The organism is Branchiibius hedensis, from assembly GCF_900108585.1.
GTDB lineage: Bacteria > Actinomycetota > Actinomycetes > Actinomycetales > Dermatophilaceae > Branchiibius > Branchiibius hedensis.
In genome coordinates this window covers 3,547,737-3,604,472 of the sequence record NZ_UESZ01000001.1, presented here as the reverse complement: position 1 = coordinate 3,604,472, position 56,736 = coordinate 3,547,737, and the positions used below count along the sequence as shown (strand labels likewise).

General features: G+C 67.4%; 54 protein-coding genes and 1 tRNA gene (2 of these 55 running past the window's edge). 20 read left to right on the top strand and 35 right to left on the bottom strand.

Annotation, left to right across the window (positions count from 1 at the left end; genetic code table 11):
- On the top strand, positions 1–2,056 hold the 3' portion of the coding sequence (locus DR843_RS17535; protein ID WP_109687914.1) for a (Fe-S)-binding protein. The gene continues 227 nt to the left of window position 1, outside the view; 2,056 of the gene's 2,283 nt are visible here — the last part of the coding sequence; the start codon falls outside the window, past its left edge; the stop codon is at positions 2,054–2,056.
- 42 nt (positions 2,057–2,098) lie between these two features.
- On the opposite strand, the gene DR843_RS17530 is transcribed toward DR843_RS17535, so the two are convergent.
- The 6 genes from DR843_RS17530 to dcd form a co-directional block, all read right to left on the bottom strand.
- Positions 2,099–3,619, bottom strand: a complete 1,521-nt coding sequence (locus DR843_RS17530; protein ID WP_109687912.1) for an alpha/beta hydrolase — start codon at positions 3,617–3,619, stop codon at positions 2,099–2,101.
- A complete protein-coding gene (locus tag DR843_RS17525; protein WP_109687910.1) occupies positions 3,616–4,332 on the bottom strand; it encodes a hypothetical protein in 717 nt (238 codons plus the stop codon). The genes DR843_RS17530 and DR843_RS17525 overlap by 4 nt, the downstream gene beginning before the upstream one ends.
- Before the next feature lie 371 nt (positions 4,333–4,703).
- Complete coding sequence (locus tag DR843_RS17515) at positions 4,704–6,683, bottom strand: ABC transporter ATP-binding protein (RefSeq protein WP_211310279.1); 1,980 nt, start codon at positions 6,681–6,683, stop codon at positions 4,704–4,706.
- Complete coding sequence (locus DR843_RS17510) at positions 6,680–8,410, bottom strand: ABC transporter ATP-binding protein (RefSeq protein WP_109687904.1); 1,731 nt, start codon at positions 8,408–8,410, stop codon at positions 6,680–6,682. The genes DR843_RS17515 and DR843_RS17510 overlap by 4 nt, the downstream gene beginning before the upstream one ends.
- Before the next feature lie 48 nt (positions 8,411–8,458).
- Entirely contained in the window at positions 8,459–9,121 is a 663-nt protein-coding gene (locus DR843_RS17505; protein ID WP_109687903.1) for an alpha/beta hydrolase, read from the bottom strand.
- Positions 9,114–9,689 carry a dCTP deaminase gene (gene dcd, locus DR843_RS17500; RefSeq protein ID WP_109687901.1) on the bottom strand — a complete coding sequence of 192 codons (576 nt, stop codon included), beginning with the start codon at positions 9,687–9,689 and terminating at the stop codon, positions 9,114–9,116. The genes DR843_RS17505 and dcd overlap by 8 nt, the downstream gene beginning before the upstream one ends.
- A 90-nt stretch (positions 9,690–9,779) precedes the next feature.
- On the opposite strand from dcd, the gene DR843_RS17495 reads away from it, so the two are divergent.
- Positions 9,780–9,853, top strand: a tRNA-Gly gene (locus DR843_RS17495).
- Positions 9,854–9,938: 85 nt separating this feature from the next.
- On the top strand, positions 9,939–10,316 hold the full coding sequence (locus tag DR843_RS17490) for an SHOCT domain-containing protein (protein WP_109687899.1): 378 nt from the start codon (positions 9,939–9,941) through the stop codon (positions 10,314–10,316).
- A 75-nt stretch (positions 10,317–10,391) separates the two neighbouring features.
- Here DR843_RS17490 and DR843_RS17485 read toward each other — a convergent pair whose 3' ends face one another.
- Together DR843_RS17485 and aroQ are read right to left on the bottom strand one after the other, a co-directional pair.
- Complete coding sequence (locus DR843_RS17485; protein ID WP_109687897.1) at positions 10,392–12,014, bottom strand: AMP-binding protein; 1,623 nt, start codon at positions 12,012–12,014, stop codon at positions 10,392–10,394.
- Between the two features lie 47 nt (positions 12,015–12,061).
- A complete protein-coding gene (gene aroQ, locus DR843_RS17480) occupies positions 12,062–12,517 on the bottom strand; it encodes a type II 3-dehydroquinate dehydratase (RefSeq protein ID WP_177647426.1) in 456 nt (151 codons plus the stop codon).
- A gap of 114 nt (positions 12,518–12,631) precedes the next feature.
- Here aroQ and DR843_RS17475 point away from each other — a divergent pair, with 114 nt between their 5' ends.
- Positions 12,632–13,144, top strand: coding sequence for a YbhB/YbcL family Raf kinase inhibitor-like protein (locus DR843_RS17475; protein WP_109687894.1), 513 nt, complete (start codon positions 12,632–12,634; stop codon positions 13,142–13,144).
- On the opposite strand, the gene DR843_RS17470 is transcribed toward DR843_RS17475, so the two are convergent.
- Together DR843_RS17470 and cutA are read right to left on the bottom strand one after the other, a co-directional pair.
- The gene (locus tag DR843_RS17470; RefSeq protein WP_109687892.1) at positions 13,145–13,573 is read right to left on the bottom strand and encodes a Fur family transcriptional regulator; all 429 of its coding nucleotides are present in this window, start codon (positions 13,571–13,573) and stop codon (positions 13,145–13,147) included. It abuts the gene before it with no gap.
- A gap of 10 nt (positions 13,574–13,583) precedes the next feature.
- Positions 13,584–14,576: a divalent cation tolerance protein CutA gene (cutA, locus tag DR843_RS17465; RefSeq protein ID WP_177647424.1), complete on the bottom strand. Its 993-nt coding sequence runs from the start codon at positions 14,574–14,576 to the stop codon at positions 13,584–13,586.
- Between the two features lie 127 nt (positions 14,577–14,703).
- Here cutA and DR843_RS17460 point away from each other — a divergent pair, with 127 nt between their 5' ends.
- From DR843_RS17460 to DR843_RS17450, 3 genes are all read left to right on the top strand, one after another.
- Entirely contained in the window at positions 14,704–16,557 is a 1,854-nt protein-coding gene (locus DR843_RS17460) for an acyl-CoA dehydrogenase (RefSeq protein WP_109687889.1), read from the top strand.
- A 115-nt stretch (positions 16,558–16,672) separates the two neighbouring features.
- Positions 16,673–17,302 carry a trimeric intracellular cation channel family protein gene (locus DR843_RS17455; protein WP_109687887.1) on the top strand — a complete coding sequence of 210 codons (630 nt, stop codon included), beginning with the start codon at positions 16,673–16,675 and terminating at the stop codon, positions 17,300–17,302.
- A 22-nt stretch (positions 17,303–17,324) separates the two neighbouring features.
- Positions 17,325–17,942, top strand: coding sequence for a LysE family translocator (locus tag DR843_RS17450; protein WP_170119917.1), 618 nt, complete (start codon positions 17,325–17,327; stop codon positions 17,940–17,942).
- Positions 17,943–17,947: 5 nt separating this feature from the next.
- Here the strand turns inward: DR843_RS17450 and DR843_RS17445 are convergent, their stop codons facing one another.
- Both DR843_RS17445 and DR843_RS17440 read right to left on the bottom strand, forming a co-directional pair.
- Positions 17,948–19,558, bottom strand: coding sequence for an amidohydrolase (locus tag DR843_RS17445; RefSeq protein WP_211310278.1), 1,611 nt, complete (start codon positions 19,556–19,558; stop codon positions 17,948–17,950).
- Positions 19,555–21,039 (bottom strand): purine-cytosine permease family protein, encoded by a 1,485-nt coding sequence (locus DR843_RS17440; RefSeq protein ID WP_109687883.1) that lies wholly within the window; start codon positions 21,037–21,039, stop codon positions 19,555–19,557. Before DR843_RS17440 ends, DR843_RS17445 begins: the two co-directional genes overlap by 4 nt.
- Before the next feature lie 210 nt (positions 21,040–21,249).
- On the opposite strand from DR843_RS17440, the gene DR843_RS17435 reads away from it, so the two are divergent.
- Entirely contained in the window at positions 21,250–22,251 is a 1,002-nt protein-coding gene (locus DR843_RS17435) for a LacI family DNA-binding transcriptional regulator (protein ID WP_109687881.1), read from the top strand.
- Here the strand turns inward: DR843_RS17435 and DR843_RS17430 are convergent.
- Positions 22,232–22,537, bottom strand: a complete 306-nt coding sequence (locus DR843_RS17430) for a protease inhibitor I42 family protein (RefSeq protein ID WP_109687879.1) — start codon at positions 22,535–22,537, stop codon at positions 22,232–22,234. The two genes, DR843_RS17435 and DR843_RS17430, sit on opposite strands and share 20 nt — an antisense overlap.
- A gap of 147 nt (positions 22,538–22,684) precedes the next feature.
- Here DR843_RS17430 and DR843_RS17420 point away from each other — a divergent pair, with 147 nt between their 5' ends.
- Genes DR843_RS17420 through DR843_RS17410 form a run of 3 tightly spaced genes read left to right on the top strand, consistent with a single transcriptional unit; the run spans position 22,685 to position 24,454 of the window.
- Positions 22,685–23,923, top strand: coding sequence for a hypothetical protein (locus tag DR843_RS17420; protein WP_146202622.1), 1,239 nt, complete (start codon positions 22,685–22,687; stop codon positions 23,921–23,923).
- 32 nt (positions 23,924–23,955) lie between these two features.
- Positions 23,956–24,204 (top strand): hypothetical protein, encoded by a 249-nt coding sequence (locus tag DR843_RS17415; RefSeq protein WP_109687873.1) that lies wholly within the window; start codon positions 23,956–23,958, stop codon positions 24,202–24,204.
- A 46-nt stretch (positions 24,205–24,250) separates the two neighbouring features.
- Entirely contained in the window at positions 24,251–24,454 is a 204-nt protein-coding gene (locus tag DR843_RS17410; protein WP_109687871.1) for a hypothetical protein, read from the top strand.
- Position 24,455: 1 nt separating this feature from the next.
- Here DR843_RS17410 and DR843_RS17405 read toward each other — a convergent pair whose 3' ends face one another.
- From DR843_RS17405 to DR843_RS17395, 3 genes are read right to left on the bottom strand one after another with little or no spacing between them, the layout of a single operon-like run.
- On the bottom strand, positions 24,456–26,240 hold the full coding sequence (locus tag DR843_RS17405; protein WP_109687869.1) for an NHL domain-containing thioredoxin family protein: 1,785 nt from the start codon (positions 26,238–26,240) through the stop codon (positions 24,456–24,458).
- Between the two features lie 27 nt (positions 26,241–26,267).
- A complete protein-coding gene (locus tag DR843_RS17400) occupies positions 26,268–26,468 on the bottom strand; it encodes a hypothetical protein (RefSeq protein WP_109687867.1) in 201 nt (66 codons plus the stop codon).
- 21 nt (positions 26,469–26,489) lie between these two features.
- On the bottom strand, positions 26,490–27,092 hold the full coding sequence (locus tag DR843_RS17395; RefSeq protein WP_146202621.1) for a hypothetical protein: 603 nt from the start codon (positions 27,090–27,092) through the stop codon (positions 26,490–26,492).
- A 146-nt stretch (positions 27,093–27,238) separates the two neighbouring features.
- On the opposite strand from DR843_RS17395, the gene DR843_RS17390 reads away from it, so the two are divergent.
- A complete protein-coding gene (locus DR843_RS17390; protein WP_146202620.1) occupies positions 27,239–28,441 on the top strand; it encodes an MFS transporter in 1,203 nt (400 codons plus the stop codon).
- Here DR843_RS17390 and DR843_RS17385 read toward each other — a convergent pair.
- From DR843_RS17385 to DR843_RS17350, 8 genes are all read right to left on the bottom strand, one after another.
- Entirely contained in the window at positions 28,414–30,039 is a 1,626-nt protein-coding gene (locus tag DR843_RS17385; protein WP_109687863.1) for a LuxR family transcriptional regulator, read from the bottom strand. The two genes, DR843_RS17390 and DR843_RS17385, sit on opposite strands and share 28 nt — an antisense overlap.
- Positions 30,040–30,074: 35 nt before the next feature.
- Complete coding sequence (locus DR843_RS17380; protein ID WP_109687861.1) at positions 30,075–30,299, bottom strand: tautomerase family protein; 225 nt, start codon at positions 30,297–30,299, stop codon at positions 30,075–30,077.
- Positions 30,300–30,479: 180 nt separating this feature from the next.
- A complete protein-coding gene (locus DR843_RS17375; RefSeq protein WP_109687859.1) occupies positions 30,480–30,968 on the bottom strand; it encodes a DinB family protein in 489 nt (162 codons plus the stop codon).
- 37 nt (positions 30,969–31,005) lie between these two features.
- The gene (locus DR843_RS17370) at positions 31,006–31,332 is read right to left on the bottom strand and encodes a type II toxin-antitoxin system PemK/MazF family toxin (RefSeq protein ID WP_109687856.1); all 327 of its coding nucleotides are present in this window, start codon (positions 31,330–31,332) and stop codon (positions 31,006–31,008) included.
- Entirely contained in the window at positions 31,329–31,532 is a 204-nt protein-coding gene (locus DR843_RS17365) for an antitoxin MazE-like protein (protein WP_109687854.1), read from the bottom strand. Before DR843_RS17365 ends, DR843_RS17370 begins: the two co-directional genes overlap by 4 nt.
- 52 nt (positions 31,533–31,584) lie before the next feature.
- The gene (locus DR843_RS17360; protein WP_109687853.1) at positions 31,585–32,475 is read right to left on the bottom strand and encodes an MBL fold metallo-hydrolase; all 891 of its coding nucleotides are present in this window, start codon (positions 32,473–32,475) and stop codon (positions 31,585–31,587) included.
- A complete protein-coding gene (locus DR843_RS17355) occupies positions 32,472–33,260 on the bottom strand; it encodes a carbon-nitrogen family hydrolase (protein ID WP_109687851.1) in 789 nt (262 codons plus the stop codon). The genes DR843_RS17360 and DR843_RS17355 overlap by 4 nt, the downstream gene beginning before the upstream one ends.
- Positions 33,257–35,221, bottom strand: coding sequence for a bifunctional copper resistance protein CopD/cytochrome c oxidase assembly protein (locus DR843_RS17350; protein WP_109687849.1), 1,965 nt, complete (start codon positions 35,219–35,221; stop codon positions 33,257–33,259). Before DR843_RS17350 ends, DR843_RS17355 begins: the two co-directional genes overlap by 4 nt.
- A 124-nt stretch (positions 35,222–35,345) precedes the next feature.
- Here DR843_RS17350 and DR843_RS17345 point away from each other — a divergent pair, with 124 nt between their 5' ends.
- From DR843_RS17345 to DR843_RS17335, 3 genes are all read left to right on the top strand, one after another.
- On the top strand, positions 35,346–36,812 hold the full coding sequence (locus DR843_RS17345; protein ID WP_109687847.1) for a phosphatase PAP2 family protein: 1,467 nt from the start codon (positions 35,346–35,348) through the stop codon (positions 36,810–36,812).
- A gap of 108 nt (positions 36,813–36,920) precedes the next feature.
- The gene (locus tag DR843_RS17340; RefSeq protein WP_109689141.1) at positions 36,921–37,808 is read left to right on the top strand and encodes a maleylpyruvate isomerase family mycothiol-dependent enzyme; all 888 of its coding nucleotides are present in this window, start codon (positions 36,921–36,923) and stop codon (positions 37,806–37,808) included.
- A gap of 60 nt (positions 37,809–37,868) precedes the next feature.
- Entirely contained in the window at positions 37,869–39,515 is a 1,647-nt protein-coding gene (locus DR843_RS17335; RefSeq protein WP_109687845.1) for an MDR family MFS transporter, read from the top strand.
- 1 nt (position 39,516) lies between these two features.
- Here the strand turns inward: DR843_RS17335 and gndA are convergent, their stop codons facing one another.
- From gndA to pdhA, 4 genes are all read right to left on the bottom strand, one after another.
- The gene (gene gndA / locus DR843_RS17330) at positions 39,517–40,962 is read right to left on the bottom strand and encodes an NADP-dependent phosphogluconate dehydrogenase (RefSeq protein WP_109687844.1); all 1,446 of its coding nucleotides are present in this window, start codon (positions 40,960–40,962) and stop codon (positions 39,517–39,519) included.
- An 85-nt stretch (positions 40,963–41,047) separates the two neighbouring features.
- On the bottom strand, positions 41,048–42,448 hold the full coding sequence (locus tag DR843_RS17325; RefSeq protein ID WP_109687842.1) for a dihydrolipoamide acetyltransferase family protein: 1,401 nt from the start codon (positions 42,446–42,448) through the stop codon (positions 41,048–41,050).
- 10 nt (positions 42,449–42,458) lie between these two features.
- Positions 42,459–43,448, bottom strand: coding sequence for an alpha-ketoacid dehydrogenase subunit beta (locus DR843_RS17320; RefSeq protein ID WP_109687840.1), 990 nt, complete (start codon positions 43,446–43,448; stop codon positions 42,459–42,461).
- The gene (gene pdhA / locus DR843_RS17315) at positions 43,445–44,596 is read right to left on the bottom strand and encodes a pyruvate dehydrogenase (acetyl-transferring) E1 component subunit alpha (protein ID WP_109687838.1); all 1,152 of its coding nucleotides are present in this window, start codon (positions 44,594–44,596) and stop codon (positions 43,445–43,447) included. The genes DR843_RS17320 and pdhA overlap by 4 nt, the downstream gene beginning before the upstream one ends.
- 201 nt (positions 44,597–44,797) lie before the next feature.
- On the opposite strand from pdhA, the gene DR843_RS20820 reads away from it, so the two are divergent.
- Positions 44,798–44,926 (top strand): hypothetical protein, encoded by a 129-nt coding sequence (locus DR843_RS20820; protein ID WP_281268884.1) that lies wholly within the window; start codon positions 44,798–44,800, stop codon positions 44,924–44,926.
- A 152-nt stretch (positions 44,927–45,078) separates the two neighbouring features.
- On the opposite strand, the gene hisC is transcribed toward DR843_RS20820, so the two are convergent.
- From hisC to DR843_RS17285, 6 genes are all read right to left on the bottom strand, one after another.
- On the bottom strand, positions 45,079–46,167 hold the full coding sequence (hisC, locus tag DR843_RS17310) for a histidinol-phosphate transaminase (RefSeq protein WP_109689139.1): 1,089 nt from the start codon (positions 46,165–46,167) through the stop codon (positions 45,079–45,081).
- The gene (locus DR843_RS17305) at positions 46,164–46,562 is read right to left on the bottom strand and encodes a phage holin family protein (protein WP_109687837.1); all 399 of its coding nucleotides are present in this window, start codon (positions 46,560–46,562) and stop codon (positions 46,164–46,166) included. Before DR843_RS17305 ends, hisC begins: the two co-directional genes overlap by 4 nt.
- 29 nt (positions 46,563–46,591) lie before the next feature.
- Complete coding sequence (locus DR843_RS20655; protein WP_245934176.1) at positions 46,592–47,395, bottom strand: NUDIX hydrolase; 804 nt, start codon at positions 47,393–47,395, stop codon at positions 46,592–46,594.
- 23 nt (positions 47,396–47,418) lie between these two features.
- The gene (locus tag DR843_RS17295) at positions 47,419–48,183 is read right to left on the bottom strand and encodes a hypothetical protein (protein ID WP_109687835.1); all 765 of its coding nucleotides are present in this window, start codon (positions 48,181–48,183) and stop codon (positions 47,419–47,421) included.
- Between the two features lie 8 nt (positions 48,184–48,191).
- A complete protein-coding gene (locus DR843_RS17290; protein WP_170119916.1) occupies positions 48,192–50,135 on the bottom strand; it encodes a S53 family peptidase in 1,944 nt (647 codons plus the stop codon).
- 128 nt (positions 50,136–50,263) lie between these two features.
- A complete protein-coding gene (locus tag DR843_RS17285) occupies positions 50,264–50,857 on the bottom strand; it encodes a DivIVA domain-containing protein (RefSeq protein ID WP_109687831.1) in 594 nt (197 codons plus the stop codon).
- Between the two features lie 31 nt (positions 50,858–50,888).
- Here DR843_RS17285 and galE point away from each other — a divergent pair, with 31 nt between their 5' ends.
- Positions 50,889–51,908: a UDP-glucose 4-epimerase GalE gene (galE, locus tag DR843_RS17280; RefSeq protein WP_109687829.1), complete on the top strand. Its 1,020-nt coding sequence runs from the start codon at positions 50,889–50,891 to the stop codon at positions 51,906–51,908.
- 77 nt (positions 51,909–51,985) lie between these two features.
- A complete protein-coding gene (locus tag DR843_RS17275) occupies positions 51,986–52,210 on the top strand; it encodes a hypothetical protein (protein WP_109687827.1) in 225 nt (74 codons plus the stop codon).
- Between the two features lie 6 nt (positions 52,211–52,216).
- Here DR843_RS17275 and argS read toward each other — a convergent pair whose 3' ends face one another.
- Complete coding sequence (gene argS / locus DR843_RS17270) at positions 52,217–53,950, bottom strand: arginine--tRNA ligase (RefSeq protein WP_109687825.1); 1,734 nt, start codon at positions 53,948–53,950, stop codon at positions 52,217–52,219.
- Positions 53,951–54,012: 62 nt separating this feature from the next.
- Here argS and DR843_RS17265 point away from each other — a divergent pair, with 62 nt between their 5' ends.
- Together DR843_RS17265 and DR843_RS17260 are read left to right on the top strand one after the other, a co-directional pair.
- Positions 54,013–54,735: an alpha/beta hydrolase gene (locus DR843_RS17265; RefSeq protein ID WP_146202619.1), complete on the top strand. Its 723-nt coding sequence runs from the start codon at positions 54,013–54,015 to the stop codon at positions 54,733–54,735.
- A gap of 48 nt (positions 54,736–54,783) precedes the next feature.
- On the top strand, positions 54,784–56,736 hold the 5' portion of the coding sequence (locus tag DR843_RS17260) for a phosphoinositide-specific phospholipase C-related protein (RefSeq protein ID WP_109687821.1). It continues 165 nt past the right edge of the window; the window shows 1,953 of its 2,118 coding nt (coding positions 1–1,953); it begins with the start codon at positions 54,784–54,786; its stop codon lies off the right edge, out of view.

Sequence of the window (56,736 nt, the reverse complement as noted above, 5' to 3'; positions counted from 1 at the left end):
GATGATCTCCTTCATCGTGCTGTCCCTGGCCGTGCTGCAGTCCTACTTCCAGATCTTCAAGCCCGACTTCGTGCTGCCGATCATCGGCCACTTCTTCCTGTGGGGTTGGGTCGTTGACTTCCTCGGCTGGTTCGGCCTGATCGGCATCACGATCCTGATCCTGAACCGCGTGAAGCGCCACCCCGCCCGCGCACCCGGCAAGGACGGGCGCTACTCGCGATTCTTCGGCTCCACCTTCTGGCAGGCCTACTTCGTCGAGATCGTCATCCTCGTCGAGATCGTGTGCGTGCTCACGCTGCGCGGCCTGGAGTACGCCCTCGAATCCCACGAAGGCGACAGCGCCGCCAACGCGCTGCACTACCCGCTCACCGGGTGGTACGGGAACTGGCTGACGAACCTGTCCACGGACAGCCTCAAACAACTGATCGTCGTGATCTCCGCGATCAAGATCATCACCGCGATGGTCTGGGTCATCGTCATCGCCAGCAACATCACGATGGGCGTTGCGTGGCACCGCTTCCTGGCCTTCTTCAACATCTGGTTCAAGCGCCACCCCCAGGGCCGCACGTCACTCGGCGCCCTCCAGCCGATGAAGGTCGACGGGCAGGTCGTCACCATGGAGGCCCTGGAGGACCTCGACGAGGACGCCACCTTGGGCGTCGGCAAGGTCGAGGAGTTCACCTGGAAGGGCCTGCTGGACTTCTCCACCTGCACCGAGTGCGGTCGCTGTCAGAGTCAGTGCCCGGCCTGGAACACCGAGAAGCCGTTGTCCCCCAAGTTGTTGATGATGACGCTGCGCGAGCACGCCCACGCCAAGGCGCCGTACCTCAAGGCAGCGCAGGACGCCCGCGCCAGTCTGCCCGAGGCGACCACGGCGCTGGCCGAACTGCCCCTGGTCGGCGAGACCGGCTACGACATCCGCAACCCGTTGACCGCCTACAACCCGCATGGCCCGGACGCCGTGATCGACCAGGACGTGCTCTGGTCGTGTACGACGTGTGGTGCCTGTGTGGAGCAGTGCCCCGTGGACATCGAGCATGTCGATCACATCGTCGACATGCGCCGCTACCAGACCCTCATCGAGTCGGCCTTCCCCAGCGAACTGGGCGGACTCTTCAAGAACCTCGAGGGCAAGGGCAACCCGTGGGGCATGTCGCCACGAGCCCGATTGGACTGGGCCAAGGGCCTGCCCTTCGAGGTCAAGGTCTTCGGCCAGGACGTGGAGAACCTCTCCGAGGTCGACTACCTGTTCTGGGTCGGCTGCGCCGGGGCGTATGAGGACCGGGCCAAGAAGACCACCCGCGCCGTCGCGGAGTTGCTGGACACTGCCGGGGTGAGCTTCGCCGTACTCGGTGACGGGGAGTCCTGCACCGGCGACTCAGCCCGCCGCGCCGGCAACGAGATGCTCTTCCAGGCCCTGGCCAGCCAGAACGTCGAGACGCTGAACGAGGCCGGCGCGACCAAGATCGTCGTGACCTGCCCGCACTGCTTCAACACGTTGAAGAACGAGTACCCCCAGCTCGGCGGCGATTACGAGGTCGTGCATCACACGCAACTGCTGAACCGCCTGGTGCGCGACAAGCGCCTCGTGCCGGTCGCGCGGCCGGAGGAGGCCGACCTGTCCGGAGCGGCCTCCACGGCACCGAGCGTGACCTACCACGACCCGTGCTACCTGGGTCGGCACAACGGCGTCTACGCCCCGCCGCGCGAACTGATCGGCTCGCTACCGGGAGTCGAGTTGCGCGAGATGGAGCGGGCCGGCGAGAAGTCGTTCTGCTGCGGCGCCGGTGGTGCCCGCATGTGGATGGAGGAGAAGCTCGGCTCGCGGATCAACCTCAACCGGACCAAGGAGGCCGTGGCCACGGGCGCCGACCGGATCGCGATCGGCTGCCCGTTCTGCCGGGTGATGATCACCGACGGGCTGACCTCGGAGCAGGCCAACGGGGACGCCCGCCCGGAGGTCGAGGTCGTCGACGTCGCCAACATGCTGCTGGCCGCCGTACGTCGCGGTCAGACCCCCGAGCCGGTCGCCGCCGGAGCCAGCGCCGCGCAGTAACTCGCACCGGCAACCACCGGGCCGCGCGACGGGCGGCCTCGGTCACCGCGCCGGCAGCACCGGAGGCGGATTCCACATCGCGGGTGGTGCCGGCGCCGGTTTGGGTGGTGCTGGTGCGGGCGGCGCCGGCATCGGTCGCTGCAGTTCGAAGGTGTACGTCGTGGCCGTCCCGCCGAGGAAGACCCCGTCGGTGCGCTGGTAGAAGTCCTGGGCGGCGACGACGTCGGTGTCGTGACCGAGAAGGTCGTGCGCCCGTTTGGCGTACCCGTGCGAGTCGTGGGTCGCGAAGTTGTTCGCGGCATCCGTCGGCGCCGCGCAACTGATCTGCGCCCGGTTGAGCCGGTTGGCCGTGTCCTGGTTGTCCGCGTGCGGCACGACGTCGCCGTCGAGTCCCACGTCCAACCCGTTGACCTGCTTCGGCAGATCCATCCCGGTGACGGGTGCGGCGAACGTGACGACCTCGCGGATGTTCATCTCCTTGGCCAGTTGCGGATCGTGGGCCAGGCTGGCGGCGAGGATCCCACCCTGACTGTGCCCGGTGAGCAGCACCGGCTCACTGCCCGGGTTCACCCCGGCCTGTCGCTGAGCCGACGCAAGCGCCTGTTGCACAGCCGGTTTCAGCGAACTGGACAGCCCGGCCATCAACCGCAGATTGGCGGACAGGTCAGCCGGGTTGGCCTGCGAGATCGGCGACCACTGCGCCGTACCCGGGATGCTGACAACCCAGGCGCTGCTGCCATCGGGTTGCTGGACGCGCTGCACCACGATGCGCTCACGGTCCTCCGGTGATCGACCTGCGACGTTGATCTCATCCACCAGACCGCCCAGATCCTTCGGACCCGCGCCGGTCGGAGTGCGTGACGGGATCTGGTTGACGGTCAACGGTGTCGAGTCGCGGAACATCCCGAACAACTCGCCCGCCCAGACAATCCCGGTCAATTGCTGCTCGGTGCTGAGCAGATCCATGCCTGCGGGATTGAGTGCTGTGTGCAGCATCAGGACGAGATCGCCGGTCAGACCCGCCGTGCCCGGAATGATGTCGCGATCGATACCGACCTGTCGCGCGCGCCAGTTGACGGCGGTGCCGACCAGTTCGTAGGTCAGCTTGACCGGCAACATGGCCTGCTGCACTCGCTGCATCAGCTGCCGGGTCAGCGCCTCGTTCGCGTCGTAGGCAGCTGCGCTGAGCCGGACGAGGCGAGCCAGCGCTTCGGTGTGCAGGACCAAAGCGCCCAGGCCGGTAGGCCCCACGGTCAGTGCAGCCACCTGGCAACTGATATCCGCCGCGGAGCCAGGCGACAGGATGGCACCCCTCGCCGGCAGGCGCAGCACGGTCGCGGTCAGGCTCACCAGCGTGTCCCGCGCGACGTTGCCGCTGCGATCGAGCAGGTCGGCCGCCGTCCGTAAGCCTGCGGTATCGGCAGCCACCGATTGCGAACCTCCGGTGCTGGCGCAGAACCCGGCGCTGGCAGCGGCCGATGACCCGGCCGCTGGCGTTGGCGTCACCGGCCGCGGTTCACCCGGGATTCCGGCGAACCGGTGATGGGTGTCGATGTCACTCACGCTGCTTCCCTCGTGAAGATCGGATCACAGATGGCGTTCAACATTGCTTGCAGCGACAACGCAGCCACCGGCTCGAAGGTCAATTCACCCTGGCCGGCCGGCGACAACAGGCCCCATCCGGATCGCAACGCGATGGCGTTGAGCACGCACACCGCGGCGCCTGGGAGTCCTTCGGAGAGAAACTGTTGCGCAGTACCGATCCCGGCCGCACCGACCTGACCGGGCCGCAGCACGCTGACTGTGAGTTGTCCGCTGGCGCCAAAGGCGAAGTCCCGCAACCACGGTGGCACTCGCTCCCAGCCCACGACCCCCACCGCGGCATCGACCCGTGCTGGGTCCCCGGTTCGTATCGCCTCGGCCACGAGCAGTGCCTCTGCTGCACCGACCGGGCCTTCGCCGCCCGGCGCCACACCATCGGTGAACCTCAGCCCGGCGTCGGTCTCGATGGACAGTTGCAGATCGATGAGCTCGGTCACCAGCGACCACGCCGGTCCGCTGGACACCAGCGCCGACGGGATCCGGGTGGGCAGACCAGAACCGGGCGGAAGGGTGAATCGCACTGAGTCGTAGTCGCGCTCGCGACCTCCTGCGATCAGGACCTCTGTCGCAGATCCGCTGTGTGCGCTGGCGACCAGGAAGGTACGTCGATCGGCGCCGACGCGGGCCAGAGCATCCCACCAGGTCAGGTCTGCCTCGCGGATGCGGCCCGTCACGCCGCACCCCGGGCAGCAAGAACTTCACGGGGTTGGCGACATTGAGGACGCTGTCGAGCAGACCTTCGTGGTCCTGCACGTGACGGGCGTGGGACAACAGGGTGTCGTGCAACCGATCCAGGTCTCCGGAGAGCCGGTGATAGTCAACCGAGCGCTCGCGGATCTTCGAATGGTATTGCGCTGCAGCTGAACCCGACCATCGGACCGTGGCGCGCTCAGAAACCCTGGCGCTCTCGACCCGTAACTCCTGCGCCATGGTGGCGACCGCGCGCGCCACCTCGCGAATGATGTCGGCATCGTCCATGCGAGGAACGGTAGGCAAACTTGGGCTACTCGCGCAGCGGACGACTGGGCAACCTGTGGAGAACTGCTCAGACTGGTATGGACTCGTCGTCGTCAGTGACGGCAGCGCCTTCGAACTGCGCCATGTACAGGTTGTAGTAGGCGCCGCCGGCGGCCAGCAGCGACTCATGATCGCCCTGCTCGACGATGTTGCCGTCTTCCATGACCAGGATCGTGTCGGCATCACGGATGGTCGAAAGCCGGTGCGCGATCACGAAACTGGTGCGGTCCGACCGCAGCGCAGCCATCGCGTCCTGCAACATCACCTCGGTGCGGGTGTCCACCGAACTGGTCGCCTCGTCCAGGATCAACAACGCCGGGTCCGCGAGGAACGCCCGAGCGATCGTGATCAACTGACGCTCCCCCACCGACAGGTTCGCCGCCTCGTCATCGATGACGGTGTCGTAGCCGTCCGGCAGCGACCGCACGAACCGGTCGACGAAGGTCGCCCGGGCCGCCGCCATGATCTCGTCCTCACTGGCACCGAGCCGACCGTAGGCGATGTTGTCCCGGATCGTGCCACCGAACAGCCAGGTGTCCTGCAGCACCATGGCGATGCGTGATCGCAGCGCGGCACGGGGCACCGAGGCGATATCGACGTCGTCCAAGGCGATCCGACCACTGTCGATGTCGTAGAAGCGCATCACCAGATTGACCAGCGTGGTCTTGCCGGCGCCGGTCGGTCCCACGATGGCAACGGTCTCCCCCGGCTCCACGGTGAGGTTCAGGTCGCGGATCAGCGGCGCCGCCGCGTCGTACCCGAAGGTCACGTCCTCGAAGGTGACCTTGCCACGCACGGGCGGCAGGTGACCCTGCGCGTCGGCGGGTTCGTCGGGCGCGTCCAGGACCTCGAAGACCCGCTCGGCGCTGGCGACCCCGGACTGCATGAGGTTCACCATCGAGGCCAACTGGGTCAGCGGCTGGGTCAGTTGGCGGGTGTACTGCACGAACGCGGTGACGTTGCCGAGCGTCATCGACCCGGCGGCCACTTGCAGTCCACCGAGAACGCAGACCGCGACGTACTGCAGGTTGCCGACGAACATCATGATCGGCATCATCAGCCCGCTGATGAACTGGGCTTTCCAACTGACGTCGGCGAGTTTGTCGTTGGTGGTCTTGAACGCCGACTCGACCTCGGGGCCGCGACCGAACACCTTCACCAACTCGTGGGCGGTGAAGGTCTCCTCGATGCGGGCGTTGAGTTGACCGGTCGTGGCCCACTGGGCGACGAACAGCTTCTGCGAGCGCTTCATGATCTGGCCGGTCAGCACCAGGATCACCGGAATCACCAGCAGCGCAATGAGAGTCAGCCACCACGAGATGGTGAACATCATGATGATCACACCGACCACTGTCAGCAGGTTGACCAGCAACTGGCTGAGGGTCTGTTGCATCGACTGACCGATGTTGTCGATGTCGTTGGTGACCCGGGACAGCAGTTCGCCGCGCGGTCTCGAGTCGAGGTACTTCAACGGCAGCACGTTGATCTTGCCCTCGACGTCCTTGCGCAGCCGGTTCATCGTCTGCTGCACCGCGTAGTTCAGCAGCCGCGCCTGGATGAACTGCATCGCCCCCGCGAGCAGGTACAGACACAGCACGATCAGCAGGATCCGCCCGACGGCACCGAAGTCGATGCCGGCGCCGGGAACGAAGTGCTCCATTTTGGCGACCATGTCGGCGAACGTGTTGTCACCTCGCGCCCGCAGCCCGTCGACCACCTGCTGCTGGGTGGTGCCCGCGGGTACGTGCACGGCCTTGCTGACCGCACCGCTGAAGATGCGGTCCACCGCCAACCCCAGGACCCGCGGGCCGACAACACTCAAGGCCACTGACCCGATCGACAGCAGCAGGATCGCAATCAACGAAGCCCGATGCGGCGCAAGGAGTTTGAACAACCGGACCGCGGATCCCTTGAAGTCCTTGGTTTTCTCTCCCGGGCCGACCCCCATGCCCGGACCACGCGCGGGCCGGGCCGGTGGCCGCTGGGTGGGGCTCTCCTCGTCACTCATGCCGCGTCCACCCCCAATTGGGACTGGACGATCTCGCGGTACGGCGTGCAGCCGGCCAACAGCTCATCGTGCGTGCCGAGGCCGACCGCCTGACCGTCCTCCAGGACCAGGATCTGATCGGCGTCGGTGATCGTCGAAACCCGTTGGGCCACGATGAAAACGGTGGCGTCACGGGTCACCGGCTTCAAGGCGTTGCGCAACCGGCGGTCGGTTTGCAGATCCAGTGCCGAGAACGAGTCGTCGAACAGGTAGATCCGTGGTTGCGCGACCAGCGCGCGCGCAATGCACAGCCGTTGCCGCTGACCGCCGGACACGTTGGTGCCGCCCTGGGAGATCGGTGCTTCGAGACCGCCGTCGAGTTTGCGCACGAAGTCCGCGGCCTGGGCGATCTCCAGGGCCCGCCACAACTCCTCGATCGTGGCGTGCGGGTTGCCGTAGCGCAGGTTGCTCGCAACGGTCCCGCTGAACAGGTAACCCTTCTGCGGGACGATGCCGATGTGCCCCCACAGCTGGGTCGGCTCGAGGTCGCGGACATCGACCCCGTCGACCAGGACGGCGCCGTCGGTGGCGTCGAACAACCGCGCGATCAGGGACAGCAGCGTCGACTTGCCCGATCCCGTCGAGCCCATGATCGCGATCGTCTGTCCGGGCCGACCGGTCAGCGAAATGTCCTGCAGCACTGGCGCATCAGCTCCCGGGTACTGCATCGACGCATCGCGCAACTCCACCGTGCCGAGCATCCGCGACGGGGTGACCGGGTGCTGCGGCGGCACCACCGATGGCTCGGTGTCGAGCACCTGGGTGATCCGGTCGGCGGACACCGAGGCCCGCGGAATCATCATGAACATGAAGGTCGCCATCATGACGGCCATCAGGATCTGGATCAGATAGGTCATGTAGGCCGACAGGCTGCCGATCTCGACATCACCGGCATCCACCTGGTGGGCACCGAACCACCAGACCCCGACCGTCGAGAGGTTCATGATCGTGAAGACGATCGGAAACATCGACATCATCAGTCGGCCGACCCGGATCGAAGAATCCGTCAACTCGTCCGTCGCGACGCCGAACCGATCGGTCTCGAAGGGTTCGCGGGTGAACGCCCGGATCACTCGCACGCCGGTGAGGTGCTCACGCAGGATCCGGTTGACGGTGTCCAGCCGGGACTGCACCATCCGGAAGCCGGGCACCATCTTGCGCACGACCAGCGCGATCGCCACGCCCATCACCGCGACCGCGAGCGCCATCAGCCAGGACAACCCTGGGTCGGTGCGGACCGACATGATGATGCCGCCGACCATCATGATCGGTGCCGACACCATCAAGGTCGCGCCCATCAGCACCAGCATCTGCACCTGCTGGACGTCGTTGGTGCTGCGGGTGATCAGCGAGGGGGCACCGAAGGTGTTGACCTCCCGCGCGGAGAACCGGCCGACGGCGTGGAAGACGCCACCTCGAATGTCCCGGCCAACCGACATTGCCAGGCGGGCGCCGATGTAGGCCGCACCGATCGCGGCGAACACCTGGACCACGCTGATGGCCAGCATGATCATGCCGGTGTGCGTGATGTAGCCGGTGTCGCCGCGGGAGATCCCCTTGTCGATGATGTCGGCGTTCAGGGTGGGCAGGTAGAGGTTGGCGGCGACGCTGATCAACTGCAGCAGGATCAGCGCCGCGACATATCCCTGATAGGGCGCGAGCCGGTCGCGGATGAGTCGCAGCAGCATGGTCCTTGCAGCATATGGATCGCTACCGACAGATTGCTATGCGAATTGTCACAGGTCACGCAGGCGGGCGGACAGGAACGCGGCCGCTTCCGCGTGCCAGTGCGTCGGCCGGCGCAACATGGCGTGACTGTCGTGGATGCTCTCGAAGGTGGCGTCCCCGCCCAGGGCTTGCACGCGGCGTACCAGCTCCTGCGAGGTGCGCGCATCGGTGACCCGGTCCTCGTCGCCGTGCAGCACCAGCAACGGGGTGTCGACGAAGGAGGCGGCGGGGTACCCCTCGGCGTACCAGGGGGCCAATCCGACCACCGCCCGCACCCGCTCGTCGGAGGCAAGTTCCAGCGCGACCCGCCCGCCCATCGAGTGGCCGACGAGGGCGATGGGTACGCCGGGGTGGCGCCTACTCAGCTCATCGAGGGCCCACCGGGCGTCCAGGACCGGCGATCGACGTACGCCGTTCCAGCCCTGCACCGCGTAGCGCAACAGGGCGGGGCGCACCTGGGCGTGGGTACGGCGACGCAGCGCCGCCGCGAACGGCACCATCACCAGGGCAGGCGGATGCAGTCGCCCGACGGGCTGGCTGTTGAACGGCGATCCGCCGTGCAACATCAGGGCGATCACCCCGCCGGGAGCTACAGCGCCCGGCGCACTCAGGTGCGCGTGACCGCCATCGTGGGCCGGGCCGGTGAAGGTGGCCCGGCGCCGATCAGACATCCGACTTGTGGAAGTTCTGGTAGGAGCGGCTGGCCGTCGGGCCGCGCTGGCCCTGGTAGTGGGAGCCGTACTTGGCTGAGCCGTAGGGATTTTCCGCCGGTGAGGACAACTGGAAGAAACACAGCTGACCGATCTTCATGCCGGGCCACAGCTTGATCGGCAGGGTCGCCACGTTGGACAGCTCCAGCGTGACGTGGCCGCTGAAGCCGGGGTCGACGAAACCGGCCGTGGCGTGGGTGAGCAGCCCGAGCCGGCCGAGGCTGGACTTGCCCTCGACGCGCGCAGCGACGTCGTCGGGCAGGGTGACCTGCTCGTACGTCGAGCCGAGGACGAACTCGCCGGGGTGCAGCACGAAGGGCTCCCCGTCGGCGCATTCGTGGGCCCGGGTCAACTCCTCCTGCTCAGCGGCGGGGTCGATGAACGGGTACTTGTGGTTGTCGAACAACCGGAAGTAGCGGTCAAGGCGGATGTCGATGCTGGACGGCTGGATCATCCCCGGATCGAAGGGGTCCAGCGCGACCCGTCCGGCGTCGATCTGCGCGCGGATGTCGCGGTCAGAGAGCAGCACCCGCTCAACCTACCCTGCGTTTCGGAGTTGTACCGGCCGCGGGTTAGACTCTCGCACTGGCTGGTCGGGGTGATCCTCCGGCCGCCGCACGCGGGCGTAGCTCAATGGTAGAGCGCCAGCTTCCCAAGCTGGACACGCGAGTTCGATTCTCGTCGCCCGCTCCACTTCAGCCGATACTCACGAGTACCCCAGCGCGTGGCCCTAGGGTGAGCCTCGTTCATCACGCGACTCACCCCTGAGAGGGTTTCCATGCACGAGTTCTGGCAGTACTTGCTCTTTGTCCTCTACATCTTCTTCTTCATCGCCTACTTGATGGTGATGTTCCAGATCATCACCGACCTGTTCCGCGACCACGAGACCAGTGGCTGGGCCAAGGCGGTGTGGATCGTCTTCCTGATCCTCTTCCCGGTGTTGACCGCCTTGGTCTACCTGATCGTCCGGGGCAAGGGCATGGCGCTCCGGCAACAGCAGCGGATCGCCACCGCGGAGCAGCAGACACGCGAGTACGTGCGCGAAGCCGCCGGCCGCAACCCGGCCCAGGAGATCGCCGACGCCAAGGCCCTCCTGGACTCCGGCACCATCAGCCCCGAGGAGTTCGAGGCGCTGAAGGCCAAGGCACTGGCCTGACCCGCGCCGACAAACTCGCCGACTCCGGGCGTTTCGACCAGAAACGTCCGGAGTTGGCTGTTTTTCCGCCTGCTGTCAGATCCCCAGACCCAGGTCTGCGATCGACTTCTCCCGCATCTCCACCTTGCGTACCTTGCCGGTGACGGTCATCGGGAACTGCTCCACGATCGTGACGTACCGCGGGATCTTGTAGTGCGCGAGCTGACCCGTCGCGAACTCGCGCAACGCGTCGGCGGTGAGTGGCGGCGTACCTTCTCGCATCCGGATCCACGCGCACAACTCCTCCCCGAAACGCTCGTCGGGTACGCCGATCACCTGGGCGTCCAGGATGTCCGGGTGGGTGTAGAGGAACTCCTCGATCTCGCGGGGATAGATGTTCTCCCCGCCACGGATCACGATGTCCTTGATCCGGCCGGTGATCTGCACGTAGCCGTCGTCGCCCATCACCGCGATGTCGCCGGTGTGCATCCAACCCTCGCGCAATACCTCGGCCGTCTTCTCCGGTTGCTCCCAGTAGCCCAGCATCACCGAGTAGCCCTTGGTGCACAGTTCGCCGGGCTCGCCGCGCGGGACGGTGTCGCCGGTCAGCTGGTCGACGACCTTGATCTCCAACTGCGGCCCCACCCGGCCCACGGAACCGACCTTGTGCTCGAAGGAGTCGTCCACCCGGGTCTGGGTGGAGACCGGTGAGGTCTCGGTCATCCCGTAGCAGATGGTCATCTCCTCGATCCCGGCCGCGATGACCTTCTTCATCAGTTCCGCCGGACACGGCGAACCGGCCATGATCCCGGTGCGCACGGTGGACAGGTCGTAGTCCGCGAAGTCCGGCAACGACCATTGCGCGATGAACATCGTGGGTACGCCGTACAGCGAGGTGACCTTCTCCTCTTGCGTGGCCTGCAGGGTGGCCGCCGGGTCGAAAGCCGGCGCGGGGATCACCATGGTGGCGCCGTGGGTGACGCAGGCCAGGTTGCCCATCACCATCCCGAAGCAGTGGTAGAAGGGCACCGGAATGCACACCCGATCCGCTTCGGTGTAGCGGCACAACTGCCCCACGAAGTACCCGTTGTTCAGGATGTTGCGGTGACTCAACGTCGCACCTTTGGGGAATCCCGTTGTCCCCGAGGTGTATTGGATGTTGATCGGATCGGTGTTGGTCAGCGCCTGCTGCGCGATGGCCAGATCCTCCCGCGAGCGATCCGTGCCGCCGGCCAGCAGCGCGTCCCAGGACGGCGTGCCGATCAGCACGACCTGCTCCAGCGCCGGGCAGTCCGGGCGCACCTGCTCGATCATCGCCGCGTAGTCACTGGTCTTGAACTCCGGGGTGGCCACCAGCATCCGGATCCCCGCCTGGCCGAGGACGAACCCCAACTCATGGGTCCGGTACGCCGGGTTGATGGTCACCAGGATGGCGCCGACTTTCGCCGTGGCGAACTGGACGATCGTCCACTCGGCACAATTCGGCGCCCAGATCCCGACGCGGTCGCCGGCCTGGATGCCTGCCGCGAGCAGTCCGCGCGCCGCGTCGTCGACGTCCGCCTGCAACTGCGCCCAGGTCCACCGGCGGCCAGTGGCGCACTCGACGAGAGCCTCGCGATCGGCGTACCTGCTGGCGGTCTGGTCGAACGTGTCCCCGATCGTTGCCTCGATCAGCGGGACGTCGGTCTCTCCGGCGGCGTACGACGGGTCATGGCTCACGGGGCGCTCCTCCTCGGATGTGACACGGGACACATCCGAGTATGCGCTCAGGCGAGTTTGGGTGGGTCCACCAGGCGCGGGGCGAGGGTGCGGATCGCGAGTTCGTACCCGAGCGGACCGGCACCGACGATGATGGCGTCCGCGATGTCGGACAGGTAGGAGTGCGCCCGGAACTCTTCTCGGGCATGCACATTCGAGATGTGCACCTCGACGAACGGGATGCCGACGCCCTTGAGCGCATCGCGGATCGCGACGCTGGTGTGGGTGTAGGCGCCCGCGTTGATGACGATGCCCTTGAACTTCCCGCGGGCGTCGTGGATCAGGTCGACCAGGGTGCCCTCGTGGTTGGACTGCTCCCAGGTGGTCGTGACGCCGAGCGTCGTGGCGACCTGTTGGGTCTGCTGCTCGATCGAAGCGAGCGTGTCGCTGCCGTAGATGCCGGGCTCGCGAGTGCCGAGCAGGTTGAGGTTCGGACCGTTGAGCACCAGCACGTCGATGGACATGGCCTCAGGATAGTGAGCCCGCATTCCGGGTCTCCCAGGACAGGAGTCAGCCGGTTACGAGGGTCGCCTGCGAGAAGCGCTGATCGGGTGGGCGCCCGGGGATAAGGTCGCTGTATGAGTCTGGAGCGACCGCAAGCCCCCGATCCGTACGAGCGGATGCCGAAGCTGCCGGTGTTCACGCTGACCAGCGAGGACATCACCGACGGTCAGCCACTCGACAAGGACTTCTCCGTCGACGGTGCGAACGTGTCGCCGCAGTTGTCCTGGAGCGGTTTCCCCGCGGAGACCAAATCGTTCGTGGTGTCCTGCTACGACCCGGATGCGCCGACGCCCGACGGGTACTGGCACTGGACCCTGGTCGACGTACCGGCGTCGGTGACTTCGCTGGAGCGAGGCGCGGCGACCCCGGACGGTGCGTTCGAGCTGAAAGGCTCCGGCGGCACTGTCGGCTTCGAAGGTGCCGGGCCCCCGGAGGGCGACGTGCCGCACCGCTACTACTTCGTCGTGCATGCCGTGGGTGAGGGGACCCTCGGCGTCGACGATTCGGTGACGCCGACCGTGGTCGCGTTCAACCTGGCGTTCAAGGCCATCGGCCGAGCGGTGCTGGTCGGCACCTACCAGCGGTAGTTACCTGGTAGCGCAGTCCGCGCAGACGCCGAGCAACGCCGCGTGGGACCGGTCGACTGTGAATCCGTAACGGCTGGAAGCCTTCTCGGCAACGGCGTCCAACCAATCGGCCGGTACGTCGAAGAACTTCTCGCAGCGTTCGCACTGCAGATGAGCGTGCTGCTGCGCACTCTCGGCCAGGTGATAGATCGTCGCGCCGCTGGGCACGTGGGTGTGCGTGACGACGCCGCACTCCGATAGCGCCTGCAGCGAGCGATAGACGGTGGCGCGGTGCACACCAGGTTCACGGTCAGCGACTTGGGTCGCGATGGTCTCGGCGTCCAGGTGCCGTGAGTCGTCCCGCAGGACCGCCAGGATCGCGCGCCGGGCCGGAGTCACCCGCTCCCCGTGGGCCCGCAACTGCGCAATCGCCTGCTCGACCTCGCTCATGACAACCCGCTCATGACCCAGCGGGCTCCAGGTCGGGATCGGAGCGACGCAGCAACGGACCCAACGCCATGGCCAGTTTCGAGGCGACGCTGGCCTGCTGCACGCCGTACTGCGAGAGGTGGTCAGCGACCTCGTCCAGGAAGTCCATCCCGCCATTGACCAACTCGACCTCGAGTTCGTGCCAGTCACTGTCCAACTGGTCATCGAGCAGGTTGTGCGTGCTGACGTGGTCATCGCACAGGCAGGCGAGGTGGACGTCGCCGGCGAGCAGATCCCGCTCGACGCGGTGCGTGCGCACCTCGCACACCGGCACCAGCGCCGCCGCCCCGGTCAGCTGGCGCACCTGGTCGCGGAACTGCGCCGGCGGAGCGTCGTCGGAGCCGAACGGCATCCACTCCTCCATCCGGGCGTCGCCCGAGCGCGGCAGCTTCAGATGCCAGCCCTCATCGGGTCCGCCCTGCCGGCGACGCAGCGTGACCCCGTGCGAGGCGAGATCGAGACCGGGGGTGTCGTAGTACGTCGCCAACAACAGATAGCGCCGCTCGTTGCTGACCTGACCCACCCGGGGCCAGTCGCCGGGTTCGGGGATCAACCCGTCGTCCGCAAGGGTGAACTTGCGCTCGATTTCCAGGTGAACCGCCGGTGCGGCGTGGTCCTCGCCCGGCTCCAGCAGCGAGCCAGCCAGCCACTCGGCGTACGCCGAACTGACCTGGGCGATCGGACTCGCCACGATCTCGGGCACGTCATACGAATGCAACGCGGTGACCCGAGCAGCAAGCTGCTCGAATAGCTCAGACCTGGAGGTGATCAGCGCGACGGTCTCGGTGGCGACCTCGACCTTGCCCTGCCAGCGGTAGGTCGAGTGGACGCCGGGGGTGATCTGGACACACGCCGCGAGTCGCTCGGCGACCAGTTCAGCGGCTAGTTGCTCGGCCTCCGCGAGATTCGGGCACGCCACCCGGACCTGGATGAAGGGGGTCGACTCCTCGTACTGCTGGTGCACAGGACCATCATCGCCGATGCGACGTGGATCACGGCACTCTCCACCCCGGGAACTGCCATCGGGTTGCAGACCGTACTCGCGAGTAGCACAATGGATACTGGCCAGTAACATCGCTTGAAGGAGCCGCATGTCCCACTACAAGTCCAACCTGCGCGACATCGAGTTCAACCTGTTCGAACTCCTGGGTCGTGACGCGGTCCTCGGCGCCGGCCCGTACGCCGACGTCGACGCCGACACCGCCCGCGAGATGCTCGCCCAACTGGTGACGCTGGCCGAGAACGAGATCGCCGAGAGCCTGCTCGACTCCGACCGCAACCCGCCGACCTATGACCCGGTGACCAAGACGGTCGAGATCACCCCGTCCTTCAAGAAGTCCTACGAGGCCTTCATCGAGTCCGGCTTCTGGGCGATGGACCTGCCCGAGGAACTCGACGGCACGGTCACCCCGCCGTCCCTGCAGTGGGCCAAGAACGAACTGCTGCTGGGCGCCAACCCCGCACTGGCGATGTACACCGCCTCCTACAACTTCGCCAAGCTGCTCTACATCCTCGGCAACGAGGACCAGAAGAAGATCGCCAAGCTGATGGTCGAGCGCGGCTGGGGCGCCACGATGGTCCTGACCGAGCCAGACGCCGGTTCCGACGTGGGCAACGGCCGCACCAAAGCCACTCAGAACGACGACGGCACCTGGAACATCACCGGTGTGAAGCGGTTCATCACCTCGGCCGAGAACGACATGGTCGAAAACATCATCCACTTCGTGCTGGCCCGCCCCGAAGGTGCGGCGCCCGGCACCAAGGGCCTGTCGCTGTTCATCGTGCCCAAGTTCAACATCGACCTGGAGACCGGCGAGCTGACCGACCGCAACGGTGCCTGGGTCACCAACGTCGAGCACAAGATGGGCCTGAAGGTCTCCACCACCTGCGAAGTGACGTTCGGTGAGAAGGAGCCGGCAGTCGGCACCCTCCTCGGCGACGTGCACGACGGCATCGCGCAGATGTTCCGCGTCATCGAGAACGCCCGGATGCTGGTGGGCACCAAAGCGATCGCCACCTTGTCGACCGGCTACCTGAACGCGCTGGACTACGCCAAGCTTCGGGTGCAGGGCGCCGACATGACCAACCCGGCCAAGGACGCGCCGCGGGTCACGATCACCCACCACCCCGACGTACGTCGCTCGTTGATGTTGCAGAAGTCGTACGCCGAGGGCCTGCGCGCGCTGGTGCTCTACACCGCCAGCCAGCAGGACATCGTCGACGCCGAGTTCCTCGCGACCGGCAACGAGCACCCGGCCGACGGCACCCCCGCCGCGATGGCCGCCCGGCTGAACGACCTGCTGCTGCCGATCGTGAAGGGTGTCGGCTCCGAGCGCGCCTGGGTGCTGCTGGGCACGGAGTCCCTGCAGACCCTCGGCGGTTCCGGCTTCTTGCAGGACTACCCGATCGAGCAGTACGTCCGCGACGCCAAGATCGACACCCTCTACGAAGGCACGACCGCGATCCAGGCCCAGGACTTCTTCTTCCGCAAGATCCTGAAAGACCAGTTCGTGGCTCTGGGCACGCTGGCCGAGCAGATCCTGCAGACCGTCAAGGGCGGCGCGGGCGATGACAAGTTCACCGCCGAGCGTGGCCTGTTGGGCAAGGCGATGGAGGACGTGCAGGGCATCATCGAGAACCTCGGAATGACCGCGATGGGCGCCTACTCCGAAGGTGGCGACCCCAAGGCGATCTACAAGGTCGGCCTGAACACCTCCCGTCTGCTGCTGGCGGCCGGTGACCTGGTGATCGGCTGGCTGCTGCTGCGCCAGGCCGAGATCGCCCAGGACAAACTCGACGCCGGTTCGACCGACCCGTTCTACATCGGCAAGGTCCAGGCCGCGAAGTTCTTCACCTCCCAGGTGCTGCCGCGACTGACCGCTGAGCGCGCGATCGTCGAGGCGACGGACCTGTCGCTGATGGAGCTGCCGGAAGACGCGTTCTGATCGGACCGAACTCACTCGGTTCACCGCGCCAGCTCGGTCGTTCTCCCCGGAGAACGACCGAGCTGGCGCTTTGTGCCGACATACTGCGGGCGCACGGGATGGGCAGAATTGCGTCATGACCTGGTCCCTGGCCTTCGACCTGCTCGGCGTCTTCTGCTTCGCGATCTCCGGCAGCCTGCTGGCCGTCACCCGCGGCTACGACATCGTGGGCTCCGTCGTTCTCGGGTCGCTGACCGGACTCGGTGGCGGGGTGCTGCGGGATCTGGTCTTGGGCATCACCCCGACGGCGTTCGACCAACCGGTCTACATGATCCCGCCACTGGTCGCTGCTGCCCTGGTGTTCTTCCTGGCCCCCGAGGTGCAGCGCTTCCCGCGGACCCTGTTGGTCTTCGACGCGGCCGGGCTGGGTCTGTTCTGCACTGCCGGCACCATCAAGGCGCTGCAGCACGGGATGAATCCTGCGGCCGCGGCCCTGTTGGGTTTCACGACCGCGATCGGGGGCGGACTGCTGCGCGATGTGTGCGCCAACCGCAACCCGAAACTGTTCGACCCTCGCGACATCTACGCCCTTCCGGCGCTCTTCGGTGCCGCCGCGATGACCGCGTTGTGGCACTGGGGTGCTGCCAGCGTCCTGACCCAAGCCCTCGTGGCCGTGGTGGTCTTCGCGATCCGCGTGCTGTCCCTGCGTTTGCACTGGCGCGTGCCGCTGGCCGCCGGAGAACGGACACGACCGGCGTCGGCCTGACCTTCGCCCTACCCTGATCGACGTGGGATATCCGTCGTTCGTGCTCTTCGCGCTGCTGATCGCCGTCGCCCCGGGACCGGACAGTCTGCTGACGTTGCGCTCCAGCGTGGTGGGTGGGCGACAGCGCGGCCTGTGGACCATGGCCGGCATCACCGCCGCTGGCCTGACCCAGGGCATCCTCGCGGCCACTGGCCTGGGTGCCGTCATCGCCCATGCCGAGCCGGTCTTCGAGACGATCCGCTGGGCGGGTGTCGCCTACCTGAGCTGGCTGGCCTTCGGCGCGCTGCGGGCCGCGCTCACCGGGGGCGCAGCCGGCTGGGACCTGAGCGGAGCGGCCACGCGAATCACGCCGCTGCGCTCACTGCGCTCGGGTTTCCTGTGCAACATCACCAACCCCAAGGTGCTGGCGTTCAACCTCGCCGTGCTGCCGCAGTTCGTCAGTTCCACCGCGTCCCTGCCGACCCTACTGCTCTACGCCGTGACCCTCACCGTGGTGGGCGCCATCGTGCTCCTGGTGATCGTGTGGGCCGGTGGACTCGCTGCGAATGCCATGCAGCGCAGGCGATTCCGGCGCTCGGTGGATGGAGCGACCGGTGCCATCATGCTGGGGTTCGCCGGGCTGCTGGCCAGCGAGCACTGACCTGCTCAGCCGCCGAATACCCAGCGGCCGGCCGCCATCGTGTGCGTCACCGTCGCGTCCGCCGGGCGCACGCCCGCGTCGAAGATGTTGGTGTCCAACACCGCCAGGTCCGCACGCTGACCCACCGCGAGGTAGCCGCCTTCCGCGTCATGATTGACGTACGCCGAGCCCGCCGTGAACGCCGACAGCGCCGTCCGCATGGGTAGACCCTCGTGCGGCAGGAACGGTTCTTCCTCACGCGTTGCCGGATCCACCCGATGCACCGCAACCTCGATCTGCTGCAGCGGATCCGCCGTCGTCACACCCCAGTCCGAACCCATTGCCAGGACCGCACCGCTGGCGGCGATCGTCGCGAACGGGTACATCTGCGCCGACCGCTCCTGCCCCAACACCGGGAAGTTGAGCTCCCGCATCTGCGGTTCGTTCTGGGCCCAGTAGGTCTGCATATTGACGACCACATCAAGCGCACGGAACCGCGGCAGGTCCTGCGGGTTGACGACCTGCAGGTGAGCGATGTGATGGCGAAGATCGTTGCTGCCGTTCGCCTTTCGTGCTGCTTCGACCGCGTCCAGGGCGGAGCGGACCGCAGCGTCGCCGATCGCGTGCTGGTGGACCTGGAAACCCAGCCCGTCCAGGCGGGTGACGACGTCAGCGAGAGCCTGCGACTCGACGTACGTCAGACCGTTGGGATGCTCACCCAGGTCGTGGCGGCAATACGGCTCCAGCATGGCGGCGGTGCCGTTCTCGACGATCCCATCGACCATGATCTTCACCGAGGTGGCGTGGAAGTTACCGACGTCGCGCCGACGCTCGACGAGGGAGTCGATCTGCTCGACCCCCTGGTGCCGGTCCCACCACAGCGCCCCGACCACGCGCGCCGTGAGTTGCTCTGCGCCAGCGAGGTATTCGTACGCCCGTTGGGTCGCGGGGGTGACCCAGGCGTCCTGCCAACCCGTGATGCCTAGCGAGTGCAGGTGGTGTTGTGCGGCAAGGATGTGGCCCGCCCAGTCCTTCGTCGTGGGAGCAGGCACGACATCGGACTCGAAGGTGTACGCCGCGCCCTCCTGCAACATCCCGGTGGGCTGCCCCGTCGCGGGGTCGCGTTCGTAGCGGCCGTCAGCCGGGTCCGGTGTTGCCGCGTCGATCCCGGCGCGTCGCAACGCCTCGGAGTTGACCCACGCACCGTGAACATCCTTGTTGAACAAGAACACCGGCCGATCCGGCACCACCGCGTCAAGATCTTCTTTGCGCGGTTGACCGCCGGGAAAGGACTCCAGAGCCCAGCCGCCGCCGACGATCCAGTCCCGCTCGGGGTGCGACTCGGCGTACGTGCGGATGAGCTGCAGGTAGGCCGGCAGCCCCGTCGCCGCGGAGAGGTCGACGTTGTCCAGGTTGCGCCCGGCGAACGGTGGGTGCACATGCGCATCCTGGAATCCGGGAACCACTAAACCGTCTGCAACTGTGAAGGTGTCGGTGCGCCGACCCGCGACTTCCGTGCAGGCCGCGGATCCCATGGCCACGACACGCCCGTCACGGATCGCGAGCGCATCGGCCCAGGAACCGGCCGGATCACCGGTCCAGATCGGTCCCGTGAGGACCAGGTCGGCCGCGGTCACTCGCTGGCCCCCTCGCGCAGGTCGTGGGTGACATAGATCGGGTCGTTGGCGGCCAGCTCACGCTCGCGGGTCAGGTTCAAGTTGCGGGTGAGTAGCCAGTAGAGCACTGCCCCGACGACCAGGCCGATCAGAATCGAGTAGTCCACACCACCCAGTTTGGCCGCCATGAAACCGGTGTACTTCGGGGCGTTCACCATGAAGGGCAGCATCACCAGGATGGTCAGCACGTAGGCCGTGTTGCCGCGCCAGCCCCACTTGCCGTAAATGCCGTTGGGTTTGAAGATCTCGCTTACGGCGTAGACACCGTGGCGGACGAAGAAGAAGTCGACCAGATTGATCGCAGTCCACGGGGTGAAAGCGTAGGCCAGGTAGATCAGGGCACTGGCGTAGAACGCGTTGAACCGCGCTTCGCCGACCCAGGCAGAGATCAGCCAGACGATGACGGCCATCGCCAGGATCGTCGCGACCCGCGCCGTGCGGCCGGGCTTGAACGGTTTGAGGGAGTGGGCGATCGAGAGCATCGTGAGACTGCCGCCGTACTGGTTGATGGCCATCACCGCCAGCAGGCCGATCAGCAGACCGATCACGATGATGTCACCGGCCCCGTTGAACAGGTTGTTGCCGGCCGCCTGCAGCGCAGGGATCAGATTGGCCTGACCGGTGCCGGCCCCGACGATCGCGCCGAGACCGAAGACCCAGACCGCGGACAACCCACTGGGCAGGAAGGTCCACCAGAAGCTGGCCTTCGTGCCGGTGCTGGCCGACAGGTAGCGGGAGTAGTCCGAAACGTACGGCGCCCAGCCCAGTTGGAAGCCGCCGACGATGGCCAGGGTGGTCATGAAGGGGGCCAACTGGAACGGGCCCGGTGTGAAGAGCGCTGCGCTGAAGTGCTGGCTGGTGCACGCCGCGATCGTGGCAAAGACCATCAGCACGATGACGGGCACCGTCAGGATGCGGTTGATCTTGTGGATCAGGTCGTAGCCGAAGATCGCGATCGTCGCAGCGATCCCGGCGGCCAGGAGATAGCCGAGCCAGAGCGGCAGGTGCAGCACGGTGTGGGCGGCATCGCTGGACAGCAGAGCGTCGGAGGTGTTGTAGGCGATGTAGTTGGCCAGCGCGAAGACGAAGACGGTGATCGCGGCGCCGACGTAGCCGAACTGGGGCCGGGACTGCACGAGTTGGGGTAACCCGAGGTGCGGGCCCTGGGAGGAGTGGAAGGCCATGAAGATGGTGCCGAAGAACGACCACACGACAATCGCGACCAACGTCCAGAACAGCGAGCCGCCCAGCCCGAGACACACAATGCCGGTGGCCATCGCGGTCAGGTTGATGTTGGCGACGAACCAGACGGCGCCGAGGCTGCGCAGACTGCCGTGCCGCTCGTTGAGGGGAACGACATCGATGGAGCGGCGCTCGACGCGGCCTGCGGCTTCGACGGCCTGGCCGGGCTGACCGGGTTGAGCGATGACTTCTTGGGACATGCGAACTCCCATGCGGGTTCGGTCGGAATAGACGCGCAACGCTGCGATGAAGCGCAACGTTAGGGCGTGCCAAATCGTTTTGGCAAGAGGTTCGGCAAAACCTTTCAGCCCAACGTTCGGCAACACTCCGCCCACCTGCCGGGCCGAGCACTGCGCAACCCTCGACCCACAGCCGCAGCGGGTGTCGCGACCGCGGCTAAGGTGACCGCCATGACCAGCCGGCGGGTGACGATCCGAGATGTGGCCAGCGCCGCCGGGGTTTCGGCAACCACCGTTTCGCACGTGCTCAGTGGCAACGGGCGCGTCCATCCGGAGACTCGCGCCCGGGTCAACGACACCGTGGAGCAATTGGGGTACCGCCCGAATCCGGTCGCCGCGAACCTGCGGCGCAGCACCTTTGGCTCGGTCGGCCTCGTCCTTCCCCCCTCGAGCCTCAACTACGCCTTCTACAGCGAATTGATGATCGGCGCGTCGGAGGTCCTCCTGGAGGAAGCGACTGCATTGTCGCTCATCCCGCCGAGTGCCGCTCCCGGGCAACTGTCCGAGCTCGCCGTCGACGCAGTCATCATCGCCGAACCGCGGACCAATGACCCTGTGCTGCAGGAGCTTTCCCAGTCCGGCAAACCCACGGTGCTGTGTGAGGGATCCCCTGACGAGCTGCCACCGGATATGTGGACGGTGGACAGCGACACCACGGCCAGCGTGGGGGCCACGCTGGACCACCTGCATGCCTCGGGTGCTCGCCGGATCGCAGCGGTGGTCGTCGAGCCGGTGTTGTGGTGGGGGCGCAACGTCCTCACGGCGATCGACACGTGGGAGGCTGCGACGGGCCGTACCGTGCGTCGGGGCATCATCCCGTTCGCGGTGACGCCAACCCAGGCCCGCGATCAGATCCGGGCGTTGCTGAAGGACGGCTGGCCCGACGCGCTACTGGTCTGCCACGAAGGACTCGGCGCCAGTGCGTTGGCTACCGCTCATCGACTCGGCCGACAGGTGCCCGACGACTTGCTGGTGGCCTGCACCGTCGATGGGCCTGACCTGCTGACCCTGGAAACGCCGGTGACCGCACTGGATCTGCGGCCGCGTCGTATCGGCCAGGCGGCAGCGCGTCTGGTGCTCGAACGGCCCAGCCTGCCCGGGACGACGATCCATCCCGAACTGCACCTGCGTGCCTCGACCGCTCGGCAGCGGCCTACCGGATCCGCAGGGTGATCACCACGCGGCGCTGCGGTGCGTCCTCCCACGGGCGCCCGAACTCGCCGTACACCTCGTAGTCGCCGGGCACCTCGACCAGCAGCTGCGGCAGCGAGCCGTCAGGGGCACCCGGCATCATTTCGGGCGGCGGGTCGGGCAGATCCGGCAGGCGGGTCACGCCCTCGGGCAACCGCCACTGCCACTCGTAGCCGGTTGCCGGGCCCTTGGGGAACGGCAGCGTGAGTGCCTCCCCCGCCGTTGCCTCGATCAGCAGCTGGGTCGGCTGCGCGTCCGCATCAGTCACCGGACCATCCTGCCTGCCCGCGCCGCGCGGGAGCGGTGCTTAGCCGAAACCGCTCAGAGTCGCCCATCCGGTGTGTATCTGTCCCGTCGCCGTCAACTCCTGAGTCCCGTACGGCGCCACGCGGCACCGTGGGAAGGAGGCACCACCATGACCAACCAGGTCCGCACTCCCGCTGGCCCGGCCGATCCGCGCAACGTCCACCGCGTCGATCCGGGTCAGGCTGTCATCGACGACGACGGTTTGCGCGTGGCCGACGAACACGTCCTCACCCCCGGCGGGTGGAAACACCGGTCGCTGGTTCACGAGGTTCCGCAGGGAATGCGCGTGGAGCATCACCGGGGCCGACTCCGGCTGGTCGATGACAAGGGCCAGCACACCATCGATTGCGGCCCAGAACCGCTGCATCCGCCCGGGCGCCCACTACAGCCCCGCGCATCGGTCGAGAGCCTACGGATGCGCGCAGACCTGCTGTCCCGGGCCGCGGGTCGCAACAAGAAGGTTGTGCCTGCGCTCGGCGAGGGATGGATCACCTACGCCTCCTGGACCAACGACACGGGTACGCCGGTGTCCCGCTTCTCGACGACGTGGACCGTACCGCCCGCGCCGCGGACCGATCACGGCCAGACCGTCTTCTTGTTCAACGGGATCCAGAACTCCACGATGATCTACCAGCCTGTCCTGCAGTGGGGTCCGTCGGCAGCGGGCGGTGGTTCGAAATGGTCGGTGGCCAGTTGGTACGCCGATGGATCGACCGGTCAGAGTTTCCACTCCACCCTGGTTGACGTGAACGTGGGTGACGTCCTCACCGGTGTCATGGTGCGCGGCCGCAAACGGGGGAACGGCTACAACTACGGCTGCTCCTTCACCGGGATCCCTAACACCAATCTGCCGGTCTTCAACATCCAGGAACTCACCTGGTGCAACGAGACGCTGGAGGTGTACGGCGCGCAGAGCGAGTCGGACTACCCCGACGTTGCGATGACGGCTCTGCGCAACATCGAACTGCGTTGCGGCTCAACCGCTCCCGACTTCCTCTGGACTGTGAACAACGCCGTGACCGACATCGGCCAGCATTGCGTCATCGTCAACGAGAAGGTCACTGGCGCCGGTGAAGTCGACCTCTGGTACCGGCCCAGCTCCTGGTGGTTGTCCGGCTTCGGCTCGGTTGCTGCCGGTGCATCCCAGGACTGGTGGTTCAGCTTCGGCGGGACCGGTGACGCTGGGCCCCAACTGATCCAGGCCGAACCGGTCGAACCCTCAGGGCAACTGACAACCATCGCCAACGCCGAGAGCCTGGACAGCAACGGGCACCTGACGTACCACGCAACCGTCCGCAACGACGGGCCCACCGCCGTCCACTTCCAGTGGCGGGGCGGCGGCCGCTGAGCCGCGGACATCAACACAGAAGGAGCAAGACCATGTCATGGACTGTCTCAGGCGGCACGATCGCACCCGGAGCCTCGTTGGGCTGGTGGTTCTCGTGGGGCGGCAACGGCGACGTCGGACCACAACTCATCCAAGCCGAACCCCTCGGAGCCTCAGGGGAACTCACCACCGTCAACATCGCCGAGGGCCTCGATGCCAACGGCCACCTGACCTACTACGCCACCGTCCGCAACGACGGTAGCCAGCCGGTCGCCTTCCAGTGGCGTGGTGGCGGCTTCTGAGCCACCACGCCCCTCAGCCATCACCACTTCATAGGAGAGAACTGTCATGCCGAAGATCCAGATCCTGCTCGATGCTCAGGGCGCTGTGCTCGGTACCGCTAGCAGCGGTGCCGCCACCGACGGCGGTCCGGTCGCCCAGTTGGTGGCAGCCGAAGGTCAGCGCATCGTGGAGGCCACCCTCACCGATGCGCAGGCCCGACTCGCCGCACCCGCCCTGCTCAAGGTGCTCAGCGCACAGCGACTGTCCTGACTCACACCCCGCGCAGGTCCAGTCGCAACTCCGCGGCAGCGGTGTCGTCGAGCACCACCGGGATCCCCCAATCCTGTTGGTACAGATGGCAGGCCGCGTGTTCACTGTCCCCGTCGCAGGCGGCCGCCCGCACCGAGATGTGTAGCGTGCCGTCGCCGACCGCGGGGTCGAGCACGAGTTCGCGACTCAGACCTTCACCAGTGCCGCCACCGCCTCGCAGGAGGGCCTCGGGAGTCGCCGACACCATGAGTTGGGTCGGATCGCCGTACCGGTAATCGAGCTTCTGCCCCCGCGGTGGGGTGAAGGCGATGGTCAACCTGACCGCACCTGACGCAAGGGGCGTCGCTGGTCGCGTCGTGGTGTGCGCTTCACCTACCAGCCGCTGAGCGTCCTTCGGAACAGGTACGGCGACCACCCGGTGAGCGCCCGACTCCACCACGAGCAGCTGGTCGGCGAAGAGGACGTCGCTCGGCTCAGCCAAACCCGTTGCGAGCGTGCTGACTTCGCCGCTGGCAGGGTCGTACCGTCGAATCGCACCGTTGTAGGTGTCGGCGATCGCCACGCTGCCGTCCGGCAACTCGGTGACACCCAACGGGTGCTGCAACAGGGCTTGTTGAGCAGGCCCGTCGACGTGGCCGAAGTCGAACAGGCCCTGTCCCACATGGGTGCTCAGGACGAACCCGTCATCGGACAGGGTGAGGGAGCGCAGTGCCGAGGTCTCCGCGTCGGCGATCCAGACCCGACTCCCATCCGCCGCGGTCGCGAGTCCGGAGGGTTGCGCCAGCCAGGCGTCGTGGGCCAGACCGTCGCGGATGCCCTCGGCGGACGTACCGGCCAGCACGGCGACGGTGTTGTCCTCGGGCTCGGTCGCGAGGTGTAGTGCCCACAGCTGGTGGGTGCCGGCCATCGCGATCACGACCCGATCGATCCACCAGGTCACATCCCACGGCGTCGACAACGGTTGTTTCAGTGCGGCGCCGCCTCCGGAACGCTCGCGCAGTTGCTCGCCGGTGCCCGCAAGAATCTGGATGTGACCGTCGGACAAGCGGATTGACCGGATCTGGTGATGGACGCTGTCCGCGACGACCACGTCGTATCCGACGCGGGCGGCAACCTCGGCGGGGAGCACCAGCAGTCCTTGCGGTTCGTTGAATCCGCCGAACCGGGCCCGCTCAGTGAGCACGTCGGGTTCGAACCACACCACCTCGTGGTGGGCCGTGTCCGAGACGAGGAACGAGCCGTCAGGGTGCGCGACGATCTTGCCGGGGAACCGCAGTGGGGTGTTGGTGGGGGCTGGCGCAACGTACGGCGAATCACCCTGCCGCAGCGTACCTTTGGCTCGATGCTCGACGATGAGCTCTTCGATCAGATCAGTCAGGCCGCCCGCGTGCCCTTCGCCGGACATCGAGGCGACGATGGCGCCTTCCGGGTCGATGACCACGAGGGTCGGCCACGCGCGGGCGGTGTAGGCCTGCCAGGTCGTCAGATCGGGGTCGTCCAGGACGGGGTGGTGCACGCCGTACCGCTCGACGGCGGCGACCAGTGCATCCGGGTCGGCTTCGTGCGCGAACTTGGGTGAATGCACGCCGATCAGGACCAGCTCATCGGCGTACTTCTCCTCCACAGGACGCAACTCGTCCAGGACGTGCAGGCAGTTGACACAGCAGAAGGTCCAGAAGTCCAGGACGACGATCTTTCCGCGCAACTGCGCCAGGGACAGCGAACGACCGCCGGTGTTCAGCCAGCCACGACCGATGAGTTCGGGAGCACGGAGCTTGAGGACCATGCCGCCATTGTCCGCTCCGGTGAAAAGCTAAATGACGGCGGAGCCGACCGCCCAGATCTCAGCCGGTACCTCGGTCTGGGTGGGATCCTGCGGTGCAGTCGTCGCCGAGTCGGTCGTCGGTGGCTCGGTGGTGGACGGCGACGACGGCGTGGACGGCTCGGTCGACGTCGTCGCCGAGGACGCATCGCTCGTGGCCGGGGTGGAGCTGCTGGTCGGGTCAGTGGACATCGCAGTTGCCAATCGTGGGGATCAGAGGGACACGGGGCCGCGCAGGAACGTATAGACCGTGCCGTTGACGGTGACGGTGCGCCGGGCGTAGACGCTGACGCCATTGCGGCAGTACGTTCCTGCCCCCGCTACGGTCGCAGTGAACTTTGGATCACCATCAGCGGTGCTGTAGGGGCCGTCGGTGCCGGTCGCGTGGTAGGTCCATGTCCCGGAGTAGCGGGTGGTGTAGGCCGTGTAGCCCGCGATCACAGGCGCCGTGGCGTCGACCGCTGGGACCGACCAGTTGGAGTTCCCGGAAGCAGCCGTCCACGCGATCGTGCCGAGGCCGCTCGGGTAGTAGAAGGTGATGTAGGCGTTGCTGATCTGGGCCGGCTGTGCGTTGTAGACCCAGAGCCCGCGGTCGGGATAGGAGCCGGTCCCGTCGATGGTCAGCGTCATGGCGAAGGACGCATTGCACGATTTGCCGACGTCTACCCAGCCCTGTAGGCCGGGCTGAGGGCTGGCCGACGCAGGGGGTGCCACCACGCCCACCAAGAGGACGGGGGTCGTCCAGGCCGCGCCCTTGGCCAATGTGCGCCGGGAAACTCGCCGATCCGCGGTGTCGGGGGGACGCTGCTGGGTCACGGGTTGTCCGCCTTCGTCTCATTCCGTCGACGGGCGGGGGGTCGCCTGTCGGCCTCCAGGAGTCTAACAGGGGATTCCGGGCCCCACCTGCTGGTTCACCAAAGGTCACCTGAAGCTCACACGCATTGCCTTGCAATGATTGGGCGGTGACCCAGCCCCGCCTATCCCGCGCCGTCGTCCTGCTGATGGCCGTGGCAACGGGCATCTCGGTGGCCAACCTCTACTACTGCCAGCCGTTGCTGGAGTTGATCAGCGGCGACCTGGGGATCAGCGCCGCGAGCGCCGGCGCCTTGGTCACCATGACCCAGATCGGCTACGCCCTCGGCCTGCTCTTCGTGCTGCCGCTGGGGGACCTGATCGAGCGTCGCGGATTGATCGTCGGTCTGTCGCTGGCCTGCGTCGGCGCGCTGGTCCTGACCGCCACCGCCCAGAACGCGCCCTGGCTCTTCGCCGCCTCGATCCTGCTGGGTGTGCTCACCGTGGTCGCGCAGGTGCTCGTCCCGCTGGCGGCGACCCTGGCCGAACCGCAGGAGCAAGGCACCGTAGTCGGGATCGTGATGAGCGGACTGCTGCTGGGCATCCTGCTGGCCCGTACCGTCGCCGGCCTCCTGGCGGAAGTCGGCGGCTGGCGCAGCGTCTACTGGATCGCCGCAGTGGCCATGTTGGCGGTGACCCTGGCCCTGTGGCGCGGACTGCCGCAGTCCCGCCCGACCCAGCGATCGACGTACGGCGCCCTGATGCTCTCCATCGGCCACTTCATCCGCACCGAGCCGGTGCTGCGCCGCCGGATGGCGTACGGCGCACTGACGTTCTTCCAGTTCAGCGTCCTGTGGACGGCCCTGACCGGGTTGCTGGCCGGGGCGCCGTACCACTACTCCGAGGGCGTCATCGGCCTCTTCGGTCTGATCGGGGTGGCCGGGGCGCTCGCTGCGCAACTAGCCGGAAGGTACGCCGATCGCGGGCGGGCCCTGCGCCTGACCGTGATCTTCACCGGACTGCTGGTCGTTTCGTGGTTGGCGCTCGCGCTCGGCAAAGCATCCTTGGCGGCGCTGGTCGTGGGGATCGTGGTGCTGGACGCGGGTGTGCAGGGCATGCAGGTGACCAACCAGACCCAGATCTACGCGATCTCGCAGGAAGGTCGGGCGCGGGTCAATGCCGCCTACATGACCAGCTATTTCGCCGGCGGCGCGATCGGCTCACTGGTCTCGACCCGGGTCGCGGCCAGCGGCGGCTGGGTGGCTGTCTGCTGGCTCGGCGTCGCGGTGGCCGTGGCGCAATTGCTGCTGGTGGCCCTCGGTGAGCGGCTGCACCGCCGGGCCGATCAGAGCAGTCCGCTGCGCACCGCGTAGGCGGCAGCCGCTGCGCGGGAGCCGACCCCCAGGGCCTGGAAGATGTTCGCCACGTGCCGGTGCACGGTGTGCGGACTCAGCACCAGCGCGCGAGCGATCTGATCGTTGGACATGCCCTGCGCCAGAAGCTGCAGGACCTGCTGCTGACGGGCGGTGAGCGGAGAGGCGCCCGAGCCCGCGAGATGGCACGCACGCCGGTACCCCGGAGAGGTGGGCACAGCGACGAGCAATTCGGCGGCTCGCCGCGCCTGGTCGCGGGACGCCTCGAGGGAGCCGGTGGCCGCGTGGGCGCTGGCCAACTCCAGGCGGTAGTCCGCTTCGTCGAAGCGCAATCCGGCGCGGGCGGCGTGCCGCACCGCGTCGGTCCACCGATCGACTCGTTCGCGGCCATCGGTCACCCAGGCTGCCGCGGCCGCAGCTGCAGCGTGCAGGGAATCGGTGGGGACGGCCCCCGCGATGCTGCACAGTTCATCGGCGTACTTCGTGGCGTCCTGCTTCTGGTCCACCGCCATCGCCGTCGGGACCGCCACGGACAGCACCCGTGCGCGAGCCAGCTGTTGGTCGCTGGCCACCGTCGTCAGGAGCCGTGCGACCAGTTCCCAGGCTGGTTCGGGTTCACCGCGATCGAGCCGCAGCCGCGCCCGGGCGATGGTCGACTCGGTCTCGAACTCGGCCCGGGCCAGCAGCGCCTCCGCCTCGTCGTAGCGGCCCTGTCGACGGCGCAGTTCACCGAGTTGGGTCACGACATCCAGCCCCGAAATCCGGCGCGACTGGCTGGTCCGCTGCACCAGATCGGCCAGGACGTCCTCGGCTTCCGCGCATTGCCCCTGGGCCAGCAGCACCGACGCGTACTGGGTGCGGCAGGCAGTGAACAGCGGCGCCAGCTCCCGCCGGACGCTCAGATCGGTGACCCGATCGCACCACGACGCCGCCCGACTCAGATCTCCTGCGGCCTGGCAGGCCGAGATCAGCCAGCACAACGACTTACCGGTCCACATCAGATCGTCCAGGTCACCCGCGGTTGCTGCAGCCGCGGTGCCATCCAGCATCGCCATTCCTGCGTCGACGTCGCCGAGGTGAACCTTCGCCAAACCAGCGAGCGCCTGGCCCGCGAGGTCCAGGTCCGTCGCACCGGAATCCCGGCCGATCCGATGCGCCGCCTGCGCGTGCACCAGCCCCGCTCGCGGATCGTGCTCGGCGTTGAGGATCAGTTCGGCGCGGCGCAATTCGAGCCACCCGACCTCCACGGCGGCGGGCGTCTCCCGCAGCAGATCGTCGGCTCGGGCCAGCCAGCCCCGACCCACCGCGAGCCCGCGGCCGAAGAGGACTGAGTCGTAGCCGAGACTCGACGCGGCCCGAGCGGCCGCCCGCAGATCAGCGGCCTCGCGGTACCCCCGGTAGGCCGCCTCCCGCGCGCCGAGTGCGGCATCGGCGTCGTCCAACCACCAGGCGACCTGGGCCAACCCGTCGTAGGCGGCGGGATCGTCGGTGATCTCGATGACGGCAAGGAACGCCTCTCGCGCCTCGTGCCATCGACCGGCGCGGAGCGCGGACTCTGCTGCCGCGACAAGGTTGTCGACCACGACCCCGTCAGTCATGGTCGACAACCCGTCGGGGAAGCACGTGGGCCGCGTTAGACGCCGGCGCCGGCGGCCAGGGCTTTGACATCGGCGGTGCTGAGGGGGTTGCCGGCGATCCCCCAGTCCCCGCTGGCGACCTCGCGAACCACGCACCAGGTGACCGGACGCATGTTCTCGCCCTCCACCTGGACCATGGCCTCGGTGAGTCGGCCGATGATCTCCTGCTTCTGCTGCGGGGTGAAGACGTCCTGGATGACGCTGACTTCGATGAGTGGCATGACGGCGTTCCTTTCGTGGTGGTCGGCACCACCTCGGTGCCGGTATCCCCACCATCCACGTCGGCGACGAGGGTGCGCTTCGACATGGCGGGCCATCCTGAGCCAGGGGAACGCATGGCCCGTCCGGGCCACTCGAGGCCAGCATCCCGCTGGTGTGCGGTCGGCACAAGGCCGGCGCTCTCAGAGCACGATGTACTGCTTGCCGTCCAGGATCTCGCGGACCGCATCCAGATGTCCGGCGTGGTTGGCGGTTTCGACCAGCACGTGCACCATGATCGAGCGCAGGTCGGGCAAGGACATCCCGGCCCCAGCCCACCACTCCTCCGTGGTCGCCGGCGGGTCGTCCAGCGATCGGGCCGCGACGATCGCCTCGGAGTTGGCGATCGCTGCCCGGTAGTCGTCGATGACCCGTTGCGCGGGCTCGTCGGGGCCGACCTGCCACTCCGAGGTCTCGTCCTCGGGCCAGAAGTCCAGCGGACCTCCGGCGACGATCACCTCGAACCAGTACCGCTCGTCGGACAGCGTCAGGTGCCGGAGCAGCCCGAGGATGGACCAACCCGATGGCAGTACGGCGGCCCGCAACTGTTCGTCGCTCAGCCCCTCCACCTGGTCCAGGACGTGCCTGCGTTGGCCGGCCAATCGACGTACGAGAAGGTCTTTTTCACTCATCTGGCCGACGCTACCTGGGCGCTCCGACGTAGAGGGCTCACCGGGCCAACCCGAGGAACACCAGCAGAGCGCGCTCCACCTCGACGAGGTTCTCCGTGCTGAGCCGGCCGAGACGGTGGTGGACGTTGGTGCGACGCACTGTGGTGACCTTGTCGACCATCACCGCGCTGTCGCGCTCAAGGCCGGTCAGGTCGGTCGCAGAAACCAGGATGCGAAGGAGCGGTGCATCGATCAGGGTGGACGTGAGCGGGGCGACCGTCACCGAGTCGGTGGCGGCAAATACATCGTCCTGCAAGAGCAACGCTGGGCGCGGGTTTGCTGCGTAGACACCGCCCGCGACGGTCCACAACTCGCCGCGCTTCATTCCTCACCCCAGTCGGCCCCGACCTCCTCCAGGAAATCAAGCGTGTCGTCGGTCGGGTCAGACGCGACGAGGGCGGCCTGGCGGGCGGCTTCCTGGCCGAACTCGCGGGTGCGCACGTCGGGCACCCACATTTGCACCGGGCGGTAGCCGCGTTCTCGCATACGCCGCCGGTGCTCGCTCACCCGATCGCGAACCGCCATATCCCCATGTTACATGTAACGCGAGCCGGGCAACTCCTGCTGCCGGTCGGGTTCAGGCGGTGCCGCGCAGACGCCCGCGCATGAGGCGACGCGCGTGGGCCAGCCGCGGCCCGATGCACGGCCCGACCCATAGGTGCACGCCGCCCGCCACGCGGGTGACCCCGCCCTTCGCCAGGTGGCTGGCGGACAGGGCACCGCGCAGGGACTGCTCCTCCAGCGGCAGCGGGTGCTCGTCCGGATGGAAGCGGGACTTGATCGGGAAGTCGGTCTTGTCAGCGGCTAGTTCGTTGTGGCCGCCGAGGATTCGGGTGATGTCATGGCTCCGGGTCAACGTCGCCATCCGGGCGAAGGTGTCCTGCAAGGCCACGAGATCCTGCACATAGATCCGACCCGGATAGAGCGTGTCGCCGGACAACATGATCTGCCGCGAGGGGTCGACCACCACGATCGAGCGCTTGTCGTGCCCGGGAGCGCCCGTGATGAGTAACGGCCGGTCGCCGAGGTCGAATTCGACCACCTCAGAGGGCCATTCGGCGAAACCGAAGAACTCCTGTACGCCCTCCGCGTCGATGGGCACGATGCGGGTGCGCGGCCGATCGGTGAACTGCTGGTCGCCGCGGCGGTGATCGTAATGACCGTGACTGTGCGCGACGACGAGGTCGACATCCCGCTCGGCCAGCAGGTGATCGACGGTCGCCCGTAACGGGCAGTCGGCCGGGTCCTTGGAGTCGCCGGTGTCCAACAGCAACGCCCGACGGCTGCCGATGAGCAAGTACATGAATGGCGCTTCAGCAGTGACCGACATCGACTGACGCAGCACATAGGTGTCCGCGTCGACGCGGCGCACCTGCAGCAGCGGACCGCCGGGCTCGCCGCGCCGATGGCCGTGGATCCACGGCGCCTCCAACGGCTCGTCGTCGAAGAGCACCTGCTCCAGGCTCACAACCGGCGGTCCTGCAGCACCGGGAAGTCCGACCGGATCTTCGCCACCTCGTCCAGCGATATCTCCACCGACAGGACCTCCTCCTCCAACCCCGCTTCGGCGAGGACCTCACCGGAGGCGGAGATCACCGCACTGTGCCCGCCCATCGCCGAATTGGCGTGTGTGCCAGCGGTGTTGCACGCGATCACGAGACACTGGTCCTCGATGGCCCGAGCCCGCAGCAGCGCGCTCCAGTGCGAAACGCGCGCCAGTGGCCAGGCGGCCGGGACCAGGAAAACCGTTGCCCCGGCGTCGAGTTGGGCCCGGTAGAGCTCCGGGAACCGCAGGTCATAACACGTCGACAACCCCGCAACAGCGCCCAGCACAGGGAGAGTCACGACCGACGACCCCGCCTCCATCAGCGATGGCTCGCCGACTGCGAAACCGAACCGATGGATCTTGCGGTAGTACGCCAGCAGCGATCCCGTCGGCCCGAACACCAGCGAGGTGTTCCACAGGTCCTTGCCCTCCGGCCCCATCGGACCGCGTTCCACGATGGACCCACCGTGCAGCACACAACCCAACGACGCCGCGAGCGCCGAAAATTGTTGGGCGACAGGACCATCCAGGGGCTGCGCATAGTCGGGCCATTGCCGGTAACTGAACCCACCGGCGTACCACAACTCGGGCAGGATGATCAGGTCGTGACCCTCGAGCGAGGTGACCAGTGACGTCACGCGCTCGAGACGGTCCGGCGGCGACTCGGCGTCGTCGTACGCCAACTGGACCACCGCAACGCGCGTCATCGGTCCCCCTTGGAACGGGCCGCGAGCATGTCGTTGTACGCGTTCAACTCGGCGTCACCGTCCCGCTCCGCCTGCCGCTCGGCCCGGCGCGCGTCGGCGCCGTCCTTGCGCGCCCACTCCATCGCGATCAACAAGGCCATCATCAAGGTTGGCAGTTCGCCCACACCCCAGGCAATGGTGCCGCCGCGCTGCTGGTCGTCCAGCGGGTCGGTGACCCAGGACAGGTGCAGCACCGAGAACACGTCCGGCGCCAGCAACGTGGTCCCGGTCATCAGTGCCACCCCGAAGAAGGCGTGGAAGGCCACGGCCACCAGCAGCACCAGGAGACGAGCGGGCGGCGACCAGCGGCGAGGTCCGGGGTCGATGCCGGTGAACGCCCAGGCGAACAGGTAGCCGACCAGCACGAAGTGCACGACCATCAGCACGTGGCCGGTGTGCGTGCGCAGCGACAGTTCGAACCACGGCGTGTAGTAGAAAGCGATCAACGTGCTGATGAACAGCAGCGCCGCCACGATCGGGTTCGCGAAGAAGCCGACGTAGCGCGAGTGCACGATTGCCAGGATCAGCTCGCGTGGGCCCAGCGTGCGATCCGGCCGTTTGGGTAGCGCCCGCAACGCGAGCGTCACGACCGCACCCTGCACCATGAAGACCGGTGCCAGCATCGAGATCGCCATGTGCTGCAGCATGTGCGCGGAGAACATCACCCGCCCGTAGACCGCTGGGGGCCCGCTGACGAAGAAGATGAACAGCAACCAACCGATCACCCAGCTGATCGTGCGCAGCACCGACCAGTGGTCACCGCGACGGTGCAACCGCCACATCCACACCAGGTAGACGCCGATCGCGATGATGGCCAGCGGGGTGAAGAGCCAGTCGAAGCGCCACTGGGTGAACCAGTTCGCGGCGGTGGGAGCGGGCGGCGCCGGGTAACCGGTGATCGAGGTGACCGTGTCGGCGTTCTCGACGGTGCCCGAGGGCGGGGCGGAGCGGGCCAGCGCGTTGCCCAGCCCGAACGCCGCTGCCATCGCGAGGACTTCGATCGCAGCGAGCCGGGCGAAGAGACCCGCCGTGGGCTCATCCAGCCGGGCCACGACCCGCTGGCGCTGCAGATAGCCCAACACGCCGAGACCGGCCAGCAGGGCCGCCTTGAGGATCAACTCGACGCCGTACGCCGTGCCAAGACTCGACCACGAACCCAACCGGTTGACCGCCAGCACCACACCCGAGATGCCGACGATGACGTAGCACCAGGTCGCGATCTTGGAGAAGCGCGCCACGACGTCGGAGGCGGATTTGCCCAGTCGCGACCACACCAGCCCGAGCGCGAACAGGCCACCTGCCCACAATGCCGCCGAAACGATATGTCCGGCAAGGGAGTTCACACCGGTCTCATGGTCGTTGCTGGTCGCAGAGTGACCGACCAGCGCCAACGGCAGGATGGCGAAGCCGGTGATGAAGAACAGCCACGCCTGCCCGTTGCGGCCCGGCCGCAGCCACGCGCACACCGCCACGCCCAGCGCGATCAGGGCGCTGATCGCGGGTGCCCGCAGCACTTCCAGTTGCCAGGTCGTCGTCCAGGCACTCGCCAGCAGACCGGACGTGCCGAGCGGAACCCCGGCCACATCGGCGTACGCGAAGACGATGCCGACCACGGCGACCAGGAACCAGACGGTTGCCGACCAGGCACCCACGCGTGCCAGGAACCGACGCCGCTGGGAGGTGGCGCTCTCGGGCACCAGGAGGCCGCCGAGCAGGAAGGCCCCGAAGGTCACCGCGAGCGCGCCGTCCTGCACCGCATGCAGCAGCGGCAGCCCCCAGCGCACCACGGCGCCCGGATCCCCCAACTCCAGCGGCGCGGCACCCCCGGCGTACGCCAGGGCGATCGCCGTCACCGCGAGCAGGACACCCAGAGCGAGTGCGGGTACGCCGATCCGCCAGGTGCTGCGCTGCGAACCGGCCATGCACCCAGGGTAAGGACCGCGGCGACGGCGGTTCACCCGCACGTCCCCTCCGCGTCACTTTGCCTGCCTATTGTTCCCCCGCCCCGCCGTGGATCCGCCACGGCGGACCCTGAAAGGAACCTCCATGCGCGTTGCTTTCTCCACCCGCTCCCGGCGGCTGCTGGCGGGGACCAGCCTGCTGGCCACCGGGCTGCTGTTCACCAGCACCGGACTGGCCGCCGCCGGCACCTACCCCAGCGACACCAAACCGGACATCCTGCCGGCCCTGTCCGGCTTCAACACGCTGTGGCAGTCCAGCGGGGTCAACGACCTGCACGGCACCGTGCTGGACAGCCGGACCCTGCAATGGAACGACCGCCTGGCCAGTTGGATCAACCAGAACGCCACCAAGAGCCAGCAGTTCCGGGCCCTGCAGAACGCGGCGTACCTGAACTCCGACGGCACCGGCTACGACCAGTCGCTCACGATCGCCGACGGCCTGGGCAGTTCCCTCGGCGCGTTCTACGTGAAGGGCCGCGAGACCGGCGCGCTGCCACTGGCCAGCGCGCTGATCAACTCCTCGACCGGGACGACGGGTGCCTACATCTCCACCGGTACGGCGAAGGCCACCTTCTCCTACCCGCGCCCCTACCTGCCGGGTTCCGCGAGCGCCCCTGCAGCCACGGGCGACGCAGCCGGCTGTGCCCCCAGCGTGGTGAACGCTTCCTCGCTGTCGGCCATCCGAGCGGGCAAACCGTGGTCGGACGGTGCCGGTGGTTTGAAGATCACCCGCGTGCCGGCGACGGTCGACACGACCCACGAGTTCGCGACGAGCGACGTCAGTCTTGACGCGGCGTACGGGCAACCGGGCATCTGCACCGGCGGGGCCTTCCCCAGCGGCCACACGACCACGGCGTACGAGGCGGGCATCACCCTGGCGACCCTGCTACCGCAGTTGGCGCCGTCAATCCTGGCACGGGCCTCGGAGGCGGGTAACAACCGGATCGTGCTGGGTGTGCACTACCCGCTGGACATCATCGGTGGTCGCATCAACGGTGAGATCGCGCTGTCCGCGCGCTGGGGCGACCCGGCGTTCCGAGCCGGCGTGCTGCAGCCCGCTCAGGCAGAACTCACCCAGTATCTGACGGCACAGTGCCAGTCGGTGTTGCACATCAACACCCTGGCCAAGTGCATCGCCGCTGACCAGCCGTACACCGACAATCCCTACGGCGGCAAGCGCATCCCCGGCGGCTCCGCGCAGATCGTGACCAATCGCCGCTCCGCGCTGTCGGTCTACACCGAGCGCCTCAACTACGGTTTCGCGCCGACGACGTCGTGGTGCCAGTGGGCGTCGGTGCCCACGGGAGCCGAAAGCCTGCTGCTGTCGAGCTTCCCCACGCTGACCGACAGCCAGCGGCGGCAGATCCTCGCCCAGACCGAGGGGTTCGCCGGTAATCCGCTGGACACCACCGCAGCGCACAACGACGACTCCGCGGTTCCGGCGTCCTGGCAACGGCTCAACCTCGCCGCGGCGATGTCCGCGACGGTGAAGAAGCTGCCGGGTGGCAACGTCCTGGTCCTGTGGACCGGCGGTCAACCGACGGTCTTCTGATCGCACGTCGAGACGCCCGCTGCTGGTTGGCGGGCGTTTCGACGTCTCCCGTCGTTCCACCACCCGGGATGGAACGGACCACCCCGCCGTCTCAGTATGTTGGAGGTCATGCCGACGAATCCCCCGCCGCCGACTGACCTGCCCGGCTTGATCGAGGCCTACGCCTCCACCGGGCAGGCGATCCTCGACATCGGGGCCATGTGCAAGGCCGATGAGTTCGACAAACCGACCCAGTGCCCGGGTTGGACCGTGAAGGACCAGATCTCGCACATCGTGGCCCTGGAGAACCTCGTCGCCGGTGGCGTCGAGGAGGAGGTCGAAGTCCCTGATTACCCCTGGGTGACCTCCGACACGAAGCGTTTCATGGAGCGTGGCGTCGAGGCCCGGCGTAAGAAGTCCGGCCACGATGTCGTGGAGGAATGGAAGCGGCTCTACGCCAAACGGATGCGTCAGCTGCGGGACACCACCGTGGACCCCGACGCCGAAGTGATGGGTCCGCTCGGGCCACGCCCGCTGCGGGTGCTGCTCGAGGGACGGATCGCCGACATGTGGGTGCACGAGCAGGATCTGCGCCAGGCCGTGAACTGGCCGGGCAACCTGGACTCCGGCGGGGCGGCGATCTTCAGCACCTGGGTGCTGGACGCGTTCCCCAAGAATCTCGCCCGCCGCGCCGAGGTGCCGGTAGGAACGTCGGTGATCCTGGACGTGTCCGGGCCCGTGCTGGCCCGCGAGGGGGTTCGCGTCGTACCGGGCGAGGGCGACAAACCGTTCGGCGAGCGCCTCTTCTCCGGCACCACGCACGTGGACGACGTCGACCAGGTGACCGGCGAGATCATCCCGCTGCCACCTGGCACGACCGTGTCCATCCAGTTGTCGACGTCCGCGCTGACCCGTCGGGGCGCCGGCCGGGTCCCCACCGACCAATTGAGGTACGGCGTGCAGGGCGATGAGGAGATCGCGCGCCGAGCGCTGGACGCCCTGACGATCACTCCGTGACGCGGACCACCCAACCGATTAGACGGAGGCAGCCGCCGGTTCTAAACTCATCGGGTGTCAATGAAGTCTGAGAGCGCCGCCCCCGCAGATCACGGATCACCCGCCCACATCAAGGCCATCCTCGCCGGCCTGATGCTCGGTATGTTCCTGGGGGCGCTCGATCAGACGATCGTCGCCACCGCCATCCGGACGATCGCCGATGACCTGAACGGTCTGTCCGCGCAGGCCTGGGTGACCACGGCCTACCTGATCACCTCGACGATCACGACCCCGATCTACGGCAAGCTCGGCGACCTCTACGGCCGCAAGAAGCTCTTCCTCTTCGCGATCACGATCTTCATCCTGGGCTCGTTCCTGTGCGCGTTCGCCCAGTCGATGTACATGCTGGCCGCGTTCCGCGCCTTCCAGGGCCTCGGCGCCGGTGGTCTGTTCACGCTGGTGTTGGCCATCATCGGCGACCTGGTGCCGCCGCGGGAGCGCGCCAAGTACACCGGGTACTTCATGGCCACCTTCGCCACGTCCTCGGTGCTCGGGCCCGTCATCGGTGGTCTGTTCGCCGGCGCTCCCACTATCCTGGGTCTGACCGGATGGCGCTGGGTCTTCATGGTCAACGTCCCGATCGGCATCTTCGCCCTGGTGGTCATCTCACGGACGCTGCAGATTCCCGCCTTCCGCCGCGAAGCGCGCATCGACTGGTGGGGTGCCATCACCCTGGTGATCGGTCTCGTGCCGTTGCTGACGGTGGCGGAGCAGGGCCGCGAATGGGGATGGGGCTCGGGCAAGTCGCTCACGGCGTACGCCATCGGCATCCTCGGCTTGGCCGCGTTCGTCTTCGCCGAGTGGAAGATGGCTGACGACGCACTGATCCCGTTGCGGCTGTTCAAGATTCGCGCCGCGTCGGTCACCATCGTGGCCAGCGTGATCGTCGGTATGGCAATGTTCGGCGGCATCACCGTGTTGCCGCTGTACCTGCAGATCGTGCACGGCGCCTCGCCGATGGTGTCCGGCTTCGAGATGCTGCCGATGGTCGCCGGCATGATGATCGCTGCGATCACCTCCGGTCAGTTGACCGCGCGCACCGGGCGGGTGCGACCGTTCCCGATCATTGGCACCGCGATCGCGGCGATCGGCCTGTTCCTGCTGCACTGGATCTCTGCCGACAGCCACCTGTGGCTGGTGATGATCTTCATGTTCATCGTCGGAATCGGCATCGGTAACTGTATGCAGCCGCTGACGATCATCGTGCAGAACGCGGTCCCGCCCCAGGAGATCGGCGTTGCCACCAGCGCCGCGACGTTCTTCCGGCAGGTCGGCGGCACGATGGGTGTGGCGATCTTCCTGTCGATCCTCTTCAGCACGGTGGGCGACAAGATCGCGGACGCCTTCAAGGTGGCCGCACCCGGTATTCAGCAGGCCGTCAAGGCCGACCCGTCGATCCTGGACAACCCGTTGAACAAGGCAGTCGTCGAGGGTGACCAGAGCGTCCTGGCGCAGGTGCAGAACAACTCGGCCATCATCAACAAGATGGCCGACGTCATCGCGCACCCGTTCAAGGTCGGCTTCTCCGACTCGATCGACCTGATCTTCCTGTGCGCCGCGTGCGTCATGGTGCTGGGCTTCCTGGTGACGCTGCTGATGCCGAAAGTCACGTTGCGCTCGCAGTCCCCGGCCCAGGAGGCCGCCGCTGCTGCCGAAGCCCTCGGCTGAGTCAGTCCTTCACCTTCGTCTCGGACCGGTCGCCGGACCAGTCCACGTGGAAGGTGCCCGGCTTGTCGGTGCGCTGGTAGGTGTGCGCGCCGAAGTAGTCGCGCTGAGCCTGGATCAAACTGGCCGGCAACCGCTCCGACCCGAGTGCGTCGTAATAGGCCAGGGCTGAGGAGAAGCCGGGGGCGGGTACGCCGCTCGCAGCCGCTATCCCGACGATCCGCCGCCAGGCCGCCTGCCCTTGGGCGACAGCGTCGGCGAAGTAGGAGTCGGCCAGCAGCGAGACCAGTTGCGGGTCGCGGTCATAGGCCTGGGTGATCCGGTTGAGGAACCGCGCCCGGATGATGCAGCCGCCGCGCCAGATCTTGGCGATCGCGCCGCGGTCGATGTCCCAGTCGTACTGCGCCGCGCCTGCTGAGATCAGGTCGAACCCCTGCGCATAGGCGACCACCTTGGAGGAATACAACGCTGCCCGTACGTCGTCCGCGAAGCTGTCCGGGACGCTCACCTTCTCGGGGCGCTGGGTGATGGTCTTGCGAACGGCGTCCCGCTGCTCACCCTTGTCGGACACGGCGCGGGCGAAGACGGCCTCACCGATCCCCGACACGGGGATGCCCAGTCCAACGGCGTTCTGCGCGGTCCACACGCCGGTGCCTTTGGATCCGGCGTGGTCGAGGATCTTGTCGACCAGCGGGCCGTCGCCGTCGGGGTCCTGCTGGGTGAGGATGTCGGCGGTGATCTCGATCAAGTAGGACTCGAGGTCGCCTTCGTTCCAGGTTTTGAAGACCTCGGCGATCTGCGGGACGGACAATCCGCCAGCCCGCCGCAGCAAGTCGTAGGACTCGGCGATCAGTTGCATATCGGCGTACTCGATGCCGTTGTGCACCATTTTCACGAAGTGCCCGGCGCCGTCGTGTCCGACGTGCGTGACGCACGGTTCGCCCTCGGCGACGGCGGCGATCGAGCGCAGAATCGGCCCGAGGGTCTCCCAGGATTCGTCGGACCCGCCGGGCATGATCGAGGGTCCGTGCAACGCCCCTTCCTCGCCGCCGGAGATCCCGGTGCCGACGAAATGAAGTCCCTTCTCCCGCAGGGCCTTTTCCCGCGTGATCGTGTCCTGGAAGTTGGAGTTGCCACCGTCGACGATGATGTCGCCGGGCTCCATGAGGCCGGCGAGTTCCTCGATCACCGCATCGGTGCCGGCGCCGGCCTGGACCATGATGATCGCCGTGCGGGGCTTGGTGAGGGAGTCGACGAAGTCCTCGATCTTCTCCGACTCCACGAAGCCGAGGTCGCCGTGCTGCGCGATCAGCTTCTGCGTCTTGGCGTAGGTGCGGTTGTACACGGCGACCGTGTTCCCCTCACGGGAGGCAAGGTTGCGGGCCAGGTTCGAGCCCATCACGGCCATGCCGACCACACCGATGTTCGCCGTACCGGTCTTGTTGCTCATCGCAGTCACTTCCCGGCCGGGCGCGGGCGACCCGGACCTGCCGCCAGCGTAGGCAGCAGGTCCGGGTTGAGCACCCCGATGGGGGTCACCCCCAGACGAGTGCCTTGCCCGGGTCCTGCACCAGCGCCGCAAGGTCGGCCAGGAACTTCGATCCGAGCTCGCCGTCGATGAGCCGGTGGTCGAAGGAGCAGCCGAGTTGGGTGACCCAGCGTGGTTCGATCCGCTCGGTCCCGTCGTCGCCGGTGACCACCCACGGCATCCGCCGGATCGCACCGAGGCAGACGATCGCCGACTCACCCGGGTTGATGATCGGGGTGCCGCTGTCGATCCCGAAGACGCCCACGTTGGTGATGGTGATCGTGCCACCGGCCTGGTCGCGCGGTTGCGTCTTGCCCGCGCGGGCGGTGTCGACGAGTTCGCCCAGTGCAGCGCCGAGTTCGCGCATCGTCATCCGGTCGGCGTCCTTGATGTTGGGCACGATCAGACCGCGAGGCGTCGCGGCCGCGATGCCGAGGTTGACGTAGTGCTTGGTGACGATCTCCTGCGCAGCTTCGTCCCAGAACGCGTTCATCCCCGGGTTGCGACGGACCGCGATGCACAGCGCCTTCGCGATCACCAGCAATGGGCTGACCCGCACACCCTGGAACTCGCGGTCGCTGCTCAACCGGTCGACCAACTCCATGGTCGCGGTGGCATCGACGGTGACGAACTCGGTGACGTGCGGCGCAGTGAAGGCCGAGGTCACCATCGCTTCGGCCGTCACCTTGCGGACGCCCTTGACCGGGACCCTGGTCTCCCGCTCCCCTGCCGGTGCGGTGGTGGGCGTCACCGTGCCGCGCGCAGGGCCGCCGATGAGCGCCCGGACGTCCTCGTCGGTGACGATCCCGCCCTCACCTGATGCCGGTACGTCGTGCAGATCGATCCCGTGCTCCTTGGCCAGTCCGCGGGTGGCCGGCTTGGCCAGCACCGGTCCGGCAGCACTCTCGCCGCCACTTTTGAAGCGCACCTCACCCGCCGGGGCCGCCGATGCGTGAGTTGCGCTGCGAAAGTCGGGGGTAGCGCGGGGTCGACGGGCTGTGGCCGCCGCTGGCGCGCCGTAACCCACGAGGTTGGGCCCACTGCCGTCCTCGACAGCAGTCGTCGGCGGGTCCGGTTCGAACGCGGCGGCGACCTGCTCGGAGACCACCGCAGGTTCGGGGGCAGCAGCCGGGGTCGCAGGACCAGGGTCTTCCGAGACCACCCCGTCGTTCACCTCGACGGCGATGATCGGCGTACCCACATCGACGGTGTCGCCCTCGGCGACCAGCAACTGCGTGATCGTGCCCTCCCACGGGATCGGCAACTCGACCAGCGACTTGGCGGTCTCGATCTCGACCACGACGTCGTTGACCTTGACGGTGTCGCCGACCTGCACCTTCCAGGTCGCGATCTCCGCATCGGGCAGCCCCTCACCGGGGTCGGGCAGCGTGAACTGCTGAATAGACATCCCAAGAACCTCAGTACTTCAGCGATGTGTCGACGGCGTCAAGGATGCGGTCCAGGTCGGGCAGGAACTCGCGCTCGTACCGACTCGGCGGATAGGGCAGGTTGTAGCCGCCGACCCGCAGCACCGGTGCCTGCAGGTGGTAGAAGCACTCGGTCTGGATCTGCGCCGCGAGCTCGGCACCCATCCCCAGGAAGGTGCTGGCCTCGTGCACCACGATGACCCGTCCGGTCTTGCGCGCGGCGGCCATGATGGCGTCGGTATCGATCGGGTTCAGCGAGCGCAGGTTGAGCACCTGCACCGACTTTCCTTCTGTCGCAGCAGTTTCCGCGGCTTGCACACACGTGCGCACCATCGAGCCGTAGGTCAGGATCGTGACGTCCGACCCGTCGCGAACGATGCGCGCTTCGTGCAGCCCGGCCGGGGCGGCGTCGCGGGTGCCGAGCGGGAAGTCGCCCTTCTCGTGGTAGCGCCGCTTGGGCTCGTAGAACATCACCGGATCCTGCGACGCGATGGCCTGCTGGATCATCCAGTACGCGTCGACCGGGTCGGCGCACGCGACGACCCGCAGACCGGCGGTGTGCGCGAAGTAGGCCTCGTTGGACTCGCTGTGATGCTCGACCGCACCGATGCCACCGCCGTAGGGCACCCGGATCACCAACGGCAACGCCAACCGACCACCGGAGCGCGAGTGCATCTTGGCGACCTGGCTGACGATCTGGTCGAAGCCGGGGTAGATGAACCCGTCGAACTGGATCTCGACGACCGGGCGATAGCCCCGCAGCGCCAGACCGACTGCGGTGCCGACGATTCCGGACTCGGCCAGCGGGGTGTCGACGACCCGCTCGTCACCGAAGTCCTTCTGCAGACCCTCGGTGATCCGGAAGACGCCGCCGAGTTTGCCGACGTCCTCCCCCATCAGCACGACCTTCGGATCCCGCTCCATGGCGGTGCGCAAGCCTTCGTTGAGCGCTTTGGCGAGTGACAACTTCTCCGTGCTCATGCCGAAACCCCTTCGAACGACGCGAGATACGCGGCGAACTGGTCCCGCTCCCGCTCCAACGGTTTGTGCTCCTCGGCGTAGACGTGGTCGAACATCGTCGGCAGTTGCGGATCCGGGATGGCCCGGCATTGGGCGCGCATATCAGCGGCCAGATCGTCCGCCTCGATGTCGACCTGGTCGAAGAACTCCCGGTCGGCGTGCGCACGGGTCAGCAGGAAGCCGCGCATCCGTTTGACCGGATCCTTCTCCTTCCACAGGTCGACCTCGGCCGCGTCGCGGTAGCGGGTCGGGTCATCGGAGGTGGTGTGCGCACCCAGGCGATAGGTGAAGGCCTCAATCAGCGTGGGCCCATCACCGGCCCGGGCGGCATCCAGCGCCACCTTGGTCACGGCGTACGACGCGAGCACGTCGTTGCCGTCGACCCGGATGCCCGGCAGGCCGAACCCCTGCGCCCGTTGGTAGGGCGGGATGCGGAACTGGCGGCTGTTCGGCTCGGAGATGGCGTAGCCGTTGTTCTGCACGAAGAAGACGACCGGTGCGTTGGCGACGGCCGCGAAGTTCAACGCCTCGTTGTAGTCGCCCTGGCTGGTGCCCCCGTCGCCGGTGAAGGCGATCACGGCGGCGTCGCGGTCGGGGTCGCCGGTGGCGACGGCGTGGTCGCGCTGGATGCCCATCGCGTAGCCGGTCGCGTGCAGCATCTGGTTGCCGATGACGATCGTGTAGAGGTGGAAGCGGTACTGCTCGGTGTCCCAGCCGCCGTGGCTGACTCCGCGGAACAGTTGCAGCATCTGCGCCGGGCGGATGCCGCGGACGTAGGCGACGCCGTGCTCGCGGTAGCCGGGGAAGGCGTAGTCCTTCGGTCCCATCGCCCGGGCGGCGCCGACCTGGGCGCCCTCCTGCCCGAGCAGCGAGGGCCACAGACCCAGCTCCCCCTGACGTTGCAGGGCATAGCCTTCGGCGTCCAATCGGCGTACCAGCACCATGTCCCGGTACAGCGTCCGGGCATCCTCGCTGGTCAGAGCTTCGACAATCGGTGCGTAGCGCTCATTGGCCGCGGTGGTGGGGAGGCGTTTGCCGTCCCCGTCGACGAACTGGACCAGATCTGGTCCGCCGTCGGTGATGTCGCGCGCGGGCGTGCTGGTGACCATGGCTCTCCTCGTCTCCGAGGCGTGGTGACCCCGGTTGGTGACTCCCGTCAGCCCGGGTGCGGGGTCGCCGCGATGAGCCGTCGGGTAGCGGTGTGATGCCGCTCACATATGCCAGTGGGACGACCCTACCGGTTCAGGTCGGGAGGAGAGAACTCCGCGGCGCTACTGCGCGGTACGGCGTGGCGGGGCCACACTGTGCGCATGGACCTTCCCAGCCTGGTCGCCGCCGGTGCCGCGCAGAGCCCGCCCGCGTGGTTCGGGGTGGTCTTCGCGATCGGCGTCGCGGCGTTGGTGATCGCGCAGTACATCCGCTTCCGCCGTCGCAAGTAGCCTGCGCCCATCATGGACGACTCACCGTCGCGCCCCCACCCGAGGCACCCCTTCTTCGCGGGCTTCATGACTCGGAGTCATGAAGCCCGCGAAACAGACAGGCCTTCCTCCGTCACAAGTCTCAACGAGACTAAGTGACCCCGCCGCACGGCTCAGCGGCCGCGATAAGCCGCCGCGACCTCGATCAGCCGGTCGTTCGCCTCGACCTCGGCGATGGTGCAGCGCACCCCGTCACCGGCGAACGGTCGCACCACCAGACCTTGCTCGGCAGCCACCTCAGCGAAGGCCAGCGCGTCGTCGCCCAGCGGCAACCAGATGAAGTTGGCCTGTGAGTCCGGCACGTCCCAGCCCTGCTCCCGCAGGGCTTTGATCACCCGGGACCGCTCGATCACCAGATCCTCGACGCGGACGGCCAACTCGTCGTACGCCGAGAGGCTGGCGATCGCCGCCTGCTGGGCCAGGTCGCTGACTCCGAACGGGACGGCGGCCTTGCGCAACGCATCCGCGATCGGTTCGTGCGCGATGGCGTAGCCGACACGCAACCCAGCCAGCCCGTACGCCTTCGAAAAGGTCCGCAACACAACCACATTCGGGTGCGAACGCCACACGGCCAACGCATCTGCGGCGCGCGGGTCACGGCCGAACTCGACGTACGCCTCGTCGATGACGACCAGCACGTCAGAGGGGACGGCGGCCAGGAACGAATCAAGGTCGGGGGCAGTGACGATCGGCCCGGTGGGGTTGTTGGGCGTGCACACCAGCACGACCTTGGTGCGTTCGGTGATCGCGGCGGCCATCGCCAGCAGGTCGTGCGACGCATCCGCCGTGAGCGGCACCTGCACCGCCGTCGCGCCGGACAGTCCCACGATGATCGGGTACGCCTCGAACGAGCGCCACGCGAACACGACCTCGTCCCCTGGGTCGCACGCGATCTGCATGATCTGGCCGAGGATGCCCACACTGCCGGTGCCCGTCGCGACCTCCTCGAGGCGCACCCCGAAGTGCTCCGCGATCGCCGTACGCAGCGCGGTCACGCTCATGTCCGGGTAGCGGTTGACCTGGCTGGCGGCCTCGGCAATCACCGAAAGGACCGACGGCAGAGGCGGATACGGGTTTTCGTTGGAGGAGATCTTGTACGTCGTGAACCCCTCGCGCTGCGGCGCCGGCTTGCCCGGGACGTAGCTGGGGATCAGATTGAGCGCTTCGCGCAGCCGCACCGAGCGAGCAGAATCCTCGGTCACCGCTTCCACTCCATATCGTCCGGCAGCAGCGCGCTGAGCAGCATGCCGACCAGGGCCACGATCAGCCCGCCCCAGACCGCGTCCCACCAGAAGTGCGCGACGTGGAACGGCAGATTCACCTTGTCGCTGATCCAGGACAGCAGGCCCAACATGCAGGCGTTGACCACCAGCAGGAACAGGCCGAGGGTGATCACGATCAGTGGCACGCTGACGACCTTCAACAGGGGCTTCACGAAGGCGTTGAGGACACCGAAGATGGCGGCGATCACCACCACTGCGAGCACGTTGTGCGTCGTGTCAGCGGTGGGACTTCCCAAGGTGATGCCAGGGACGATCCACGCAGCGATCCACAAGGCGACGGCGTTGACACCAACGGTGATTGCGGCGACCTTCATACCTGCATCCTTCCAGACCGGCCCCCGGTTCAGGACCAGTCGGGCAGCTCGCCATCCTCCAGGTAGACCGGACCCGCACCGGAGTCGACGGCGTGCACCGCCTGCTCGATCAGGCGCGCGGTGTAGGCGGCTGCGTGCTGCTTGATCGCTGCGTCATCGCACCAGTGCAGGGACTGGATCTCGCGTGGTTCCAGGTGGATCGCCGCCTCATCGGCGGGATCCAGGCGTGCGTCGAAGAGGAACAGCACCGCATCGTCCCAGCCCCGCCACGGGGGCAGCCAGGTGACCGCGGCCAGCCCGTGCAGCGCGATCGTGACGTCGAGTTCTTCCTTGACCTCTCGACGTACGGCGGCCGCGGGCGATTCGTGTGGGTCCACCACTCCGCCGGGCAGGTCCCAGAATTTCTTGTAGGACAGCTGGCACAGCAACACCTCGCCGCGGCTGTTGCGGATCAGCGCCTGCCCGATCGCGCGTTTGATCGGCAGCGACGCGTTCAACATCCGGTTGAAGGTCAGCGGATCGCTCAGCGGCGGGTCGCCCGCCACGCGCGCCAGACTCACCACGTCCACGGGGTCGTCGCTGAGGGAGCGTCCGGCATCGCGGAGGACGCCCTCGCGGCGCAGGCCCGCCCGTTGCACCGCACGGATGCCTGCGCGGTCCTCGGCCGACACCATCGCTTCAACCCGGACCGCGCCGGCGGAAAGCGCCCGCTCGACGACGTCGATGACCGAAGTCTCGAGCATCGCGCGAGCGGGCGCTCCCAGCTCAGGCAGGTGCAGCCGCACCGTCCCGTCGACCGCGGTCTGGCGGATGGAAACCTCCGACTCCGTCATGGCCGCAAATCTATCGGTGCCGGTTACTCCTGTCGGGTGCGGATGGTGTTGACGACCACGGCGCCCGCGCCGAGCAGCGCCAGACCCAGACCACCGACGGGCAACCACGGGGTGGCGGAACCGGCCGGAGCTTGCGGACCGTCAGTCACGATCGGCGGACCGGTCGTGGTGCTGGTGGGGCTCGGCGTACTGGTCGTTGTGGCCGGGGTGGTCGGACTCGGCGTACTCGGTGACGTCGATGGTGACGTCGATGGTGACGTCGACGTTGATGTCGGTGCGGTCGAGGTCGGTGGCGCGGCCGCACACTTCACGCCGCCGAGGCGGACCCAACTACCGGTCACGCCGGGGCTGAAGTTCACGTAGGCACCGGTCGTCACGCCGGCGACTGTGCTCAGCAACGTCACCGAACCCACCAGATTCGAGTTGCCGGCGAAGCTCGCCAACGACACCGACTTGGTTGAGGTGTACGTGCCGGCTGCTCCACCACCGGCCACCACCACCCGCGGCTTGCCGGCCACGCACGAGGTGGTGACGGTGACCCGCGAACCCAACGCAATCCGCGAGGTGACGACCGACCTGCCGCCGCTGGTGCTAGCGCTGGCGGTGAACAGGCCGTACCCGCTGGTCACCGAGCCGGTCTTCCAGCCGGCGCCGCCGATCGGGTCGGCGTAGGAGACGCCGTACGCGGTGTCGCCGGTGGCAGCGAAGGAGGGCGCGCTGGTCGCCAGGACCAACCCGGCCGCCCCGACCAGGACCGTGCCGGCGAGCGTTGCGCTGTTGCGCGTCATGGGGATCCTCACTTGAAGGCCGCGAAGAAGGCGGCACCGTTGGGCGTTCCGACACCGGTCACGTTGTCCCAGCGCGGCGCACTGACCAGGTTCTCCGGCTTGGCGTCCAGACCGACGACGTAGCCCTGGTTCGGGACGACCTGCCCCGCATCGTTGTGCGCGTTGTAGAAGACACCCGACTTGTTCGGGAAGTTGATGTCCTTGATCGCGGAGGTGCCGGCCAATTTGTAGAAGACGGGCGCGGCCAAGCCGACCTTGGCGTTGTTCTTCTTCTTGGCCTGTCCGACCAGCGCCGCCACGATCGGCGAGGCGAGGCTGGTGCCGCCGATGCTGGCGTAGACCGGCTGGTTGCCGTTGGTCATGTCGGTGAACCGGACGGTGTACCCCGTGCCCGGGTCAGCGAGCGCCGAGACGTCGGGTACGGCGCGCCGGGTGTAACCGCCGACCTTGCCCTTCTGCCAGGACGGCTGCGCGTACGTCGCGCTCTGCCCACCGCCGGCACCGGAGATCGGCAGGAAGTTCGCGGTGAAGGTGACGTCCTTGATGCTGGTGGTGGTGTTGGTGTTCGTCTGGCGGAACACCCGGTTCTCCCAGCCAGCGGCCACGGCCTGAACACCCTTGGCGGTCAGGCCGATCGCCGTACCGCCGACCGCGGTCGTGTAGTTGCTGGACGCCGGCAGCCCGACGCCCGCGTAACCCTGCACCTTGGTGTCGCTGATCGGCAGCGTGCTGTTGTTGCCCTGGTCTCCCGAGGACGCGAAGGTGCTGATGCCCGTCAGGGATGCTTGCAGCAGCGGACGGTCCCAGGCGGCTTTGCTCGCCGCCGTCTCGCCGCGGTCACTGCCGGCTCCGAACGACATCGAGATCGTGCTGACCTGGTGAGCCGTCACCATCTTCTGCAACGTCGCGGTCAACGGAGCGTCCAGGCACGAGCCCGCGTCGTAGTAGTGGATCGTCGCGTTCGGTGCGATCGCGTGCGTGGACTGCACGTCCAGGGCCTGCTCGACGTTGACACCCTTGGGATCGCACTCGTTCGGGACCTTCTTGCCCGAGCTGAACACCTTGTAATTGGCGGCGGCCAGCTGCGGGAAGCCGGCGTCCTTCATGTAGGCGTTCGTCTGCGCCAGCATGGTCTTGTCATTGCCCCACAGCAGGATGCCGAGCGTCGGCTTCTGCGCGGCGACCCCGGCGCTGCCGTAGATCTTCTGCAGGTCCTGCGGGATGTAACCGCACAGGGCGTTGGACATCGCGCTGTACTTCTTGGCCCTGGGGTAGAGGTGGTCGCCCCAGTAGTAGGCGCACTGGGTGCTTCCGTCGGTTGCACCGTTGGCCTTCGGGGTCACCTTGAAGCTGGCCCTGGGTGCGCCCACCGCCGCCCGAGCGGTGTTCAGGCCGCGCGCGTTCAGCGGCTCCTTCTTGTCCAGCGTGCTCAGGCCGGCCACCGCGATGACACCGCTGGAGTTGGCGATCGTCGGGTCGGTGTTCGGCGCCAAACCGGAGACGGCACCGAGGGTGGCTCGCTGCATCCGTAGGGACAGCGATTTGTTGACCTTGGCGACACTGCTGGTCACGAAGACCTGACCGGAGTCGCGGCTGACGTAGGTCACCCGGTAGCCGTTGGCCCGCGCCCACGCACTGGCCTTGTCGACCGCCGCCTGGCTGGCACCGAACCGGCGGGTGTACTCCGCCGGGCTCAGGACGACTCCCTTGGCGGCAAGCGCCTGGGCCTGGGCCTGGTTCGGCAGCGCCACCAACAGACTCAGCGACATCGTCGTGGCGCCCGCAGCGTCGCCGTGGCGCAGCAGCGTCGACTGCGAGCCGGTGATGACCCGTCCTGAGCCGACCAGGACCGACGAGCCGCTCCCGGTGTCGGCCGCGATTGATGCGGCGGCGGGCAACATTGCTGCGGTGGTGGCAACCAGGGTGACGGTTGCTATCCGGCGGCGATTCATTCGGGCACGACCTTCGTTGGTGAACGCTGTTAGGGGTTTTTGCAGGCGGCTCATAGGTCGCCGACAGGCAATGACAGTAGCGGCTCCACCCGGCGCTGGGCACCAGGGTCGGGCGACTGAGTGGCGGACTAGATGTCCGCCCGATCGACGTGGTCGTGCAGCGGCCGCAACCGGGCCAACTGGTCCAGGAACGCGTCGACTTGCAGGGCGTCGTAGCCGCGGCCGGTCCGACGCGGCGGATAGAAGAGCACTGTGTCGATATCGGGCAGGTCGTCGCCGCGGGCCATCGCGACCAGCACCTTGTCGAGGAAGTCATCGACCTCGTGTTCCACGTAAGCGCGTTTGCCGGTCCGGATGGCGAACCGCGAATCGCGCACCCAGTCCTGCTGGGCCGGGGTCCACCGGACTCTCGCCGATCGGCCCGCCCCGCCCTCTGGCGTGCGGACGGACGCTTCGGGCTCGCGGTGCAGGAGGTCCTGCTGCCAGAGGTACACCTGCCGCAGGAATCCGTCCACCGAATCGACGGCTAGTCCGCTGGCCAGCGGGACCCGGCGGATCGCCGTACCGGCAAGGTCGGGCAGTGGCCCGCCCCGCTCCATGGTGAGTGCGATGCGATCCAGTTGCCGCTCGACGTCGTCACGCACGTAACCGCCACGCTCCGGCGGGAAAACCGCGGATCGGACGGCCGCGATCTGATCGGGCGGCCAGAGCAGGGACGGCATGCTGACAGTCTCGCACCGTAGGGTTGGCGATATGCGTGTCCTGGTCTCCGGCGGTGCCGGCTACATCGGCTCCCACACCGTGCTCGCCCTGATCGCAGGCGGCCACGACGTCGTCATCGCCGACGACTTCAGCAACAGCAAACCAGCCGTGCTGCCCCGCCTGGAAGCCCTTTCCGGTACGTCGATCCCGCTGTACGGCGTGGACCTCACCGACCCGGACAAGACCGAGCAGATCTTCGTCGAGCAACCGATCGACGCGGTGATCCACTTCGCCGGGCTCAAAGCGGTCGGTGAATCGGTCGCGAAACCGCTGGAGTACTACCGCAACAACCTCGACTCGACGTTCTCCCTGCTGGGCGCGATGCGTCGGCACGGGGTGGGCCAGTTGGTGTTCTCCTCCTCCGCGACCGTCTACGGCGACAACGCCCCCGTCCCGTACGTCGAGACCTACGAACCGCTGTCCGCCGCCTCCCCATACGGCCGGACCAAGGTCATGATCGAGCACGTGCTCTCGGACACCGCGCGGGCGACCGAGGGCCTGCGGATCGCGATGCTGCGGTACTTCAACCCGGTCGGTGCCGATGCCAGCGGCCAGATCGGGGAGGACCCGCAGGGCACCCCGAACAACCTGATGCCCTACATCGCCCAGGTCGCGGTGGGGCGGCGGCCGTCGTTGACGGTGTACGGCAACGACTACCCGACCGCCGACGGCACCTGCGAGCGCGACTACATCCACGTCACTGATCTGGCCAGCGGTCACGTGGCTGCGTTGAACCACCTGCCGTCGATGACCGAACCGGTGCGGGCGTTCAACCTCGGGACAGGTACCGGCACCTCGGTGCTGCAGTTGCTGCACGCCTTCGAACGCGCCGTCGGCCGGGAGTTGCCGTGGGAGTTCGGTCCCCGGCGCCCGGGTGACCTGCCGGCGTACTGGGCGGATCCGACGCGGGCACAGACCGAGTTGGGCTGGCACGCGACGAAGACCATCGATGACATGTGCGCCGACACGTGGCGCTGGCAGTCGGAGAACCCGAACGGCTTCCCGGACTGAGCTGTGCCGGCTCCACTTCTGCCGGTTGCGCCGCAAACAGGGGCCAAGAGGCGGTGTTCGGCCCTAGCATCAGCGGCATGACCTTCGATGCAGCGGCAACGTGGCCGGATCTTTTCGAGGGCTTGACCGAACAGCAGAAGCAGTCGGTGGACCAAGCCCTCGCCGCATTGACCTCGGACGGCTACGAACCGAGCAAAGAGGAGGTGGCCGGCATCATCAACGGTGCCAAGCAGGCCTCCATCGCTTCCTTCGGCTCACCGGCCCCGTCCACCGACGGGGGAGCCGGCGCCACGTCCTGGTAGCGCCGGCTACATCTGCTCGGGCGTCGCGATCCCCAGCAGCGACAGCCCGGTCTGCAGCACCTGCAACGTCAAGGCGCACAGGGCCAGGCGGGAGTCGCGCACGGTCGAATCCTGCGCCTTCAACACCGGGCAGTGCTCGTAGAACGCGGTGAACGTCTGCGCCAGCTCGAACAGGTAGGCCGCGAGGCGGTGCGGTTCGAGGCTCTCCCCCACGGCCGCGACCACCGCGCCGAAGTCGAGCAGCTTCAACGCCAACGCCCGCTCCGCCGGCTCGACCAGCACGATCGGACCATCGAAGGCCACCGCATCCGCGCGGCCGAGGATCGAGCGGATCCGGGTTGCGGCGTACTGCAGGTAGGGGCCGGTGTTGCCTTGCAGCGCAACCATTCTGTCCAGGTCGAAGGTGTACTCGCTGTCGTGCGCGACGGACAGATCGGCGTACTTGATCGCGCCCACCCCGACCTGGTGGGCGATCACGGCGCGCTCGTCAGCTGGCAGGTCCGGGCGCGACTCGGCGACCACTTCCGCTGCCCGCGAGAGAGCGGCATCGACCAACGACTGCAGACTGACCAGGTCACCCGAGCGAGTCCGCAACAGTTTGCCGTCGGCGCCCAGCACCGACCCGATCTGCACGTGAATGGCTTCGGTCCCCTGCACCCAGCCCGCCTTCTCGGCGGTCTCCCACACCATGCGGAAGTGCAGGTTCTGCGGTGCCCCCACGACGTACAGCGCCCGATCCGCCTTGAGGTCGAGCGACCGGTGCCGGATGGTCGCCAGATCGGTTGTGCCGTAGCCGTATCCACCGTCCGACTTGCGGATGATCAACGGCACCGGCTTGCCTTCGCGCCCGGTGTAACCGTCCAGGAACACGCACAGCGCACCATCGCTGATGGTGGCAATCCCCTTCTCCTGCAACTCATCGCAGATCTGGGCCAACTCGTCGTTGTACGTCGATTCGCCGGCCAGGTCGTTGTCGCCGAGCGTGATGTCCAACTCGGCATAGACCCGGCGTAGATAGGCCAGCGACAGGTCGATCAACCGCTGCCAGATCGCGAGAGTCTCCGGGTCGCCGGACTGCAACAGTGTCACCCGCTTGCGGGCCCGCGCATCGAAACCGGGGTCGCTGTCGAACTTCTGCCGGGCGTGCCGGTAGAACGCGTTCGGGTCAGTCGTCAGTAACTCGGCCTCGGCCTCATCGGACTCCAGGAGATGTTCGACCAACATGCCGAACGGCGTACCCCAGTCCCCGACGTGGTTCTGCCGGATCACGGTGTGCCCGATGAACTCGAGCGTGCGCGCCAACGAGTCGCCGACGACGGTCGTGCGCAAATGGCCGACGTGCATCTCCTTGGCGATGTTCGGCGAGGAGTAGTCGATCACCACGCGCTGCTCCGGCACGTCGGGCAGACCGAGCTTCGGGTCAGCCAGCTCACGCCCGGCCGCGTCGGCGATCCAGGTGGTCATCAAGGTCACGTTGAGGAAGCCGGGACCGGCGATCTCGACCGCTTCGATGAGCGCTGGCGCGTGCAGATGCTCGACGATCTGCGCCGCGACGTTGCGCGGGGCCTGACCGAGCCGCTTACCCAGCGCCATCGCCGCGTTGACCTGCAGGTCGGCACTCGTCTGCTTCTTGTTGGCCGGTCGCACCACCGGGTCCACCTGCGCGAACTCCGGTCCGAACGCCGCCACGAGGGCGTCCTGGACCGCGCTGGTGAGGGCAACGGCGGGATCAACGGTCATGGGTTCAAGGTTAGGGCGGGGTGGCGTCCTGCTTCGAATCGGTTTCGTGGCAGCCTCGGACCGTGCGTCTTGATCCTGTCCGCCGCGTCGTCTTCCCCGCGCCCGCGCCGGTCGCCTTTGAACCCCTCGCCCCGGCCCGCTTGGTGCACTGGGCGGGCGGCGCCATGTTGCACGCCGACGTGGGCTCCGACGTCACGGTGCTGCACTTCCACGGCAACGGCGACGATCTGCGCTCGTGCCAACCGCTCGTGGCCGACGTGGCCGGCCGCGGCGTCAGCATCGCCGTCGTCGAATACCCCGGGTACGGCGTGCTGGCCGACCAGCGCGCCAGTTCCGTCTCCTTGCTGGCGGCAGCCAGAGCCGCCGCCCGGCGGTTCCCGGGACGCGTCGTACTCTCCGGGTTCTCTTTGGGCACGGCGGTCGCCACTGCGCTCGCCGCGGACGGGTTCGGCGAGCGCCTGGTGCTGACGGCCCCGTTCAGTTCGTCCCGGGACCTCGCCCGCGACCTGCGGTTGCGGGCGTTCTGGCCGATGCTGCGTGACCGGTTCGACAGCGCCGCGCTCGCAGCGCAGATCACGATCCCCGTCCTGGTGCAACACGGCGACCAGGACCGAGTGCTGCCGTTCGCGCAGGGGCAACGTCTCGCGGAACTACTGCCCGACGCGACGTTTCGGCCGCTGCCGGGTCGAGGGCACGGCGGTCTCGACCCGATCATCGCCGACGCAGTGGTCCGAGCCGCAACCCACCAAGATCCGTCATGGCGCGAGATTCCGGGCGAATCGTGAGATTGCGCCGATAGCATCACGGCACCGCACGAGCGCCGGGAGCTATCAGTGTCATCCGCAACACCGTCAACCAGCATCGCCAGTCGCATCCTCATGGTGCTGGCGACCATCCTCACGGCGGCAGCCATGCTCGCCGGGCTGGCCAACTTCGAACTGCTCAACGGCAATCGGTTCGCCGGTCACGCCGATGACATCCGCAAGGACCCGGCCGTCGCCAGTGCGCTCGGCGTGGTCGTCACCGACAAGATCATCACGGCCAACACCAACCTCGCTGCCCTGCGGCCGTTGGTGCAGAGCACGACGACCTCCGTCATCGAGAGCGACGCCGCGGGCCCGGTGTTCCGCAGCGCCGTCCGGCCGTTGCACCAGTACCTCACCTCCGACAGCGACAGCCAGGTCCTGCTGCAGGCTGCGGACATCGCCGCGATCTCGATCTCCGCGTTGAAGGAATTCAAACCAGACCTAGTTGCCAGCGTCCCGGACAACCTCGACGTCACCTTCTCCTCGATCGGCTCGCAGTCGTTCGCCGCGCACACCTTGCAGGCTGCTCGGTGGGTGCGGGTGCTGTCCTGGCTGCTGCCGTTGCTGGCCGCTCTGTGTCTGCTGGCCGCCGTGCTGATGGGGCGGCGCACCTGGCGATCCGCCGGCTTCACCGTCGGGCGCGTGTTGCTGTGGGCCGCAGGTGTTTTCGCGGCAATCATCTCGCTCGGCGTCATTGCCAACACCATCTTCACGCCGACTGGTCTGGTGCCGGCGGTGGCCTCCGCCGCGTGGTCGACGATGGTCGTCCCGACTGCAATCCTGACGCTCATCGTCGGATTCGCCGGCCTGGTCCTGATCGCATGCGCACGCACCCTGCCGGTGCGCAACCTACGTGAATTCGACCAGTGGGCGCTGCGCGCGGCGCGCTCCCGGCCCACGACGCCCGCCGGCTGGGGGGTGCGGGTCGTCGCCCTGGGGCTGCTCGGCGTACTCATGGTGCTGCGCCCGGCCATGGTGATCCAGTTCCTGGTCGCCCTCGCCGGTGTGGCCCTGGTCGCCTACGTCCTGGCCGAGGTCCTGGTCGCCGGTTACGAGGCAGCGCTTCGGCGCGGTCTGGCGCCGAAAGCGGTGGCCTCGATCCGCCGGTACGGCGCGCGCGTCCTGGCCGCCCTCGCCGCCGTCGCGCTGCTGGTGTCGGTGGCCGTCTTCGCCTGGCCGCAGAGTACGTCGATCGCGGCCGAAACGGGTCCGGCCGACCAGCGGTGCAACGGCTGGGTGCAGTTGTGCGACCGGCCTTACAACGACGTGTCGTTCGAGGCCTCACACAACTCGATGAGCGCCTTGGACGAGAACTACTTCCTGGCTGAGCAGCCCACCGGCATCATCGGCCAGCTCAATGCCGGTGTCCGCGTCTTCTTGATCGACAGCTGGTACGGCCAGTCCACCAACCGCCCTGGCGTCATTGCCAATTCGGACGCCACGCGGGCGCAGGCAGTTGCCCAGGCCAACGAGACGTTCGGTGCGAGCACCGTGCAGAGCGCCCTGCGGCTGCGCAATTCTCTGAACGTGAAACCGGAGGGACCGATCGGGCTCTACCTGTGCCACGAGCTGTGTGAGCTGGGAGCCACCGATTGGCCCAAGGTGATGAGTCAGGTCAAGACCTGGATGGACCAGCATCCGCGCGAGGTCGTCACCTTCTTCGTGCAGGACATCGTCAAGCCCGCCGACGTGGCCACGATGCTGGGCGATGTCGGGCTGCTGGACAAGGTCTACACGCCGCCGGCCAAGGGTCAGGACTGGGCCAGCCTCGGGCAGATGATCTCCAGCGGCAAGCGCCTGGTGTGGTTGCACGAGAACGAAGCGGACACCGCGGCGTACCCCTGGATGCTCTACGGCCCGCAGTGGTCGCAGGACACCGAATACACCAACCCGAGCGTCGCCTCGTTCAGTTGCGCCATCAAACGCGGCGAGCCGGACAATCCGATCTTCCTGATGAACCACTGGCTCAGTGGCTTCGGC

Excerpts from the sequence above, each read along its gene's own strand:
- DR843_RS17515 (WP_211310279.1), bottom strand. The coding sequence starts at position 6,683 with ATGAGTGACGAGGAGAGCCCCACCCAGCGGCCACCGGCCCGGCCCGCG.
- DR843_RS17510 (WP_109687904.1), bottom strand. The coding sequence starts at position 8,410 with ATGCTGCTGCGACTCATCCGCGACCGGCTCGCGCCCTATCAGGGATAT.
- DR843_RS17505 (WP_109687903.1), bottom strand. The coding sequence starts at position 9,121 with ATGTCTGATCGGCGCCGGGCCACCTTCACCGGCCCGGCCCACGATGGC.
- DR843_RS17490 (WP_109687899.1), top strand. The coding sequence starts at position 9,939 with ATGCACGAGTTCTGGCAGTACTTGCTCTTTGTCCTCTACATCTTCTTC.
- aroQ (WP_177647426.1), bottom strand. The coding sequence starts at position 12,517 with ATGTCCATCGACGTGCTGGTGCTCAACGGTCCGAACCTCAACCTGCTC.
- DR843_RS17475 (WP_109687894.1), top strand. The coding sequence starts at position 12,632 with ATGAGTCTGGAGCGACCGCAAGCCCCCGATCCGTACGAGCGGATGCCG.
- DR843_RS17470 (WP_109687892.1), bottom strand. The coding sequence starts at position 13,573 with ATGAGCGAGGTCGAGCAGGCGATTGCGCAGTTGCGGGCCCACGGGGAG.
- DR843_RS17460 (WP_109687889.1), top strand. The coding sequence starts at position 14,704 with ATGTCCCACTACAAGTCCAACCTGCGCGACATCGAGTTCAACCTGTTC.
- DR843_RS17455 (WP_109687887.1), top strand. The coding sequence starts at position 16,673 with ATGACCTGGTCCCTGGCCTTCGACCTGCTCGGCGTCTTCTGCTTCGCG.
- DR843_RS17440 (WP_109687883.1), bottom strand. The coding sequence starts at position 21,039 with ATGTCCCAAGAAGTCATCGCTCAACCCGGTCAGCCCGGCCAGGCCGTC.
- DR843_RS17435 (WP_109687881.1), top strand. The coding sequence starts at position 21,250 with ATGACCAGCCGGCGGGTGACGATCCGAGATGTGGCCAGCGCCGCCGGG.
- DR843_RS17420 (WP_146202622.1), top strand. The coding sequence starts at position 22,685 with ATGACCAACCAGGTCCGCACTCCCGCTGGCCCGGCCGATCCGCGCAAC.
- DR843_RS17415 (WP_109687873.1), top strand. The coding sequence starts at position 23,956 with ATGTCATGGACTGTCTCAGGCGGCACGATCGCACCCGGAGCCTCGTTG.
- DR843_RS17410 (WP_109687871.1), top strand. The coding sequence starts at position 24,251 with ATGCCGAAGATCCAGATCCTGCTCGATGCTCAGGGCGCTGTGCTCGGT.
- DR843_RS17405 (WP_109687869.1), bottom strand. The coding sequence starts at position 26,240 with ATGGTCCTCAAGCTCCGTGCTCCCGAACTCATCGGTCGTGGCTGGCTG.
- DR843_RS17400 (WP_109687867.1), bottom strand. The coding sequence starts at position 26,468 with ATGTCCACTGACCCGACCAGCAGCTCCACCCCGGCCACGAGCGATGCG.
- DR843_RS17385 (WP_109687863.1), bottom strand. The coding sequence starts at position 30,039 with ATGACTGACGGGGTCGTGGTCGACAACCTTGTCGCGGCAGCAGAGTCC.
- DR843_RS17380 (WP_109687861.1), bottom strand. The coding sequence starts at position 30,299 with ATGCCACTCATCGAAGTCAGCGTCATCCAGGACGTCTTCACCCCGCAG.
- DR843_RS17375 (WP_109687859.1), bottom strand. The coding sequence starts at position 30,968 with ATGAGTGAAAAAGACCTTCTCGTACGTCGATTGGCCGGCCAACGCAGG.
- DR843_RS17370 (WP_109687856.1), bottom strand. The coding sequence starts at position 31,332 with ATGAAGCGCGGCGAGTTGTGGACCGTCGCGGGCGGTGTCTACGCAGCA.
- DR843_RS17365 (WP_109687854.1), bottom strand. The coding sequence starts at position 31,532 with ATGGCGGTTCGCGATCGGGTGAGCGAGCACCGGCGGCGTATGCGAGAA.
- DR843_RS17355 (WP_109687851.1), bottom strand. The coding sequence starts at position 33,260 with ATGACGCGCGTTGCGGTGGTCCAGTTGGCGTACGACGACGCCGAGTCG.
- DR843_RS17350 (WP_109687849.1), bottom strand. The coding sequence starts at position 35,221 with ATGGCCGGTTCGCAGCGCAGCACCTGGCGGATCGGCGTACCCGCACTC.
- DR843_RS17345 (WP_109687847.1), top strand. The coding sequence starts at position 35,346 with ATGCGCGTTGCTTTCTCCACCCGCTCCCGGCGGCTGCTGGCGGGGACC.
- DR843_RS17340 (WP_109689141.1), top strand. The coding sequence starts at position 36,921 with ATGCCGACGAATCCCCCGCCGCCGACTGACCTGCCCGGCTTGATCGAG.
- DR843_RS17335 (WP_109687845.1), top strand. The coding sequence starts at position 37,869 with ATGAAGTCTGAGAGCGCCGCCCCCGCAGATCACGGATCACCCGCCCAC.
- gndA (WP_109687844.1), bottom strand. The coding sequence starts at position 40,962 with ATGAGCAACAAGACCGGTACGGCGAACATCGGTGTGGTCGGCATGGCC.
- DR843_RS17325 (WP_109687842.1), bottom strand. The coding sequence starts at position 42,448 with ATGTCTATTCAGCAGTTCACGCTGCCCGACCCCGGTGAGGGGCTGCCC.
- DR843_RS17320 (WP_109687840.1), bottom strand. The coding sequence starts at position 43,448 with ATGAGCACGGAGAAGTTGTCACTCGCCAAAGCGCTCAACGAAGGCTTG.
- pdhA (WP_109687838.1), bottom strand. The coding sequence starts at position 44,596 with ATGGTCACCAGCACGCCCGCGCGCGACATCACCGACGGCGGACCAGAT.
- DR843_RS20820 (WP_281268884.1), top strand. The coding sequence starts at position 44,798 with ATGGACCTTCCCAGCCTGGTCGCCGCCGGTGCCGCGCAGAGCCCGCCC.
- DR843_RS17305 (WP_109687837.1), bottom strand. The coding sequence starts at position 46,562 with ATGAAGGTCGCCGCAATCACCGTTGGTGTCAACGCCGTCGCCTTGTGG.
- DR843_RS20655 (WP_245934176.1), bottom strand. The coding sequence starts at position 47,395 with ATGACGGAGTCGGAGGTTTCCATCCGCCAGACCGCGGTCGACGGGACG.
- DR843_RS17295 (WP_109687835.1), bottom strand. The coding sequence starts at position 48,183 with ATGACGCGCAACAGCGCAACGCTCGCCGGCACGGTCCTGGTCGGGGCG.
- DR843_RS17290 (WP_170119916.1), bottom strand. The coding sequence starts at position 50,135 with ATGAATCGCCGCCGGATAGCAACCGTCACCCTGGTTGCCACCACCGCA.
- DR843_RS17285 (WP_109687831.1), bottom strand. The coding sequence starts at position 50,857 with ATGCCGTCCCTGCTCTGGCCGCCCGATCAGATCGCGGCCGTCCGATCC.
- galE (WP_109687829.1), top strand. The coding sequence starts at position 50,889 with ATGCGTGTCCTGGTCTCCGGCGGTGCCGGCTACATCGGCTCCCACACC.
- DR843_RS17275 (WP_109687827.1), top strand. The coding sequence starts at position 51,986 with ATGACCTTCGATGCAGCGGCAACGTGGCCGGATCTTTTCGAGGGCTTG.
- argS (WP_109687825.1), bottom strand. The coding sequence starts at position 53,950 with ATGACCGTTGATCCCGCCGTTGCCCTCACCAGCGCGGTCCAGGACGCC.